General features: G+C 34.2%; 44 protein-coding genes and 1 pseudogene. 3 read left to right on the top strand and 42 right to left on the bottom strand.

What is annotated here, in order from left to right:
- From GKF99_RS07690 to GKF99_RS07650, 9 genes are all read right to left on the bottom strand, one after another.
- On the bottom strand, nt 1-6,599 hold a 6,599-nt coding region (locus GKF99_RS07690), incomplete at its 3' end, for a YPDG domain-containing protein (protein ID WP_172978604.1).
- Between the two features lie 842 nt (nt 6,600-7,441).
- On the bottom strand, nt 7,442-9,310 hold the full coding sequence (gene faf / locus GKF99_RS07685; RefSeq protein ID WP_172976434.1) for an adhesion factor FAF: 1,869 nt from the start codon (nt 9,308-9,310) through the stop codon (nt 7,442-7,444).
- Between the two features lie 741 nt (nt 9,311-10,051).
- On the bottom strand, nt 10,052-10,486 hold the full coding sequence (locus GKF99_RS07680) for a GNAT family N-acetyltransferase (RefSeq protein WP_154273061.1): 435 nt from the start codon (nt 10,484-10,486) through the stop codon (nt 10,052-10,054).
- A 37-nt stretch (nt 10,487-10,523) separates the two neighbouring features.
- Entirely contained in the window at nt 10,524-10,673 is a 150-nt protein-coding gene (locus GKF99_RS07675) for a hypothetical protein (protein WP_241673590.1), read from the bottom strand.
- Nucleotides 10,673-11,392: a Type 1 glutamine amidotransferase-like domain-containing protein gene (locus GKF99_RS07670; protein ID WP_154273060.1), complete on the bottom strand. Its 720-nt coding sequence runs from the start codon at nt 11,390-11,392 to the stop codon at nt 10,673-10,675. Before GKF99_RS07670 ends, GKF99_RS07675 begins: the two co-directional genes overlap by 1 nt.
- Before the next feature lie 9 nt (nt 11,393-11,401).
- A complete protein-coding gene (locus tag GKF99_RS07665; RefSeq protein ID WP_154254838.1) occupies nt 11,402-11,800 on the bottom strand; it encodes an HIRAN domain-containing protein in 399 nt (132 codons plus the stop codon).
- Between the two features lies 1 nt (nt 11,801).
- Entirely contained in the window at nt 11,802-12,590 is a 789-nt protein-coding gene (locus tag GKF99_RS07660) for a DnaJ domain-containing protein (protein ID WP_154273059.1), read from the bottom strand.
- 687 nt (nt 12,591-13,277) lie between these two features.
- Nucleotides 13,278-16,631 (bottom strand): ABC transporter permease, encoded by a 3,354-nt coding sequence (locus GKF99_RS07655; protein ID WP_154273058.1) that lies wholly within the window; start codon nt 16,629-16,631, stop codon nt 13,278-13,280.
- Nucleotide 16,632: 1 nt separating this feature from the next.
- Nucleotides 16,633-17,334, bottom strand: coding sequence for an ABC transporter ATP-binding protein (locus GKF99_RS07650; protein ID WP_154273057.1), 702 nt, complete (start codon nt 17,332-17,334; stop codon nt 16,633-16,635).
- Between the two features lie 111 nt (nt 17,335-17,445).
- Between GKF99_RS07650 and GKF99_RS07645 the strand changes: the two genes are divergently transcribed.
- Complete coding sequence (locus tag GKF99_RS07645) at nt 17,446-17,991, top strand: TetR/AcrR family transcriptional regulator (RefSeq protein WP_094207659.1); 546 nt, start codon at nt 17,446-17,448, stop codon at nt 17,989-17,991.
- A 25-nt stretch (nt 17,992-18,016) separates the two neighbouring features.
- Here GKF99_RS07645 and GKF99_RS07640 read toward each other — a convergent pair whose 3' ends face one another.
- From GKF99_RS07640 to GKF99_RS07610, 7 genes are all read right to left on the bottom strand, one after another.
- Complete coding sequence (locus tag GKF99_RS07640) at nt 18,017-18,559, bottom strand: flavin reductase (RefSeq protein ID WP_154273056.1); 543 nt, start codon at nt 18,557-18,559, stop codon at nt 18,017-18,019.
- A 23-nt stretch (nt 18,560-18,582) separates the two neighbouring features.
- Nucleotides 18,583-19,095 carry a nitroreductase family protein gene (locus GKF99_RS07635; protein ID WP_154254842.1) on the bottom strand — a complete coding sequence of 171 codons (513 nt, stop codon included), beginning with the start codon at nt 19,093-19,095 and terminating at the stop codon, nt 18,583-18,585.
- 120 nt (nt 19,096-19,215) lie between these two features.
- Nucleotides 19,216-19,437, bottom strand: a complete 222-nt coding sequence (locus GKF99_RS07630; RefSeq protein ID WP_154254843.1) for a hypothetical protein — start codon at nt 19,435-19,437, stop codon at nt 19,216-19,218.
- 109 nt (nt 19,438-19,546) lie between these two features.
- Nucleotides 19,547-19,747, bottom strand: a complete 201-nt coding sequence (locus tag GKF99_RS07625; RefSeq protein WP_035108999.1) for a cold-shock protein — start codon at nt 19,745-19,747, stop codon at nt 19,547-19,549.
- Nucleotides 19,748-19,945: 198 nt separating this feature from the next.
- Nucleotides 19,946-20,425, bottom strand: a complete 480-nt coding sequence (locus GKF99_RS07620) for a pyridoxamine 5'-phosphate oxidase family protein (protein ID WP_154273055.1) — start codon at nt 20,423-20,425, stop codon at nt 19,946-19,948.
- 1 nt (nt 20,426) lies between these two features.
- Nucleotides 20,427-21,104, bottom strand: a complete 678-nt coding sequence (locus GKF99_RS07615) for a DNA alkylation repair protein (protein WP_154273054.1) — start codon at nt 21,102-21,104, stop codon at nt 20,427-20,429.
- Nucleotides 21,091-21,396, bottom strand: a complete 306-nt coding sequence (locus GKF99_RS07610) for a hypothetical protein (RefSeq protein ID WP_154254846.1) — start codon at nt 21,394-21,396, stop codon at nt 21,091-21,093. The genes GKF99_RS07615 and GKF99_RS07610 overlap by 14 nt, the downstream gene beginning before the upstream one ends.
- Before the next feature lie 70 nt (nt 21,397-21,466).
- Here GKF99_RS07610 and GKF99_RS07605 point away from each other — a divergent pair, with 70 nt between their 5' ends.
- Nucleotides 21,467-22,375 carry a YegS/Rv2252/BmrU family lipid kinase gene (locus GKF99_RS07605; protein ID WP_154273053.1) on the top strand — a complete coding sequence of 303 codons (909 nt, stop codon included), beginning with the start codon at nt 21,467-21,469 and terminating at the stop codon, nt 22,373-22,375.
- 105 nt (nt 22,376-22,480) lie between these two features.
- On the opposite strand, the pseudogene GKF99_RS07600 reads toward GKF99_RS07605, so the two are convergent.
- From GKF99_RS07600 to GKF99_RS07565, 8 genes and pseudogenes are all read right to left on the bottom strand, one after another.
- Nucleotides 22,481-22,678, bottom strand: a pseudogene (locus GKF99_RS07600) (cell wall-binding repeat-containing protein); the annotation flags it as partial.
- Nucleotides 22,679-22,909: 231 nt separating this feature from the next.
- The gene (locus GKF99_RS07595; RefSeq protein ID WP_154273052.1) at nt 22,910-23,488 is read right to left on the bottom strand and encodes a LemA family protein; all 579 of its coding nucleotides are present in this window, start codon (nt 23,486-23,488) and stop codon (nt 22,910-22,912) included.
- 9 nt (nt 23,489-23,497) lie between these two features.
- The gene (locus GKF99_RS08855) at nt 23,498-24,466 is read right to left on the bottom strand and encodes a DUF3137 domain-containing protein (RefSeq protein ID WP_172976433.1); all 969 of its coding nucleotides are present in this window, start codon (nt 24,464-24,466) and stop codon (nt 23,498-23,500) included.
- Nucleotides 24,467-24,629: 163 nt separating this feature from the next.
- Entirely contained in the window at nt 24,630-24,872 is a 243-nt protein-coding gene (locus tag GKF99_RS07585; protein ID WP_154273051.1) for a DUF2700 domain-containing protein, read from the bottom strand.
- A gap of 12 nt (nt 24,873-24,884) precedes the next feature.
- Complete coding sequence (locus GKF99_RS07580; protein ID WP_154273050.1) at nt 24,885-25,055, bottom strand: hypothetical protein; 171 nt, start codon at nt 25,053-25,055, stop codon at nt 24,885-24,887.
- 114 nt (nt 25,056-25,169) lie between these two features.
- Complete coding sequence (locus tag GKF99_RS07575; RefSeq protein WP_154273049.1) at nt 25,170-25,829, bottom strand: ABC transporter ATP-binding protein; 660 nt, start codon at nt 25,827-25,829, stop codon at nt 25,170-25,172.
- On the bottom strand, nt 25,830-27,017 hold the full coding sequence (locus tag GKF99_RS07570; RefSeq protein WP_154273048.1) for an FtsX-like permease family protein: 1,188 nt from the start codon (nt 27,015-27,017) through the stop codon (nt 25,830-25,832).
- Nucleotides 27,007-27,408 (bottom strand): DUF4418 family protein, encoded by a 402-nt coding sequence (locus GKF99_RS07565; RefSeq protein ID WP_154273047.1) that lies wholly within the window; start codon nt 27,406-27,408, stop codon nt 27,007-27,009. Before GKF99_RS07565 ends, GKF99_RS07570 begins: the two co-directional genes overlap by 11 nt.
- Before the next feature lie 346 nt (nt 27,409-27,754).
- On the opposite strand from GKF99_RS07565, the gene GKF99_RS07560 reads away from it, so the two are divergent.
- On the top strand, nt 27,755-28,654 hold the full coding sequence (locus GKF99_RS07560) for a selenium metabolism-associated LysR family transcriptional regulator (RefSeq protein WP_094204309.1): 900 nt from the start codon (nt 27,755-27,757) through the stop codon (nt 28,652-28,654).
- Between the two features lie 333 nt (nt 28,655-28,987).
- Here GKF99_RS07560 and GKF99_RS07555 read toward each other — a convergent pair whose 3' ends face one another.
- The 18 genes from GKF99_RS07555 to GKF99_RS07460 form a co-directional block, all read right to left on the bottom strand.
- The gene (locus tag GKF99_RS07555; protein WP_110058463.1) at nt 28,988-29,650 is read right to left on the bottom strand and encodes a TVP38/TMEM64 family protein; all 663 of its coding nucleotides are present in this window, start codon (nt 29,648-29,650) and stop codon (nt 28,988-28,990) included.
- A gap of 100 nt (nt 29,651-29,750) precedes the next feature.
- Nucleotides 29,751-31,178 (bottom strand): adenylosuccinate lyase, encoded by a 1,428-nt coding sequence (gene purB / locus GKF99_RS07550; protein ID WP_154273046.1) that lies wholly within the window; start codon nt 31,176-31,178, stop codon nt 29,751-29,753.
- Nucleotides 31,178-36,070, bottom strand: a complete 4,893-nt coding sequence (locus GKF99_RS07545; RefSeq protein WP_154273045.1) for a phosphoribosylformylglycinamidine synthase — start codon at nt 36,068-36,070, stop codon at nt 31,178-31,180. Before GKF99_RS07545 ends, purB begins: the two co-directional genes overlap by 1 nt.
- Before the next feature lie 15 nt (nt 36,071-36,085).
- On the bottom strand, nt 36,086-37,591 hold the full coding sequence (gene purH / locus GKF99_RS07540; RefSeq protein WP_154273044.1) for a bifunctional phosphoribosylaminoimidazolecarboxamide formyltransferase/IMP cyclohydrolase: 1,506 nt from the start codon (nt 37,589-37,591) through the stop codon (nt 36,086-36,088).
- Entirely contained in the window at nt 37,579-38,133 is a 555-nt protein-coding gene (gene purN, locus GKF99_RS07535) for a phosphoribosylglycinamide formyltransferase (protein ID WP_154273043.1), read from the bottom strand. Before purN ends, purH begins: the two co-directional genes overlap by 13 nt.
- A gap of 8 nt (nt 38,134-38,141) precedes the next feature.
- Complete coding sequence (purF, locus tag GKF99_RS07530; RefSeq protein ID WP_102164336.1) at nt 38,142-39,488, bottom strand: amidophosphoribosyltransferase; 1,347 nt, start codon at nt 39,486-39,488, stop codon at nt 38,142-38,144.
- A 1-nt stretch (nt 39,489) separates the two neighbouring features.
- Nucleotides 39,490-40,188 carry a phosphoribosylaminoimidazolesuccinocarboxamide synthase gene (gene purC, locus GKF99_RS07525; RefSeq protein ID WP_094206209.1) on the bottom strand — a complete coding sequence of 233 codons (699 nt, stop codon included), beginning with the start codon at nt 40,186-40,188 and terminating at the stop codon, nt 39,490-39,492.
- A 323-nt stretch (nt 40,189-40,511) separates the two neighbouring features.
- On the bottom strand, nt 40,512-41,318 hold the full coding sequence (proC, locus tag GKF99_RS07520; RefSeq protein WP_154273042.1) for a pyrroline-5-carboxylate reductase: 807 nt from the start codon (nt 41,316-41,318) through the stop codon (nt 40,512-40,514).
- 83 nt (nt 41,319-41,401) lie between these two features.
- The gene (locus GKF99_RS07515; protein ID WP_154273041.1) at nt 41,402-41,881 is read right to left on the bottom strand and encodes an NAD(P)H-dependent oxidoreductase subunit E; all 480 of its coding nucleotides are present in this window, start codon (nt 41,879-41,881) and stop codon (nt 41,402-41,404) included.
- Between the two features lie 11 nt (nt 41,882-41,892).
- Nucleotides 41,893-42,861 (bottom strand): aromatic acid exporter family protein, encoded by a 969-nt coding sequence (locus tag GKF99_RS07510; RefSeq protein WP_154273040.1) that lies wholly within the window; start codon nt 42,859-42,861, stop codon nt 41,893-41,895.
- Nucleotides 42,862-42,958: 97 nt separating this feature from the next.
- On the bottom strand, nt 42,959-43,861 hold the full coding sequence (locus GKF99_RS07505) for a carotenoid biosynthesis protein (RefSeq protein ID WP_154273039.1): 903 nt from the start codon (nt 43,859-43,861) through the stop codon (nt 42,959-42,961).
- Between the two features lie 14 nt (nt 43,862-43,875).
- Nucleotides 43,876-44,184: a hypothetical protein gene (locus GKF99_RS07500; protein ID WP_154272002.1), complete on the bottom strand. Its 309-nt coding sequence runs from the start codon at nt 44,182-44,184 to the stop codon at nt 43,876-43,878.
- 5 nt (nt 44,185-44,189) lie between these two features.
- Nucleotides 44,190-44,861 (bottom strand): MgtC/SapB family protein, encoded by a 672-nt coding sequence (locus GKF99_RS07495; RefSeq protein ID WP_154272003.1) that lies wholly within the window; start codon nt 44,859-44,861, stop codon nt 44,190-44,192.
- 208 nt (nt 44,862-45,069) lie between these two features.
- Complete coding sequence (locus GKF99_RS07490) at nt 45,070-47,601, bottom strand: DUF4268 domain-containing protein (RefSeq protein ID WP_154273038.1); 2,532 nt, start codon at nt 47,599-47,601, stop codon at nt 45,070-45,072.
- 542 nt (nt 47,602-48,143) lie between these two features.
- Nucleotides 48,144-49,082 carry an alpha/beta hydrolase gene (locus tag GKF99_RS07475; RefSeq protein ID WP_154273037.1) on the bottom strand — a complete coding sequence of 313 codons (939 nt, stop codon included), beginning with the start codon at nt 49,080-49,082 and terminating at the stop codon, nt 48,144-48,146.
- 68 nt (nt 49,083-49,150) lie between these two features.
- Nucleotides 49,151-49,777, bottom strand: a complete 627-nt coding sequence (locus GKF99_RS07470; protein WP_154273036.1) for an L-2-amino-thiazoline-4-carboxylic acid hydrolase — start codon at nt 49,775-49,777, stop codon at nt 49,151-49,153.
- A 27-nt stretch (nt 49,778-49,804) separates the two neighbouring features.
- Complete coding sequence (locus GKF99_RS07465) at nt 49,805-50,413, bottom strand: class I SAM-dependent methyltransferase (RefSeq protein WP_094206772.1); 609 nt, start codon at nt 50,411-50,413, stop codon at nt 49,805-49,807.
- A 166-nt stretch (nt 50,414-50,579) separates the two neighbouring features.
- On the bottom strand, nt 50,580-51,566 hold the full coding sequence (locus tag GKF99_RS07460) for an IS30 family transposase (RefSeq protein WP_154273035.1): 987 nt from the start codon (nt 51,564-51,566) through the stop codon (nt 50,580-50,582).
- Nucleotides 51,567-51,641: the final 75 nt, after the last annotated feature.

The following is a 51,641-nucleotide window of genomic DNA, read 5'->3' as shown; positions in this document are numbered from 1 at the left end:
ACTGTTTGTTCAGGTGTTAAAGTGTTTGTTGAGTTGTCTGGATATGTTAATGTTACTGATCCATCATTTCCTACTTCAACTTTTGTAGCTTTTGGGTTAGCTGTCTTAACTTTTCCTTCTACTTCTTTCTTTTCTGCATCTGTTAATGCAGTCTTATCTTTAACTTCTGTCTTTTCAGGTGCTACTACTGGATTCTTTTCTGCATCTGTTTTTGCTTTTTCAGTTACTGTTTGCTCAGGAGTTAAAGTGTTTGTAGATTTGTCTGGATATGTTAATGTTACTGATCCATCATTTCCTACTTCTACTTTTTCAGCTTTTGGATTCTTGTCTTTAACTTTCTTTTCTACTTCTGCTTTTTCTTCTGGAGTAAGAGCAGTCTTATCTTTAACTTCTGTCTTTTCAGGTGCTACTGCTGGGTTCTTTTGTGCATCTGTTTTATCTACTACCTTAACAACAACTTGAACTATTTGTTTTGAACCATCTGGATAAGTGATTGTTACATTTTGAGTATATTGACCAACTTTACTATCTTTTGTTGGTAATTTTGCTGGGTCTACATATAACCAAGCATGAGAATCATTACCTATTGGTAGAAGGATTCTGTTATCTTCGCCAACTACAAACTCACCGTTATTTTCCTTGAAGATTAACTTAACTTTTTTATAAACATCGTGAGCATTTACATCTTTACCTTTTGATACAACTAGCTCTCCACCTTCTGCTGTAAATAATGAACTCCAAGGAGCTACTGTTTGTTTAGTTTCTTCTGATGGCTTTTTACCTTCTTCTGTTGCTTTTGCAGTTATTTTAGTATCTTTTTCTAGTTTTGGTGTTTCAACAGTCCAGTTTCCTTCTTGATCTGCTGTAGTAGTTTTCTTTTCTCCATTTGGTAGAGTTACTTCTACTGTGGCACCTGGTGTTGCTGTACCTGTAACTGTTGTATCAAAAGATTTTGGTTGGTTGATTTTTGGAGCTTCTGTCATCTCTACAACTGGATTTTTGCCTGCTGTAGCAATGCCTTCTTTTGATTTATTTCCAGCATTATCTTTTGCTATAGCTGTTACTTCTGTTTCGTCTTTTACTTTGTCAGCTGGGATTGTTACTATTCCAGTTGCTGGGTCTACTGTTAGGCCAGATCCTTCTGGTGCGCTCCATGTTCCATCTTCACCTTTTGTTACAACTACAGTTTCTAGTGTATCTTTACCTTCTGGTGTGTAAGTTACTTCTACTGTTTTTGTATCTTCGTCTGTTGGTGGGGTTACTGTTACTGATCCATCGTCTTTTGCTTCTACTTTTGGTGCTGCTGGAGCTTCTGGAGTTTTTTCTCCTACAGTTGTTGTAGCATCCGCTGGTTTTTTATCCTTTTCAGTTTGTGTTACTACTAGTTCATCACCTTTTGCAAGTGTTGTTCCATCTGGAACTTTTACTGACCAAGTTCCGTCATCATTTACTGTAGTTTCACCTATGATATCTTCGCCTTTTGTTACAACTATATTTGAACCTGGAACACCTGTACCAGTTATTGTTGGGTCATTTGCAGTTACATCATTGATTTTTGGTTTTGCTGAAGTTTCTTTTACCTTAGTAGCTGTAGCTGTAATCGTTGCATTGTCTTTACTTATAGCTGTACCCGCTGGTGTTGACCATGTTGGGTTTTCATATCCGTCTTTTGCTTTTACTTCTGGATACTTGTCAGCTGTTAATGCTGTTCCTTCTTTTACATCATATACTTTGTTGTTTGCAATGTCGTTTACACCGTCTCCGTTTGTAAATGTTACTCTTACGTATCCCTCTGGTGTTGGTGCATCTGGATTCTTTGTTCTGTCTATGATATCATCTAGTTTTGCTACATTGATTTTTGCTGTTGCGTTGTCTGTTGACTTGTCTGGATAAGTCACTACTACTGGAATTTCTACAGGTTTTCCTGCTTCTGATTCTTTTGGTTTATAAGTTACTTTTCCTGTTTTTTCGTCTATTGTTGCACCTTTTGGAGCATCTTTACCTAATGCGTATTTTGTTCCTTCTGGTGCTGTTGTAGCTTGTCCGTCTTTATCTGTAAATGTTGGTGCATCTGTTGTTACTTCAACACCTGCTTTTCCATCTTTATCTTCGTATGATGGTGTTAGCTTATCAGCAGTTGTTTGTTCTGGTGCTTTTTGTGTTGCTGTCGCTGTGATTGTTGCGTTACCAGCTGTTATTTCTGTTCCTGGTGCTACTGACCATGTTGGGTTTTCGTATCCATCTTTTGCTTTTACTTCTGGATACTTGTCAGCTGGTAATGCTGTTCCTTCTTTTACATCGTATACTTTGTTGTTTGCAATGTCGTTTACTCCATCACCATTTTTAAATGTTACTCTTACATATCCGTCCGGTGTTGGTGCGTCTGGATTGTTTGTTCTGTCTATGATGTCGTCTAATTTTGCTACAGTGATTTTTGCTTTTGCGTTGTCTGTTGACTTGTCTGGATAAGTCACTACTACTGGAATTTCTACTGGTTTGCCAGCTTCTGATTCTTTTGGTGTATAAGTTACTTTTCCTGTGTTTTCGTCTATTGTTGCACCTTCTGGAGCACCTTTACCTAATGCGTATTTTGTTCCTTCTGGTGCTGTTGTAGCTTGTCCGTCTTTATCTGTAAATGTTGGTGCATCTGTTGTTACTTCAACACCTGCTTTTCCATCTTTATCTTCGTATGATGGTGTTAGCTTATCAGCAGTTGTTTGTTCTGGTGCTTTTTGTGTTGCTGTCGCTGTGATTGTTGCGTTACCAGCTGTTATTTCTGTTCCTGGTGCTACTGACCATGTTGGGTTTTCGTATCCATCTTTTGCTTTTACTTCTGGATACTTGTCAGCTGGTAATGCTGTTCCTTCTTTTACATCGTATACTTTGTTGTTTGCAATGTCGTTTACTCCATCACCATTTTTAAATGTTACTCTTACATATCCGTCCGGTGTTGGTGCATCTGGATTGTTTGTTCTGTCTATGATATCTTCTAAGGTAGCCTTTGCTGTGAATCTAAAGTATCCTCTTTTATTATATCCTGGTTTGTCAATATCAATTATACGATTTTCTGGTGTCCACGTTACTGGGGCTTTGTATCCATCTTCAAATGTTACTTGTGGGAAGTCTGTATCTTTAAATGTTATTCCTGGTTTAACGTATGTTGTTCCAGTAGTTTTGACCTCCTTTACACCTGTTGAAGCTACAAATCTAACTTCTATACTATCTCTTGGTAAGTCGTCTTTACTTGGTGAGTTTGGATCATTAGGGTCGATTGTAACTATGTGGTCGCTTACGGTTAACATTTGTTTTGGAACTTCTATGAAAGAGCCATCAGTAAATGTTACTTTTAATGTTCCTTCAGATTTTCCAGCTTCATTAGAATTTCTTCCACCATTATCTGTTATTGTTGCTGCTTCTAGTAATTTCCTTACTGCATCTGAATTACTACCATCGGCTGGTATTACACCATGACGCCAATCAATGTCATCACCCTTCCAAACTTTGATTGTTTGAGGATTTACTCCACCAAGTTCTTTTACCTTATCGGCTGTTGTTGATTTTTTGGATACATTAATAACTGCATTAACATTATCTGTTGAGCCGTCTGAGTATTTTACTACTACAGGAATTTTAACAGCTTTTTCTGCATCTCCGTCAACTGGTGTATAAGTTACGCTACCGTCAGCATTAACTTTTGCACCTGTTGGAGCACCTTCACCTAATTCGTAAGTTACGTTTTCTGGTGTTGCTGGGTTTCCATCTTTATCAGTAAATGTTGGAGCTTTTACTGTAGCTTCTGTACCAACTTTTCCATCAACTGCTTCATATTTTGGCTCATAGTTAGTTGCTTCACCGTCTTTGATTGAAAGTGGAACTCTGTCTACATGACCTTTTTTGATTAGGACTTCTTCGCCTTTTTCATTTAATTTATAGATATCATAAGTTACTTCTACGTTTGGATCTTCTTGGGTAGCTTCAACTTTTACTGTTGGTGTTCCAGAGATTTGATCTTCTGCTATAGTTAAACCATCAATAGCTTTTCCATCAATAAATTTAGCTGTTACATTTTTAAATACATAGCCTTCAGATTCTAATGGTTTAATAGTTTCACTATAAGCACTGTTTACATTACCATCTTTTAATGGCGAATCTGTTACTAAAGCGACGTATTGAGAAGTTCCTACTGCGTCTTCTCCTGAATCTTTATCAGGTACTGATGTCTTTATAGTTACAGTATATTTACCTGGTTTTGTTGCTTTACCAGAAATAGTACCGTTATTTGGATCAATTGTAAGTCCTTTTGGAAGACCTTCAGCTGAATAAGTTGCACCCTTCATAGAATCATCGCTGGCGCCGGGGTTAGGAATGTTTACTTCATCATGTGCTGAAACTACTAATTTACTGATTTTTACAGTAAATGAGTCTTGTGCCAATAATTGACCGTTGTTTCCTTTAGCATCAACTCTATATAACTTAGCTGTAAAAGTTGTTGTTTCAGTAACACCTGTTGTATCATAAGTTGCTTCTGGGAAATCCCCTGTAGAATTTGGTTTAGTTGCAGTTTCCGTTTTAACTACATTTCCCTTTGCATCATACCAAACAATTCTAAATGAATCGGATGTGTTCTTATAAGGGAGTCCTTTTGTTTCTGTCTTAGCTTCATCACCCGGTGTTGCTGTGTTAAGACCAGTGTCGTAGTTTGTTATATTAAACTTGATTTCAGCTGGAGCTAATGCAAAGTCTGCTCTTGTACTATTTGCCGCTTGGACTGTGGATACACCAAATGCTGCTTGTGCCCAACCTCCGTGGATACCCCAAGCATTGTTAGAACCTGTGTACCAGTTGTTGTTCCAAGGTGTCATAACTCTTAACTTGTCAGTGCCTTCTGCGGAAATGAATAACCAATCAGAGTTTACGTGTTTTTCATTCTTGTCAAGTGCACCAGTTAAGAAAGAACCATCTGTGGCATTTTTAGCAACGGTTCCAAGGCGATCTTTTTGTTCTTGAGTCCATCCCTTTGGTGCAGTATATTCAGCAACATTTACACCATTTCTTTCTGGTCCCCAAGTACCATTAAATTGAATCTTGTAGTCACCTTCAGCATTGGTTACGGCGCTTACGGTTTCCGCAATCCATTTGTCTGGTTCTTTTGCTACTTGTTCTTTTATCCAATCTTGCAATTGCTTTTCAAGTGCAAAAGTCCATCCTGAACCACGAATATCACTAGGTTTGGATAAACTTAACATATTAGCAGTTTCTGCGCTAAAAATTTGTTTTAATGCGTAGTCAGATAAATAAGATGCTCTAACTTTTACATCTGGAGCTGGTGATGTATGAGTTGCTACAATACCCCATTGGATGCCGCCTGCAGATTCATAGTCCCAAGACACCTTACCTCTTACAGCACCTTGACCAACATTCAAAACTGGATCTGGGTATATTTGTGGACCTGTTGGAGTTGCTTCTTTATGCATCAAGTCTTCTTTTGGAATTTCCATTAAAAGGACTTTAAAATCAGTCAATTTATTAGGTATTATATAGCTACTTGCACCAGCTACACCAGGTACACCAGGTGAACCGACAGCATTGAATTCAACAGATTCTCCTGTTGAATATTGAAGTTGATAACCTGCTGGAATAGTAGATTTATCCACCCAGAACTTATAAGATTCAGTCCCTGCTGATGAAGTTGTATCGGCATCAAATTTAACTAGTTTACCATCATCCCCGATATATGGTTTTATCTTCATGTGGAATTGTCCACTAGCATCAGATGTTGCAGCGTATACAGGCGAAACTCTGTTTCCCTTCTTTTCAAACCATTGGAAGTAAACTCTAACCCCTTCCATTGGTATAAATTGACCTTTGTCTGCTTTAGCCAAATTTTTGTTTACATCATCGCCTACTTGTACACCGACATATCCGTGTACTGCATTTTTTGCATCTGAAGTTGTGTCTGTGTCTTCTGGTGGTGCAGCATCTCTAACTCCAGTTGTTGGTGCTTTTGGTGCTAATGTTAATTCTGGTTGATTTAGTTTTTCTATAGCATCTTTGATGTGTTTTTCAACATCGTAATTAGCATCTTTTTCTAGTTCTAATTTAATGTCGTTTTCAATCTTTTGGATTTGTTCTTCATCAAATCCAGCGTCAAAAAGTTGTTTCTTTTGTTCTTCTGTTAATTTGAATTCAGTAGTTTTTTCTGCTGTTTCTTCAGTTGTTGCTTCAGATGTTTCTTCTGCAGTTGTTCTAACAGTTCTCTCTTGTGCATTTGTTTCTTTTGCATTTGAAGAATAAGCTTCTACGTGAGAAACTGGTTTTTCAGTTTCTGCAATTTCAGCAGTTTCTTCTTTTGGTTGTTCTGATTCTTCTTCAACGTTTTCAGTGTTTGCAACTTCCGTTGATTCAACTGTAGCTTCTACAGCTTGTGGTTGGTCAACTTTTTCAGCTGCAACAACGTTTGGGGTGAAGAACATCATGTAACCTAAAAGGCATGAAACTACACCTACTGTTAGTTTCCTAAGACCATATTTTGGTCTTTCGTTAGAGCTTTTGGCTCTTTTTTCGGTAATGATTTTTTCAAATATCTTTTTGTTATTCATTACATTTTCCTTTCTTAGAATATTTTCTCTATTGGGTGGTTGGTTTTTGTAACAAAAATAAAATTTCGTATTAAAAATTGTTACTTTTTTGTAATATTTCTCTTTTAAACTCATTTTAAAAAGCAAACCACAACAATTGTGAACTTAGAATTTTATTTTTTAAATAATGAAAAGCCCGGAAATCGGCTTGTAAACTAATGTACAAAAGGAATGATTTGTTCAAAAGTTTTCTAACATTAAATAAAAAAATCAACTCTTCGTATGGATATTTTACCACAATGAATAAAAAATGCAAGCATAATGGAAGCAAATTAAACAAATCTATTATTTGTTGAATTATCCTGATTCATAGGGATTACATGTTAATCAACCTGTCTATGACAACATTTGTGCATATGTTTTTATCGTGCTAAATAATGTATCGTTATTCTTTTATATTCCTAATTATCACATTTAGTAAAAAACACCTATTCTTTTAAAAATTATGGTTTTTTTGAAATTAGTTAAAGATTTTAAATTTTTGTTTGATTTGTTAAGTTTATATTGTTTTAAACATTATTTTTTCACTAGTAATGTTAATTCTATTTGGTTTTAAATTGTAAAATGAATTATTATTTTCAATCTAAATTAGTAATTAGACTTAATTAAAATAAAAGTATCAATATTTTCACAAAAATAAAGTGGTTTTTCAATCAATATGAATTTTTATGATTTTTGACATTTTGGGACAGAATTTTTTTAACCCGAAAATTTATTTCAAATTAAGTTACCAATCTATTACATAAAAAAAGAGAGGACTGACGTCCTCTCTAAATCTTTTTAGTATAATCTATTTGCGTAAATTATTTACGTTTTTTAAGTGAAAGATAAGCTCCACCCATAGTAGCCATTGCTGCTGCTGCTATTGTAGCTGCTTCAGCTGCTGCACCTGCTTTTGGTAATGCTTTCTTTTCTTTAGCTGGTTTAGCTGGTTTTTTGTTATCTTCTTTTTCTGGTTTTTTGTTGTCTTCTGGTTTCTTTTCGTTGTCTTTTTCTTTTTCAACTACGATTGTTCCACCTTCGATAACTTTTTCGTCATCTTTTTCTTCTTTTTTGTCTTCTTTTCCACCCTTGATAGTTACATATTCAGGAATTTCAACTTCTTTATCTTTAGCTTCTTCTTTTTTTTCAGATATTTCTTCAACGTTATTTTCAGCTTTTACTTCAGCTTCTGGTCTGAATAATCCTTTAACTTCAGAAACTAATTTACCTTTTTGAACTACTTTGTATCCTGTTGGAACTTTAGTTACTGTAATCTTGTAAGTTCCTTCAGCAATACCTTTAACAATGATGTCTCCGTTTTCATCAGAAGTTCCAACGTAAACTTTTGAACGATCTTCGATGTTTGAGAATGTTAATGTTAATCCTTGTACACCTTTACCAGCTGTGTCTTTTACTGCGAATTTGTAAGTGTAAACTGTTTTAACTTCTTTGATTTCGTCTTTAGTTTTATCGTATTCTTCTTTAAGTTTATCTAATTCTTTTTGTAACTTAGCAATTGCATCAGCTTGTTCACTCTTGCTTAATTGTGAGAAGTTTTCAAGTTCTTTGATCATGTCAGCATTTAACTTGCCAGTTAAAGAATTAATTCCTTGATTTTGATCTTTTAAGATAATGTTAATTCTAACATATTTTTCTTTTAATTTCTTTTCAATTGATTTTAATTCTTCAGTAACTTTGTATGCTTTTTGATTAGCTACTGCATATTCTTTAGAAGCCTTGTCATAAGCATCTCTAGCTGCTAAATAGCTTTCATAAGCTGCTTTTGTATTAGCTTTTGCATCATCATATGCTTTATTAACTTTCTTTGTTTCTCTTTCAATTTTAGTTAATTCAGCTGCAGCATCTCCATAGTTATCATTTAAGATATATTTTTTATCTAATTCTTGTTTTTTAGCTTGATATAAAGTATCAGCTTGTTTTTCAGCTTGTTCTAAAGTTGCTTTTGCTGCTTTTTTAACATCAGTTCTTTCATTAGATGCTTTTTCAGCCGCATTATTAGCTTTTGCTAATTCTAATTTAGCATTTTCAACAGCTTTTCTAGCTTCAGTAATGTGCGCTTCATCAGCTGGTTTTTGAGCTTCTGCTTCTTCTAATGCTTTTTCAGCTGCGTGTAATTCAATCAATGCTTTATCAGCTGCTGCTGAAGCTGATTCGAATTTTCTTTGCATATTAGCAATTGTAGTATCGTATTCTCTTTGAGCTTGTTTTTTAGCTGCATCACGAGTTGCTTCTGCTTCTTTTAATTGCTTGTAATATTCTCCAACTTTAGCGTCATATTTATCTTTTTGTGCAATTTTAGCTAATCTAGCTTTTTCTTCAGCATCTTTTGCTGCTTCCCAAGCTTTTGTAGCTGCTTCGTAGTTAGCTTTTGCTTTTTCGTATTTAGCTTTTGCTGCTGCTTCTTGAGCTTGTAATTTTTCAATTAGACCTTCAGAAGTTTGGCCTGAAGCCCATTCTTGAGTTACAATAGCTGCTCTTCTCTTTGATAATTCAGCGATTTCTTTTGCTAATTCATCCAATCTAGCAGCTGCTTGTTCTTTAGTTAAGTTTAATTCTTCAGTGTAAGAATTTTCTGCAGAATTCTTTTCAGCGAATGTGCTTGCTGGAACTGCTGTTACGATTAAAGCACCAGCTAATGCTGCTGTCAATAATTTTTTGTTTAATTTCATTGGTTTATTCCTCCTAAAATTTTTAACCTTCATAAACTTAAACTTATATCATTTATGACTGTTTATCTGTAATTATATTTTAAATCAAATAATTTAATAAATCAAGCTTTTTAACAAAAGTTTAGTGCAGATTTGTCTAAAATATAACTTAGTAAACTTTCACTAAATGATAACGTGTGTCTATGTAACTTTTATTATACTATAATGAATTAAAATTTCAACCTTTTTTAGGGAAATTTTTGTGTTTTTACATATTTTTAATGGATTTTTTATATTTTTTTGATATTAGATGTATTTATTCTTGGTTTTTCTTAGTTTGTATTGGTAGATTTCGCTTAATTTAAATTATTTTTTTTGAGTTTGTTTTGATTTTTATGTTCTAATTTTCTTCGATTTCTTTCTCTATATACTATTATATGTTCGTGTGGTAATTATTAGAAGTGTTGTTATGTGAATATTGTGATATAACTGAAAATATTTTTCTACCAAAATTATGATCGTAATTTTTCTAGCAGTGGTACTTATAGCACAAAGTTATTTGATTTTGAATTCGTTTGATTTATGTCAGATGTTTCGTATTTACGCTGTTATGCTAAAGTATCTGTTTATTTGATGTTATCTATCGGTACTGTTAGTATAAATGAGATTTATTTTTGTAACTTTTTTGTAATTTTTTCTCATATTTTTATTTTTTTCAAAGAAAAAACACCAAGTTTGTTGCCCTTGGTGTGTTGTCGTGTTTTAACGTACAATATATTTCATCTGTATGTGTGGGATTCCATCTTCTTCAAATGGTTCTGATGTTTGAGTGAATCCTAATTTTTCGTAGAAGTTCATGGCGTAGGTTTGAGCTTCTATAATTATGGTATCTGCGTGAAGTTCTTCTGTTGCAAATTTTATTGCTGTTTTCATTATTTGTGTTCCGTATCCTTTGAGTCTTTCTGATGCGATTACTCTTCCGATGTGGAATGTGTCTTCTATTTTGTACAATCTACAGTAAGCCAAGATTTTTGAGTTGTCGTTTTGCAAATATATGTGGTGGCTGATGGTGTCGATGTCATCTACTTCGTGATACGGGCATTGTTGTTCTACTACGAATACATCGACTCGGAGTTTGTAGATGTTAAATAGTTCTAGTGTTGTGAGCTTGTCGAATGGTTTGATGATTGTGTTCATTGTTTCTCCTAGAAATTGTGCGATTATTGTTGGATAGTCAGTTGTGGTTCTGGTTGTCGATTCTTAAATGATTTGTTGTGTGTTTGAGTTTGTATGCCAAAAAAATTACTAGGACTAATGATAGTCTTAGTAATGTTATGTTGATATTGGTGTAGGCATCTTCGTTGTATCTGAAAAATTCTGTCATTAATTTACTCCTCGTAGATTTACGGATTGTCCAGTGTTACATACTTTTTTTATTTTACCATCTTTTATGACGTAGCAATTTCCGTAGATTATGTTTTCTGTGGCTACGATGTATGCCCCATCTTCTATGGCGTAGAATTTTCTTCCGTAGCTGTCTGGTAGTGTTACATCTTCCATGATTCGTTGGTTGTCGATTCGTTGGTGTTTGATTTCTTTGTAGTGTGGAAGTACAGATATATCCACAATTCCTAGTCCTTTGAGAAATCTACGGTAGTGAGTGGATTTGACTTCGCCAAAATTTTCTGGCTGTGCGTATACTTCTGATGCTGAATTCATGCTTCCTGCGCTGATTCCTATCACTAGTCCGTCGTAGTTTTTGATGTATTTTTGAAGATGAATGTGGTGGAAGAATTTGTTCTGTGTGGGAACGTGACCTCCCGCCAGTATTATGAGGTTAGATTTTGATATTAGCTGTTGTATGATCGATTTTTTGTAAATGGATAGTACTTCCCAGTCTTTTACAGTGAATCCACTTTTTTCGAAGGCTCTTTTGTGGTGTGAGCTTATTGTGTTGGTTAAAAGTGGTGTGTGTGGATCTGATGGAATGTACAGACAGTAGATATCCTCTACGTATTCGTGGATTTTGTCGACAAAACCATTTTGGCTGTTAAGTTGTCTTTTGTCAGAAGACATTATGTCGCTTGTAAGTATCACGTTCATTTCGCTCTCCTATATTTCGTGCAAATATATTTCGATTTGGATTTTGACCCAATTATCCAATATTTCCTTGGATATTACTTTACCGTAGAGTAGTTTTCCAGCGTCCATTAATCGTGAAAATACAATGTTGTCAGCTTTTGGTACGTATCCAATCTTTACGTTCATATCGTTTCTGATTTCGATGGCGTTAGCATCGTAGGGGTTGTCCTGTTGTCTGTAAAATTCCAGCCTATCTCCTATGTGGATGTGCTTTTCTAATTCGTCCATTCCTTCGATGTGTGTGGTCCCTGCGATATGCGTATCGAACAGCAAAATATCACGTTGGAATGGTTTGATTCCAGCTAAGCCATGTCCATCAGTGTATTTTATTCTCAAATAATCGTTGTTCTTTTTTATGATGTCACTCATTTTATTCCTCTTTTAGAAAGTTTTCGATTTCTTCGGTGTATATTTGTATTTCATAAGAATACCTGTCGTACATTTCGTTAAGTTCCTTGTATTGTTCGATGGTTTTTTCTTTGTTTACCAATGTTTCTTTTAATATATATGGATAAGTCGATTTGATTTCTTGAATTTGTGAGGTGAGTCTGTCAACTAATTTGGTGAGCCTTTGTTTTTCTTCAAGGGAATTTTCGACTGTGATTGATTTGTCCTCCAATGATATTTCTATCATTTGTAGTTCAAGCAAGTTCCCGTTTTCGTAGCACTCTACAACCTTGTTGAAAAGTTCTTTTTCGTATTCTGTGACATTTGGATTCATGTCTGGGTGTAGTTTTTTAATTAGTTTTCTGTAGAGCGATTTTAGTTCCTTATCTTCCTCAACGGATAATCGCGGTAATCCTTGGCGAATTTTCGCATCTTCGATTTCTCCAAGCTTAGCGTTAAGTATCTTGTAGAATTCCTCCAATTCTTTCTCAAGTTGTTCGTCAATCGTATCCAAATCGATAGGCTCGTTGTGGTTGCGAGAAGTTATAATTAATTCCAGCTTTCTTTTCAGCCTGCGATACTCACATTCCGCTTCATAGACCTTGTATTCAAGCTTTCCGAATTTCAGAACGTATTCAGCTTCAATATTCTTGCATTCATGAAACAACAAATTATCGCGTTCAAGTAAAAGCATCGACACAGACACTCTGAGCTTGTCGAGCTCATCGTCGTATTTGTCATTGTAATCCACCTTAACGATTTTTTTAATCATAGCCTTCTCCCCCGATAATTTCTTTAGTTTATTTTACCACAATATTGGGGCTTTTGGGGTGTGGGGTGAAATGTTGTTAGTGTTTTGATAGTGTTTGAAAAAAGTATACGCCCTGTGACTCTGATTTTAGTAAACAAACCAAAAACATCGTAAATAAGTGAATCATTCGGAAAAAATTGGAATAAATTTTAGCGAAATGAAACGTTAAAAATTGTGCTGTTTGAGCCGAAGGCGAGTTCACAATTTTAGTTTCATAAGCGATGAATTTATTAATTTTTGTAGACAGATGAGCGTTTTACGAGTTTTTGTGTTTCCCTGTCCCTGTGTGATGTATACGTCCTGCGAAACCCCCTCTCCCTTTTTTATAGAATTGAAAAAAGTAGATGGAGAATGCTTGCTAAATAATTTAGCATTGAAACAAACCAAAAACATCGTAAATAAGCGAATCATTCGGAAAAAATTGGAATAAATTCTAGCGAAGTGAAACGTTAAAAAATCGCACTGTTTGAGCGTCAGCGAGTTTGCGATTTTAGTTTCATAAGCGATGAATTTATCAATTTTTGTAGACAGATGAGCGTTTTACGAGTTTTTGTGTTTCCCTGTCCCTGTGTGATGTATGTGTGGTGCGAAAATGTGGAATTGAAAAAAGTAGAAAACCGTGTAAACACGGTTTTCTACTTCTATTATTTAATCTACTGATTTTAATGCTTCAAGCATATCTACTTTTTTCAATTTGTGGTTGACTATTACTCCTAGTGCGTAGAGTATAACAATTACTAAAATCACTGGTAGGATATATACCCACACTTCGATGTTTGGGTTGAAGAATATTTCCGCTGGTGCAACTTTTTCGAGGATTACTTTGTGGAGTATTTTCCCACCAAATATTCCAGCGATTATTCCAATAATCGACAAGCAGATTGTCTCACGATAGATGTACATGGTTACTTCATTGTTGAAAAATCCCAATACTTTTATCGTGGATAATTCTCTGATTCTTTCTGCTACGTTGATGTTGGTCAAGTTATACAGAATTACTATTGCAAGTAATAGCGACATTATAGTTAGCACTGTCATTACTTTCGTGAGCGAGTTTGTCATCGATTCAACTTGGATGATGACGTTGGTGTTTTGTGATACGGCTTTGATTCCGTTTGACGCCATGAATTTCGCTGTGATTTTTTCGACGTTTGTTTTTGATTTGTCTTTGAGGGCAATGAAGTAGCTGTTGTTTGTCGGTTTATCATTCGTAATTTTTGCAAAATAATCATCACTCATGAAGATAAAATGTCCAGCGTACATTTTGGTGATTTGTGCGATTTTGAATTTTCTGTCTTGGTTTGCAACTTTTAGCGTTATCGTGTCGCCTGTATTCACTTTCATCAAATCGGCTAGTTTCTGCGATATAACTATGCCGTCATTCGTTATTTTGAGTGCGTCTTCGGAGTTTTTGTGCTCCAAATTGATATATGGCGAAAATGTGTCGGCGTGTGTGACAAGCATGGTTATTGTTTGTTCGTCTTCAATTCCCGGGATGTTTTTCGTTATATTTTCAAAGTGGATTGGAATGTAGCCTTGAATATCATCTGATTTTATTAATTGATCGATCTTTGCTTGTTCTTTTTCTGTTACAAAATCTTTCTTAGCAACTACTGCATCGTATTGGATGATTTGTCCGTATTGTTTGGTCTGGATTCCTTTGATTGACGATGAGATTCCTAGTCCAGCGAATAATAGCGCGACAGACCCTGCAACTCCAAATATCGTCATGAACATTCTTTGCTTGTATCTGAAGATATTTCTGGCTGTGACTTTTTGCGTGAATGTCATTCTGCTCCACAATGGTGTGATTCTTTCCATAAAAATCTTGGAGCCTTTTGTCGGTGGTTTTGGAAGCAAGAGCTGCGCCGCAGTTTCTCGTAGTTCTTTGACCGAGATGTAAACTGCTGGTAGCACGCTGCAAATTATTGCAAATAGCACCGATAGTCCGAGTATTTTAAATGAAAAATAATATTTGACTGGTGGTATTGTCATACTTGCCAAAAGCGACGTGCACAAAATGTACGGAAGTACGTACGTTCCAAGTAGCGTTCCCAAAATCGTGCCCAATCCTCCAGAGATTAGTCCGTACAACACGAATTTCTTGATGACATCAGTATCATTGTAGCCCAATGCCTTCAGAATTCCTGCATTGTTTCGTTCTTCTTGGACAAATCTCGTCATTGTCGTTACTGTTACTAGCGCTGCGACAAGATACAAGACTACTGGGAATAAGTTACTTACTTTCGTAATTCCCGATGATGTCGTTTCGACCATTTTGATTCCGTCGCCACCCGGCATTGTCCTTCTCGTGTATGTCGAATATTCTGGCAACGATAATCCGTCGATTTCTATTTGTGCGTCGTGAATTTTGGATTCTGCGTCTTGGATTTTGTCGTCGGCTTTTTTCTTTTCATTTTCAAATTCTTTTTTATTGTCGTCAAGTTCTTTTTGTGACGATGAAATTTTGTTCAGTCCTTCTTGAATTTGTCTTTTTGATGAGTTCAGCTGTGCAATTCCGTTTTGGTATTTTGTCTTGGATGCGTTAAGCTGATTGCGTCCAGAATTGTATTTCGCAACAGAATTTTGGTAGAGCTTTTTCTTTTCGTTAAGTTTAGTTTGTGCCGAGTCAAATTCATCAATTTTTTTCATTCCAGATTTGTATTGTTCAAATCCCTGATTGTACTTCGCCAATCCTTGGTTGTACTGAGCTTCGGATTGTTGTATCATCTTTGATTGTTCTGCGATTGAACTTTCAGCTTGTTGGATTTCTGGAACAATTTCAGGATTTATTCCCTGTTTTTTGAGTTCTGCTTTCTTTTGTTCAAGGTTTTGTTTTGCCTGTTGTAGCTTTGCTTTTCCTTGTTGGATTTGTGCGTTTGATGAATCAAGCTTTGCTTTTGTGGCATCAAGTGTTGTTTTTGATTGTGATAGCTTCTTTCTATTTGCTTCGACTTCTTTTTTCTTAGAATCCAATTGTTTTTGTCCGTTTTCAAGCTGAATTTTCGCATCGTCCAATTGTTTCTTGGTTGCTTGAAGACGACTTTCTGCTGATTCGATTTGGTATTTTGAATTCTTGATTACAGACTCCTTGTCTGCGATTTGTTTTTGTGCCGATACTAGCTTTGCTTTTTCGTCGTCGATTTTCTTTTGTCCGTCGGATAATTTCTTCTCTGCATCAGTTATTTCTTTTTTCGCATTTTCGATTTTCTTCTTGGATTTTGTGATTTTGTCATTCGCCTTTGATTTTATTTCTTCGAGTCGTTGTTTGCCGTTATCTTTCAGTATTTCATCGAGTTGTTTCTGATGTTTGTCGACTTTTCTGGTGTATTCAGAGTCTGTATAATTAAGCCCACGCACATCGTGAAAGCGTGTACGCACAATTGTGTATACATCAGTGTCGAAGTTATCTGGTGTTACTACTGCGTAGCCTTCCAAGTTACCAGATCCCGCAGAAGAATTTCCCAAAGCGGTCTTGGAGACAATTTCTGTAGAATTGACGAATCCCGTTACTGTGAATTCTTCCTGTTTCAAAATCTTACTGTCTTCGTCTTTTTCTTTTAATTTTATTTTATCTCCGATTTTGTATTTGGATTTGTATTGATCTGTAAGTGCTATGTCTCCGATTTTTTGTGGAAATTTGCCACTTACTAGCTCAAACTTAGATATGTTTTTAGTATTAGAAAAAATTCTGAATGATGTTGGAGTATCATCTATCGTCGCATCTGAAAAATATCCGTACTCAACGTCTGCGATGTTTTTGATTTGATCGATTTCCTTCGCATCATTTGTCGTGATTCCGTAATCGCTGATGACGTTAACATCTGACAAATTATAATCTTCGTAGTATTTGTTAGCCGATTTGTCGATGTCTGGGCCTGTGACTTTGAGTGCGACAAGTGTCATGGATCCAAGCATCATCAACAACATTATCGACAAAAATCGTCCCTTAGATTCTATAAATGATTTGAAAATCGTCTTGTTTAATGTTTTCTTCTTCATTTTAGTATTCCAACGTTTCTATGTTTTGTGGATTTGCATTCATTACGACATCACGAATTTTCGAGTCGTGCATATGAATAACTCTGTCTGCAATCGGCGCCAACGCTTGGTTGTGCGTAACGATAACAACAGTCGCCCCTTCTTTTCTAACCATATCTTGCAAGATTTTCAAAACTTGCTTGCCTGTATGATAATCGAGAGCTCCAGTTGGTTCGTCACACAATAATAGCTTAGGATTTTTCGCAACTGCACGTGCGATTGCGACACGTTGTTGCTCTCCTCCTGATAATTGTGCTGGAAAATTGTCGATTCTTTCTCCAAGGCCAACTGATTGTAAGACTTCTGTTGCATCGAGCGCATCTTTTACGATTTCAGATGCTAGCTCCACGTTTTCTTTGGCAGTTAGATTGGGAACAAGATTATAGAATTGAAACACAAATCCCACGTCATTTCTTCTGTAATTTGTGAGTTCTTTTTCGTTGAATGTACTGATGTCCTTGCCATCTATTAGTACATTTCCTTCATCATTAGTATCCATTCCACCGAGAATATTTAAGACGGTTGATTTGCCTGCTCCTGATGAGCCTAGAATTATCGCCAATTCTCCTTTTTCTATTTCAAATGATATGTCGTTGTTTGCAATTATTTCAGATTGTCCTGATTTGTAGCGTTTGTAGCTGTTTTTCATTTCAATGTATGCCATGTTTCACCTCTTATATGAACAATGTGTTGATTTATCTTATAAATTATTTTATATTAAAAGTAGAATTGTAACAAAACAATAGTGAACAGTTTGTTGATTTAAGGAGATTTTATGATTAGAGAAACAGATACCAGGGACAAATTAAAAAATGCGTTGACGATTTTGTTGAACGAAAAAAGTTTGAACGATATTTCGGTGAGCGAATTGACGAAAGAGGCTAGCATCAATCGTGGAACTTTTTATTTGCACTACGATGATAAAATGGATTTGGTGGATAATTTGGTGGAGGAAATCTTCGAGGAATTGAAGGAGATTTTGACGTCGGAAAAAGTTGGCAGTAAATATTCATACGATATCATCAAAAAAGTTATCGATTATGTAAAGGATGATTTTGATTTTATTTACGCGTTGACGATGAATAGCTACAACTACATCAACGATATGTTGAGGAAGTTTTTGTTGGCGTTGATTGAAACACTTCCGGAGTTGAAGCATTCGATTGACAATCACCCGTTTTTGCCAAAAGATTATTCGACGGAGGTTTTCTTGTCGTTAAATTCGGGAATTATTTTACATTGGATTAGAAAAGGTGGCGTGGAAAGCACCGAAGAATTGGCAAATTATTTCTATCAAGTGAGCAATTTAAAAACGACTTAGCCAGTGTGACTGAGTCGTTTTGCGATTAATCTTCAATTATATAACTGTCGACTATTTCTCCGAAATATGTTACGTGAAAATCCTTGTTGGAGCCAGGATTGGAGCTATCGACATCTTGTGGGTAACTTCTGTTCAAAATATCGTCTGGAAGTAGGGACAAATCCTGTTCTTGACGATAAAGAAGTTTGCATTCAATAGTTAAAGGAAGTTCTTTGATTCCATTTACAGAAATAGTTTCGGGCTCAACGAGTGTGAGATTCGCTTCTTTTACTTTATCAACATCTCTTCCACTTTGGCTGCCACAAACTTTCATGATCTTTTTGTCGTAGGATCCGATTGGAACGCTGATTGTGAATTCTGGATTTGCATCCAATAATTCTCTGGTAAATCTTCCTTCTCTAACGTAGCAAACAAACACTGGCTTGTTCCAATTGTAGCCTATTGTTCCCCATGCAATCGCCATGCTGTTGAATTTGCCGTTTGCTTTCGTGTTCAAAAATATTCCTTTTGGAAGTTCCTTTACAATGTCTGATGCGTAGTCCATTACGTCGATTTTTCTTTTGTTCATTAGTTTTCCTTTCGTTTTGCGATTTAAATAAATGTTACTGTTTCTGACAAATCTTTTCTTTTGTCGTGAAGTGGATTGATTTCAGAATCTTCAGCAGGATAGCCTATGTCTAGCATCATTAGCACTTCTTCTTTTGCTGGAAGGCGGAACTTCTTGTGTGTGATGTCTGGATCCAAGAAATTAATCCAACAACTTTCCAATCCTTGGTTTTTCGCTGCAAGCATCAAATGAGTAGCGACAATTGTCGCATCTTCTATTCCGGAATCTCTTCTATCACCAGGATATGTAAACACGTTTGTCTTGTCAAAGGTTACAAGCAAAACTGTACTTGCGCCGTATCTACAAGGTGTCACTTCGTCGACTTTCTTCAAATTTTTTTCTGATTGTATTACATAAATGTGATGTTCTTGCAAGTTTTTCGCTGTCGGAGCTAGTCTTCCAGCTTCCAAAATCTTGTCCAATTTTTCCTTTTCGACCTTTTTGTCGCTATATTTTTTGCAAGAATATCGATTTTTGATTACTTCTTCAAAATCCATATTATTCCTCCCGTAATTTTTAAAATCTAATACTAATATATCACATTTATGAGATATTGTAATATTTTGACAAACAAAAAACCAGTACACATTTTCACGCGTACTGGAATATCCTATTAATTACTTTTGTTGAATGAAGTTATTGAAAACTTCTGTCAATTTTTGTTTTACATCTTCTGGGATTTGACCTTCTGATTCTTCAACTTTTTTGTAAAGATCAGGGTGTTGTTCTTTTACTTTGTTTACTATTTCTGATAGTGCACTACCTTGTAAAAATCCTGGTAATTTGTTCTTCAATTCTTCTGGAATTAAATCCATAATTTTTTGTTCTGTGTTTGCCATTTTGTGTCCTTTCTTGATTTAAAATTATTTCGACGTTCCTACAGTACATTTATACCCATTTTTTCAAAATAAAAAAAGGTCCAACCAAAATTGATTGAACCTTGTTGTATTATAATTTAACTACGTTAACTGCTCTGTCGCCTTTTTCAGAAGCTTCAACATCGTAGGAAACTTTTTGTCCTTCTTCTAATGTTCTGAATCCTTCTTGTTGGATTGCGCTTTGGTGAACAAAAATGTCCTTGTTGTCTTCTCCTGTTATAAATCCGAATCCTTTAGTAGAATTAAACCATTTAACTGTTCCGTTACTCATAATATCCTCCTTGTTATTCCGTAGAATAACCGTACCACTGTACAATTTTATTTTTTGTGATAACTAATTAATTTAAGAGAATAAAATATTTTACAAAACTTTGATTCACTACCTTAATTACTTACTACTTTTTCAGTATACAACTTAAAAGTTATACTGTCAAGCATTTTTGATTAATAGTTTTTGTGTTTTATAAGTTTATTTTTTCATTTCTTTATGTTTTGCAGTCATAGATGTGACTGTTAATTTAAAAACTCTAGTTCTCGGGATTGCCTTCGGATTGAATTCAAAATGTTTTGTATGATATTTGTCCGTCATCACAGTTAGTGCTTTGAATTTTTCTTGCTGATCTGTCACATATTCTATTACACCCTTGCCCATGATGCTCGAATAATTCATCGTGCAGTATCCTATTTCTCTATTGGAATACAAATCGTGATTACAATCCATCTCAAAAGAAGCCTTGTTGTTCTTGTCGATTAGTTCGTATTTGTATCCTTCCAACGCTCCGTGAAAATACAGCACCAATTCATCGTCAATCACTTCATATCCAAAATTCAGCGGCAAAATATACGGATAGCCTTCATCATCCATAAGTCCAAGCCTACATACATCACACGCATCAATTATCTTCAATTGTTCATCAAAACTTGTAATTTCACGATCTTTTCTTCGCATTTTATCTCCTTTTCTTTAACGATTTTAGATATTGTTTTTGTTCTGGTGTTATTCTGAAACTTTCCCTCGCTTTTTGAATGGTTTTATTGTGTTTCCAACTCTCCAGCAAATTATCTTCCAACACGAATACAACATCGTCCCATTGTTTTGCCAATGCTGTCGCAAAAAACCACGCAATCATCATATTTACATAGTATTCTTCGCTTCTGATATCAGTCGCTATTTTCAAATACTCTACCTTGAACTCATCATCCAAGAAATATTTCATCAAAAGACAAATAGCCACTCTAATGGTGTAAGGGTGAGATGATTGTGCCCACAATTTTATTTTTCCGATTAATTTATCGGTATTTTGGGTGAAAATTTTTGGCGAAATGCAATCGCACACTGCCCAATTATCTACAAATGGAAGAAATCTCTCCAAGTGATCTATACAATCGTCGTAACTTTTCATATTAGAAATCAAAATAGAATGAAGCATATTTTCTTCGTAGTATGTGTGTGGCAAATCTTCCATGAAAATTTGCGATTGTTTTTCGTCAATTTTCTTGGCTAATTTTCTCAAATCAGGCATTCTAACTCCAATTATCGTTGACTTGTCGATATTAGGAATTAGTTTTGCTTGAAAATCACGATATTTAACATCTTGTAGAGATTTAAGTTCATTAATTATTTCCATTTTTATTTCCAATCAAAGTATAAATCTTATAACCAACGCTTACAGTCATCAAAATTCCAAACACAAAAAGTTTTGTCGCAACGGATGGATTTCCTTCTTTGAAGTATCCGTAACCTGCCCAGTACAACAAAACCGTTACGAGTACAGCGATTATCCAGAAAATTCCCACAATTATTTTGTAGACTTTATTGAGCGTAGGGTTGTTTTTTCGATTTCTAAAAATTCTTTCGAATAAAGCGATTAATGCCACGACTATCAGAACGTAAATTATATTGTAAACAAATTTATTCATGATATCATCCTTTGCGTAAAATTCTATGTACAGGTATTTATGTTTATATTATAATATGAATGGTGATTAAATGAAATACGTGTTTTTGTTGAGTAGCAAGGCCGGAGCAGGCTCATTCTCAGAATTAGAGCACTCAATTGTGAAGTGTTACTCAAGCAATAATTTGAAATATACAATAATAAAAACAGAACACAAAAACCACGCTTGTGAAATCGTTCAAAAATATTGCGATTGTTCGGACGTCGTTTTGTATGTGTGTTCAGGAGATGGAACATTAAACGAAGTAATAAATAAAATGAAAGAAATCAATGCTAAGTTCAGTGTGGGACTTATTCCATCGGGAACAGCGAATGATTTCTCTAAGAATTTCGATTATTCAAACTTCAAAATCGAAAACACAATCAAGCCCGTTATCGACGATATCGATTTAATCAAAGTCAACGGAAGATATTGTGTGAACGTGCTAAGTTTCGGTTTTGATACAGTGATTTTAAATTCTGCGTATAATTTGTTGAAGAAAAACCCAAAACTCAGGGCAAATGCATATCCACTTGCCGTTTTTCAAAATATATTTAAAATTCCAAAATACAAGCTGGAATCTAGTACAAGCAACGGACAAAACGGAGAGGTTAGTTTGAAAGGATATTATCTTTTAGGTGCCATTTGCAATGGTGGTTTCTACGGAGGAGGGTTCAATCCTTCACCATATGCGAATTTGACCGATGGAGTGTTGGAAATGTGCTTGGCAGAAACAATGCCATTGTACAAGATAATTCCTTTGATTTTTAAATACAAAAAAGGTGCTCATCTGTCACATCCTCTTATTCATTTTCAAAAATTGACTAAAGGAAGTATCAAATTCGAAAAAGAATTAATGGTCAATGTCGATGGAGAAATCTTCACGACTGATTTCTTGGATTTTGAAGTGGTTCCAAAAGCATTGCGATTTGCTAAAGTTTGCGATTATAGGAAGAAATAGAGTTTTTGTCACGGATATAGCACAAAATTTGGGACAATTTAAGAAATTTTAAAATTACTCATTAAAAAATCAGAGCTTTTTAATCAGCTCTGATTTTGTGTGCTATTATTTACTAGCTTTTTCCAATTCTAATACTACTGAATTTGGAATAGATTTTTCCCCACCTACTATGATAAAGTAGTCGATTGTTTTATTAACGTAGTCTCTTAATTCTTTTGAAGCTCCGTTCTTGCTAACTAATAAGATTGGTGTTTTGTGGATCGCTGCTACTTGAGATGTTACCAATGCATCGGCAAATAATTCGCCTCTTGCTACGAAGGCTTGTCTTCAAATACTTTTCTCCGTTTTTTATTGACTTTCGCAAATTTATAATTGCAAAAATCTTTTGTTATCTATATTGTATTCCTTATATATATTTTTTTCAATGTTTTTTCTCACATCTTTTTTGTCTATTCTTTTTACAGTTTCCAACAAAAAAACTTCCAAGATCGTTACAATCCCAGAAGTTATCCCCTATATTTTTACTTATTCTAATTATTTAACGTCGTAGTCGAATTCATTTATCGATCTTTTGCTGTCTATGTTTTGTTCTTTAAGAAATTCCATTTCTTTCAACCCTTTAGATTTTGCGACAACTGATTTTGGAAAAGACACGATTTCTTGGTTTATTATGCTGATATTGTTGTTTACGATTCTTTTTGCAGCGGCTAATTGTTCATTTTCGTCGCTAATTTCATCTTGTAGATTGATGAATTCTTGTGACGATTTAAGATCCGGGTAGGCTTCTGCAAGTGCAAATATTTTGCTGATTTCACGGTCTTGATTTTGTATTGCGGAGTTGAATTCTTTGATATTTGCATTTTGTCGAAGTTTAATTACATCCGAAAAAGTTGAGCTTTCATGTTTTGCGTATGATTTGGCTACTTTTATCATTTCACAAATTGTGTCGTATCTTTTGGCTAATGCTATGTCCACGTTTTTCTTGGATTCGTCTATAACGACTTTGTATCGGTTAAATCTATTCGATGTTTTTACCCACCAAATTAATACTATAAAAATGATTAATGCAATTATTCCAATTGCTGTGAATTCCGAATTTAAAAATCTGTCCATAATTTCTCCTTATAATTTTTCACCTATTATATCTATTAGAGAGTAAAATCCAGATAATTTTTCTCTAACTTTTTCGTACTCTGTTGAAAGCGACAATTCATCAACTTGTTTTTTCGTTTGTGGTAATGCAAATAAAAACGCATTTGATTCGAATGATACGGAGATGTATTGTTCATTCATGTATAAGCACACTCTCATTTTCTCTTTCCAATCGTTCAATAACTCTATAATTTTAGGATCTAGAATTAGTCTTGTGTAGAAATCATCTGTTGAATATATTGCGTATGAGTTGTTAAATTCAATGGATTCCGTCTCAATTCCTTTTTCTATTTTTGTTTTCTTGCCGTAGTTTCCATGATTTCTAAACCCAAGTACTTTACCTTTTTTTATGGGAACTACTCTTATGTGTCCATTTATTTTAGTGTCAAATTTTGCCATCAAAACCTGTCCACAAAAATCGATAATTTGTCGTGTGTGTCCTTCGCTATCTTCAGTTTCTGTGAAAGCTTCCATATTAGAAAACTCTGTTTTGTAATCATCACCAAATACTATGTGGCAGTTTCCAAAATAATACTCAGAATCAGGAACCAGCCTTTTCATTACTTTCACATCAATTTTCTTAGAATAATCAATTGTTGTATCCGGCAAGATTTCATTCAACACTGGTAATAGGAAATTATCAATATAGGATTTTGCAAGTTCATTTCTTCGTTGTTTTGAATATTTGTTCCAAAAATACACTATAGCAGCCATTACAAGAAGCGAATAAATATCTAGCATCGCTCTTAATACAAGAAATAAAAATATAGTTCCTATTACTATTACAAATGGATTAATGATGTTGTTTTTCATTCTATTTTTTACTGAATGTAGTTTTGATTGCATTTGTGGAGAATTTTCTATTTGTTTAATTCGTTTTACGATTTCGGGATTGGTGAATTTATCCCTGTATTTTTTCCTCACTGCTTTCCCTTTCACTCACTTTAATTGCACCTGTATTTATTTATATTTATACCCGATTATTCGCGAAAAATAAGCTATTTATACTGATTTTTGATATTTTTACAAATATTTTACACATATTTATTGTGTACACAACATAAAAAAGACACCTTCATACCAGTGTCTTCTACGTATAAATTTATTTTTTTGTTATGCTCATTCCTATAACCATACCCAAAAGCATCCCGATTGATATAAAAGTCGCGATGTTGTCTTTCCCAAAAGCAGTTCCGAAACCCGCGCCTAGCATCATTCCTAACGCCATTCCAAGTGACATATAATTATCATCGGATTTATCTGATTGTTTTTTCGATTTTTTGATGACGATTAGGACTAATATCACTACTATAATCATTGGTAAAAGTATTTTAAATATTTCCATATCTTCTCCAATTTATAAATTTTTCTTAAAACAAATAATCCTGTTTGATTCTTCATCTGACTGTAGAATTTCTTTAAATTCTCCTTCTAATTTTAATTCGTCTTCATTTTGGTTTTGCCGTATTTTCGTGGCCATTTTTATGACAATAAGTGAATCTTTTTGTATAGATTCTAATATTTTCATTTATTTTCCCTTTTCCTCTCAATTAGATTTTATTCTTAGTAAATTAACGTGTCAATGATTGCAATAAAAAAACTGACCTTCTAAGTCTTATAACTTTTGAAGATCAGTTATATTTTATTCAGATAAATTTTTCCCCGATAATTTGTACACTTTTTTCGCTCTGTTTTTGAGTCTTGAATCGTGTGTTACACATATTAGTGTTGTTTTTTTGTTCAATTCATCGAGCAAGTCCAAGAATTTGTCGACGTATTCTTCATCCAAGTTCGCTGTTGGTTCATCTAGTATTAATAGCTCTGGTTCATTAATTAATGCTCTTAGAATCATTAGCTTTTTAATTTCTCCCCCAGATAAGTTCTTAGCGCTGTTTAGTTGAAGAAGTTCTTCCATGTCGTATTTTTTGATGAATTTCTCATAATCAAAATTATCCACGCCTGAAATGTCTGCTTTCATTTCCAAGTTTTCCTTAACTGTTAGTGCTGGAAATACTATCAAATCTTGTGGCACGAATGATATTTTCTTGGAGCGAAGATCAGATATTTCTTCGTCTGTAAAATCTTTTACTTCTTTGGAGAAAACTTGTACGCTTCCTTCATCGTAATTTAAAAAACCTAAAATCACATTTAGAAGTGTACTTTTACCTGCGCCACTTGCTCCGACTATCGCAATATAGTCATTTTCATCTACAATTAGATTTACATCTTTTAGTACTTCGTTTTTTCTATCAGAATTGATAAGGTAGCTTTTTGATAAATTTTGTATTTTCAATATTTCCATTTAATTACCTCTCAATGTTAGCGCTAATTCGTTTTTGGATATTTTGATTACGTTGAATATTTGCGTGATTAGGGCAATTACTACTACAACTAATAATGTTATCGCCGAAATAATTAGTATTTCTTTTGCATTAACGCTCATAAATGCCAAGTCCAAAGATTTCTCGATTTGACCTGAGAATAGCTTCACTGTGAGTATGGATAATCCAATTCCTATTACTGCCCCAATAAATGATAGTACTACTGAGTATTTTAGGATAATGGATTTTAGTTTACTCTTTTTTATACCAAGTATTCTAAGTGTTGCCATTTGCTTTTCTTTGTCTTTGAAATCAACTGTAAATATCGAAATTAATACGATTATTGCCATTATCAATGTAAATGTTAGTAGTATTTTCAAATATTTCATAAGAGAGAACATTTCTTTGGATAGATTGTCTACGAAGTTTTTGTTCATGACAACCATAGTGTGTGTACCTCTAAGTGATTTCATAAGGTTAACTGTTAATTGCTCACTATCTGCATTATCTTGTTTTTTTATTAAAATTGAAGATATTTCAGAATTTGGAACGTATTTTTGTGGATGAACTTTAATAGAATCTTGTAGCATTTTCTTCGCCGTATCAAAATTCATGAATATTGCATTATCAAATCCAAGACCAGTTTTCATTAATTTTGATTTTACTTTGTATTTTTTGCCGAAAAAAGTCAATGTGTCTGCATCAACTACACTCACGTTATTTCCGATTAAAATTTCTCCGTCTTTCAATTCCTTTACATCTTGCTTCATCCAAGGTTTAATTGTAAAGTCCTTTTCAAAATCAATTCCTATAGCTTGGACAGGGAATGAACAACAAGATTCTTGAAGAGTCGCAATGTACAATTGTGGAGCTGCTTGTTTTACTCCTTCGACTTTTTGTACTTTATCAAGCACATCATTTTGCATGTAAAATTCCGAAGGTTTACCAGATACGAATAGTGCTTCCTGTTCTTTTCCGCTTTTTTCTGGAACAATCATCATGTCTGCGCCCAATCTTTGTTTCATATTATCAATTGAATTGTTAAGTCCAATTGAAAAATACATGCTTACAAACAAAAGTGCAGACACTATCGCCATAATCAAAACTATTATAAAAGTTCTGACAGGATTTGATGACATCCAGTTTTTAAGGTAAAGTTTATCTTTCATTGATACTCTTCTTCAATACCACAAGATAAGCTATTGAAATTATTGCAAGAATTATCGAGCAGATTGACACTGCTGGAATTGTCTTCATTTGACAAGCGGCACCTGCGTGTTTACAACCACCTATTACAAATTTTGCTAATAAGAATGAATCAATAGCTAAAACTGGAACTGCGATATTAATTCCCCATTCGATTTTTTCGTCTTTAATGATATATGCTATGATTAATAAAATCACGATACTTATTGCCACTACAAATACTGCATTTGACATGTGAAAGCATTTCATCGGCATTTTGCCTGGCATTACTTTGCATGGTTTTGCAATAACTTTTGGTATTAATGCTAAAATAATCGCCGCTACCAATTGTAAAATTTTCAAAATTTTCTTCATATTTTCCCTCTTAAATATTTAATGTTTCTAATATTATTTACTTTTTACATACAAATTATTTTATCATAAATATCATTAGTTCATTAATTGAAATTTTCTATAAATAACGCCGTATTTTTAACTTTTTGCAAATTTTTATCATTTAAAATTTTAAAATCATCGTACAAACATTGAATTATAGACATTTCTTGATTGTGTTTTATTTATAGATTTTCCCTATAAGTAAATATGTGTTTGTTAAATTTATTTACAATTGGGTATATTACTATAAAGTATTTGCGTATTTTGTAAAATAAAAGGTATATGATAAAATATATATATTAAATACCACGAAGAGAGAGATATTATGGATTTAAAACAATTAGAAACGTTCATAACTGTTGTGGAATGGGATAGTTTTTCTGAAGCTGCTAAAAGACTTTATCTTACACAGCCCACGATAAGCACCCATATCAAACAAATTGAAAATGAACTTAATGCAGAATTATTAAAAAGAACAACTAAAAAGTTAGAGCTTACTCCTGAAGGAAGAGAATTCTACAACTACGCTAAGGCTATTTCAAGGATTATGGAAAGCATGCAGGATTCTTTTTCAAAAAAAAGTCTAACTACCTTCAACATCGGTGCAAGTTCTGTTCCTGCAACATATATTCTACCTTCTCTTTTAACAAAATATCACAAATCTCACATCAAAACTTTGGTTAATATAATTCAATCAGATAGTTTAACTACGATTGACGGAGTTATAAATGGTTCTATCAATATTGGAATTGTAGGCATGACTACAATGGATAAAGAACTTACCTTTGAAAAAGTCCTAAGCGATAAGCTAGTAGTAGTCACACCATATAACGATTATTATAATGCATTGAAGAAAAACAATGTCAAGATAAGTTCTATTTTAAAGGAACCAATAATTTTTCGTGAACAAGGTTCTGGAACATTAAAAGAATCTATGAAAATGATAGACGCTTTAGGAATCAGCAAGAATTCACTGAATTTGATTGGAACAGCAAACAGCACAGAAACTTTGAAGCAATGCATTCGAAGTGGAATGGGAATATCAATTATGAGCAAACTTTCAGTAGAAGAAGAAGTTGCAAATAATCAATTGATTTCTTTCAAAATCGACGATTTCGAATCAGTACGTCACTTCTATCTGGTATATCGTTCCAACTCTTTACTCTCAGAGCCAGTTATAGATTTCGTAAAATTCACAAAAAAATACTTAGAAGAGAATTTTTAATTCATAAAAATAACCGCAATAGCTCATACTGTAAGCATTGCGGTTTTATTGTGTTTGTTTTTATTAAGTAAGATGAAGTAAGTCATATAAATAATAATGAATGATATCAAAGTATAATGGACGAGTCCTCTGAAAAAAATTTTATAAAATTCAATCGAGAAATTCGTAAAAATTCAACTGTTTGAGCGTAGTCGAGTTTTGAATTTTAGAATTTTGAGATTAGAATTTTAAAATTTTTGTAAGCGAGACGAAGCGAGTTATACTTTGATATATTTTAGGACTTACTCGCTTTACTTTTTTAGGAGATTTAGCTACTAGTCCCTCATCATCAAATTACTTCAAATTTTTTTGCTTTTCCTTGTCTTTTTTGTCGATTATTTTAGCCATTATCAAGCTCACAACAGTAAGTCCTACTACCAAAATAATCGCTTGGTAGAATTCCTTGGATCCTACATTTAACACTTTATCCCCTAAATTCAAATACACAAGTGTTCCAGGAATTATTCCAAGAACTGATGCAAACATATATTTGGACAGGCTTATGTTCGTCAATCCAAATCCGTAATTTATAAGATTGTATGGAATAATCGGAATCAATCTGCAAATGAACAAAAGAGTGAACAGTTTTGAATTTGGTGCATTTAATATTCTGTCCCTATTTTTTTCGGAGAATTTTTCATTAATCATCTTAACAACATAATCGTGTCCAATTTTTCTAGAAAGTTCAAACATAAGCAAGCAGTTCATCGATGCTCCAATAACTGTGTAAATACTTCCCTTAACTAGCCCGAAACTAACTCCACCGATTAACGCTAATGCTGGCACTGGAAAGAATCCGATCGGGAGAATTGTGAACAATAAAATATACACAACTGCTCCCCATGGGCCGGATTTTTGTACCAAATTTCTGATTGAATCGTAAGGAACGAATACCATCAGTCCCACAGTTAACGCAACTAAAAGAACTATCAAAAATATTTTCTTGAATTTTTCCATATTTCACCTACTAATTATATTTGAATTCATTGTATCGTATAAATTTAATATAATCAACTAAAAAATGCACACAGCTTTGCCATGTGCATTTCAATTAATATTAAACTTTCAAATCAACAGAGTATTCTGTGTCGTATTTTGAAATAACTGGTTTGACGTCTTCTTCGATAAATTCAACCACTTGTTCTGGGCATCTTCCAATGTAAAGTTTGCCGTCTAAAAGTGAATTCAAATCGTCTTTGTCAAGATTAAAAGCTTCGTCTTTTTCCAATAATTCTAATAAATTATTGTCTAGTCCTTCTTCTTTTACTCTTCTACCTGCAACCATTGAATATTCTCTGATTTTTTCGTGAAGTTCTTGTCTGTCGCCGCCACGTTTTACAGCTTCCATCAATATATTTTCAGTTGCCATAAATGGTAATTCTTCATTAACGTGTGCTTTGATTTGGTTTTCGTAAACAACAAGTCCGTCTGTAACGTTGATTGCTATTTCCAAAATACTATCCACAGCCATGAAGCTTTCTGGAACGCTCATTCTCTTGTTTGCAGAGTCGTCCAACGTTCTTTCAAGCCATTGAGTACTTGCTACAAATTGTGGGTTTTGAACCAAACTCATCACGTATTTTGAAAGTGATGAGATTCTTTCGCATCTCATTGGATTTCTCTTGTAAGCCATCGCTGATGAACCGATTTGTGTCTTTTCAAACGGTTCTTCCAATTCTTTTCTGTTTTGCAAAAGTCTGATGTCGTTTGTCATTTTATGAGCTGATTGTGCGATTGATGATAGAACTTGAAGCACGTGGTAGTCGATTTTTCTTGTGTATGTTTGTCCACTCACGCTAACTGCGCTGTCAAATCCCATTTCTCTTACGATTTTCTTTTCCAATTCTTTTACTTTGTCGTGGTCATTGTCGAAAAGTTTCAAAAATGATGCTTGAGTTCCAGTAGTTCCCTTTACTCCTCTCAATTTCAAGTTTTCTTTTCTGTAAATAACTTCTTCCAAATCCATAAGGAAATCTTGAATCCACAAAGTAGCACGCTTTCCAACAGTCACTAATTGTGCTGGTTGGTAGTGAGTGTAGCCAAGTGTTGGCAAATCTTTGTATTTAATTGCAAAATCAGACAAGTGTTTAATCAAAATCGCTAACTTTTTCTCTACAATTTCAAGTGCATTTCTCATCACAATAATGTCAGTGTTATCAGTTACATAGCAGCTTGTCGCTCCTAAGTGGATAATCCCAGCTGCGTTTGGACACACTTCTCCGTATGTTTTCACGTGAGCCATTACATCATGACGAAGAACTTTTTCGTATTCAGCAGCCTTGTCAAAGTCAATGTCTGAAATGTGCGTTTGCAATTCTTCTATTTGTTCGTCTGTAATATTAAGTCCCAATTCTTTTTCAGATTTCGCCAATGCCAACCACAATCTTCTGAAAGTTTCAAACTTAACTTGAGAGCTGAAATTGTGGCTCATTTCGTGGCTTGCGTATCTCGTGTTTAATGGACTTTGGTAAATATCGTTGTTCATTATTTCTCCTTGAAGTATTCTACTGCATTTCTAAAAATATTTTGCTTGTCGATATCGTAAATATTTTTGTACAAATCATCTGCGATTCTTTCAGTGTGACACATTCTTCCCAAAATCTTACCATCTCTGGATAAAATTCCTTCGATATTGTAGTCCGATCCGTTTGGAGAGATTTTGTAAGCAGAGAAAACTTGTTCATTATCTAAAAGTTCTTGGAGTTTGTCTTCTTTGATTACAAATCTTCCTTCACCGTGTGAAATCGGCATTCTGTATGTCTTGTTCAAGTCAATTCCATTTGTCCAAGGACTGTTATTAGTCAAGCACAATGTGTCTACAAATGTCGCAATGTGTCTTCTGTTAGTGTTGAATGTCAAGTTTGGATCGTCTTGTTCTGGTGATGTAACTTTTCCATAAGGAAGAAGTCCAGTCTTCACCAATGCTTGGAATCCGTTGCAAATTCCAATTACCAATCCGTCGTGTTCGTTCAACAAATAATCTATCGCACTACTTATTTTCTCATTTCTTAAGATATTTGCCAAGAACTTAGCTGATCCATCTGGCTCATCTCCTAGTGAAAAACCTCCAGGAATGGCAAATATTTGCGCTTTTCTAATTTTTTCAGCCAAAACATCAATAGAATTCAATATATCTTCTTGGTTTCTGTTTTTGAATAGAACAATTTCTCCATCTGCTCCATTTTCTTTGAACGCATTCAATGTATCCCATTCACAGTTTGTTCCAGGAGCTGCCAAGATTACAACGTGAGGTGTATCAGTTGGTTTCTTGGATTTCATTCTACGTTGTTCGATTTTTTTGTTTTCTATTGGTTTGTACTCGATTTTTTCTTTTGGTGTGAATACTTTATTTAAAACCGTAGTGTAGCCTTCTAGTAATTTTTCTGAATCTAATTTAACATCATTTACGATAATTTCATCTGCAAAATCACCGATGTGTTCGATATTTTCGTCGTCTTCAATATATTCAACTACGAAACTTCCGTACATTGGGTTGTACAAATTATCGTATTTGATATTAAAACCAGTGTTTCCTACAGATTGTTCAAAAATATTAGCCAACAATCCTTTCTTATCCAATGCAATCGCAGAAATAATATTTTTGTTTCTGATTTGTTCTGTGATAAAATCGAAATTTTCTTCTAATTTTCCAAGGTTCAATGTTCCATCTTCTTCGTAAACAGTTTTGATAAGACCGATTTTGCCCTTGCCTTTCAAATCATTCGTAATGATGTTGTCCACATCTTCGTGTGTCACTGCAAATGAAATCATAGTTGGTGGAACCTTGATATCCTCGAAGTTTCCACTCATACTGTCTTTTCCACCGATTGGCATTGCTTTGAAATGTTTGGAAACAGTGAATGCACCAAGTAATGCTTTCAATGGTTTGGACCAGATCTTTTTATCTAGCATTTTTTCGTAATATTCTTGGAATGTCAATCTGATTAAGTTTTTGTCAGAACCCAACGCGATTAGTTTACTGATTGATTCCACAACTGCGTAGTATCCTCCCAAGTATTGAGATTGTTCTGACAAATCAGCATCAAATCCGTAACTCATCATGGATACAGTTTTCATAATTCCGTCCATTGTAGGGATTTTTGCAACCATTGCTTGTGATGGATTCAATTGCAACTTACCACCCATTGGATTGATAACAGTGTTTCTTCCGATTGTGGAGTCGAACATCTCTATCAAATCTCTCTTGGATGTTATGTTGAGTTTTTTAACTTTGTCGTAGAATTTGTTCGCATCAGAACATTTTTCAGTCAAAATTTCTGGAACATCTTCTGATACAACTTCAACTTCAGCGTTTCTATCTGAACCATTTGTGTTGATGAAATCGTAGCTTATGTCTGCAATCAAATCTTCATCGTAGAACATTCTCATTCTGTTAGTATCTGTGATGTCTGCAACCACAGTTGTCTCGATGTTCTCTGCGTCTGCATATTTTACAAATTCTTCCAAATCTTTCTTAGCTATAACACATGCCATTCTTTCTTGTGATTCACTGATAGCAATTTCAAATGGTTTAAGACCTTTGTATTTCAATGGAACCCTGTCCAAATAAATATCTACACCATCGTGAAGCTCACCAATCGCAACGCTCACTCCACCTGCTCCAAAGTCGTTACATTTTTTGATCAAACTTGCAAGCTCAGGAATTCTGAAAAGTCTTTGGATTTTTCTTTCTTCAGGTGCGTTACCTTTTTGAACTTGTGCAGATTCTGTTTTGATACTTGTAACTTTGTGGCTTTTTGATGAACCTGTCGCTCCACCAATTCCGTCACGTCCAGTTCTTCCGCCAAGTAAGATTACGATGTCTCCTTTTTCAGGTTCAATCCTCTTGACATTTTCAATTGGCGCAGCTGCCATTACAGCTCCACATTCCAATCTCTTAGCAACATATCCGTCATGGTAAATCTCATCTACAAATCCAGTTGCCAAACCAATTTGGTTTCCGTAAGAAGAATATCCCTTAGCAGCTTCTTGTGTAATTTTAATTTGAGGAAGTTTACCGTCCATCGTGTCTTCCAATGAAGTAAGAGGATTTCCAGCTCCTGTAATTCTCATAGCTTGGTAAACAAATGCTCTACCGCTTAATGGGTCTCTGATTGCTCCACCCAAGCATGTACTTGCGCCACCAAATGGTTCGATTTCTGTTGGGTGATTGTGTGTTTCGTTTTTGAACATCAACAAATAATCTCTTGTTTCATAGGCACCATCAACTTCCACGCGAACTTTGATTTTAACAGAACAAGCGTTGATTTCAGATGAAATTTCCAAATCATCAAACTCGTTTTTGCTTCTCATATATTTGGACAAAATCGTTCCGAAATTCATAAGATTGATTGGTTTTTCTATGTTTAATTCTTCTCTGACTTTCAAATATTCTTCAAAACTGTTGTGAATTGCTTCGTCAAGTTTTGTTTTTGCATTGAATTCAATATCCAAGAAAGTGTTGAAAGTTGTGTGTCTACAATGGTCAGACCAGTAAGTGTCTAAAATCTTGATTTCTGTTTCGTTTGGATCACGGTCTTCTGATTTGAAATAATCTCTAATACACTTCAAATCTTCGTCATTCATCGCCAATGAGTAATCGTCGACGAATTTTTGAAGCTCATCATCTTTCATATCTCTGAAACCATTGTATGTTTCGTTTTCCAAATTCTTAGGATTTTCTTGTTTCAAAGTTGTTGGGATTCCAAGCAAACTAACCTTGTGACTGTCAACAGGGTTTACCAAATATTTTTCGATTTTTGCCAAATCTTCTTTGTTAGCGCCTTCGATTTCGTAAACTGTCGATGTCTTACAATCCACCTCATCATCCAAAATCAAACTCAATGTGTCAAGCACACCTTGTTTTCTTTGGTCAAATTGACCTGGCAAATATTCCACAGCGATTGCGTTTTTCATATCAGCTTGTAATTTCAACGCATCTTCTCCATAGAACACATCATCTACAGATTTTTCGCTAAGAACTGTGTCGACAATTTTTTTCAAATTATCATCGCTAATTTCCAAATCGTATCTCTTGTAAATTACGAATTTATCCAAATCAATTCCAAGTAAGTTTTCAATTTGCTTTTTCTTTTCCTTAGATTCATAATCGTATTCGTCTTTTTTCCTGACATAAACTCTTTTAACTCTAGGACCAATATCAGTTCTGTGATACATGTTTTTAAAATCCACCTTTTCTATATCTTCATAACAAGCCTTAATAACATCATCAAAATTCTTTTTAGAATTTACAATATTTAGTACTCGGCCACCGTTTGTAACGATTTTGCCGTCGACTTTTTTCGTTCCTGCATGGAAAACAACACTGTCCATATCAGAAAAAGTAATCTCATCACCCTTGTCATAACTTTCCGGATATCCACCAGCACTTACAACAACGCAAAGCGCCTTGTTGTCATTTATTTTCAAATCGACATCGGATAATTTCCCTTCACTTGTTTTCATCATAATATCCAACAAATCATTGTCGATAAGTTCAAGCACGACTTGAGTTTCAGGATCTCCAAATCTCGCGTTAAATTCCAACACGTAAATTCCATCATCAGTTATCATAAATCCAATGAACAACAATCCTCTGAAATCAATGTTTTCTTCTTTTAATCCAGTGAGAATTTTATCCAATACGCTTTTTTTGATTCTATCTACAAATACTTCTGCCTCTACATTTGGAGCGTAAGTTCCCATGCCGCCAGTGTTTGCTCCCATTTCTCTTTCAAAAATCTTCTTGTGATCCTTCGCAGTTGGAAGTGGAAGAATCGTCTTAGAATCAGTAAAGCACAACAAACTCATTTCAAATCCGTCTAGGAATTGTTCGATGACAACCATGTTGTCTTTTTCTAGTACATCTTGCAGAATCTCCTTCAAATCATCAGAATTATCTACAATGCAGACTCCTTTTCCAGCTGCAAGGCCATCTCTTTTAACGACAACTTTGCCATTTTCTTCCAACAATTTATTTGCAAAATCATAAGACTCATCAAAATCTTTGCTCTCCAAATACTTAGCTGTATTGATGTCGTATTTTTCCAAGAATTTTTTCGTAAATGATTTTGAGTTTTCAAATTCAGCGGCTTTTTTTACAGGTCCAAATATTTTAAGACCATTTTCTTCGAACAAATCTGAAATTCCGTCGCACAATGGATTTTCAGGGCCAACAACCGTGAAGTCTATTTGATTTTTCTTTGCAAATTCAAGCAGACCTTGCAAATCATCTGCTTGAATATCTACGTTTTCTCCGATACTTTCAGTTCCAGCATTTCCTGGAGCGAAGAAAACTTTCCTATTTTCATCAAAAGATTTTATTTTACGTCCAAGTGCAAACTCTCTGCCACCTGAACCTACAACTAAAATTTTCATAAAACCTCCCAATTTTTAATGTTTGAAATGTCTATTTTTTGTGAACACCATGCTAATTCCGTACTCATTGCATTTGTCAATTGAATCTTGATCTTTGATACTTCCACCTGGTTGAATAATAGCTTTTACTCCTAATTTGTGTGCAAATTCTACGCAATCAGAAAATGGGAAGAAAGCATCTGATGCCAATACGCATCCAGTAAAATCAACGTCCGGGTGATTGTTGGCTATGTTTTCCAACGCCCAAATCCTAGATGTTTGTCCTCCACCTATTCCCAAAGTGTGAGAATCTTTTGCTAGTACAATTGCATTTGATTTTGTGAATTTAACCACCTTCATAGCAAATTCCAAATCTTTTTTGTCTTCATCACTTGGTTTTTCATTAGTAACTATGTTGTATTCGTCAACACCGAAGTCTTTGTCTTGGATTAAAGCTTTTCCGTTCAAATATTTAATGTCTTCTTTTACTGAATCGTTGTCGAATTTTATCTTAACAAGTCTGATGTTTTTCTTTTTAGTCAAAATTTCAAGAGCTTTTTCGTCGAAATCTTTCGCAGCGATAATTTCCAAGAAAATTTGGCTCATTTCTTCGGCACATTTTTCATCTACAACTCCATTGATGGCGATAATTCCACCGAAAATCGAAGTTGAATCTGCCAAGTAAGCCTTGTGGTAAGCTTCTGAAACGCTGTCTGCAATGGCAACTCCACATGGAGATTGGTGCTTCAATGCAACACAAGAATTTTCTCCCAATTCGTCAGCTAATTCCACTGCAACATTCAAATCGTTGTAATTGTTGAAGCTCATTGCTTTTCCGTGAATAACTTCGCAATCTGTCAATTTGCCGTTTACAAATGGGTCTATGTAAAGATTTGCACTTTGATGTGAGTTTTCTCCGTATCTAAGTTCATCTTCTTTTTTGAAACCAAAAGTTCTGTATTCACTACGTTCTCCAACTTGTTCTTGGAAATATCTTGAAATCACAGAATCGTAGTAAGCTGTCAAACTAAAAGCCTTCATTGCTAGTTTTTCTCTGTATGAATTATCCACGTTGTCATTTTTCAATCTGTCGATAAGTTCGTCATAATCAGATGGATCTGTTACAACCAAAACGTCCTTGTAATTTTTTGCGGCACTTCTAATCAAAGTTGGACCACCGATGTCGATGTTTTCAACGATGTTGTCGTGGTCTCCAGTTTTCAATGCATTTTGGAAATCGTACAAATTAACCACAACAATGTCGATTGGTTGAATATTCAATTCTTCTACAGTTTTCTTGTGTTCTTCGTTATCTCTCTTATACAAAATTCCACCGTGAACGTATGGTGACAAAGTCTTCACTCTGCCTTGCAAAATTTCAGGGAAATTTGTAACCTTGGAGATGTCTATTACATTTACTCCAGATTTTTCGATTTCCTTGTAAGTACCACCTGTAGATATGATTTCATATCCCAATTCTTGTAAACTTTTTGCTAACTTACCAACATTTGTCTTATCCGTTAGTGAAATTAATGCGCGCATGAACTCTCCTCCAATTTTTTTATAGCATCTTTTAAAATGCCATGTTCTATTTTCAAAACTTTCTTTGCTATCTCATCTTCCGATTTACAATCAGAAATATCCACAGACCTTTGAAGTAAAATATCTCCATCGTCTAATTTTTCATTCACGAAATGCACAGTTGCACCGCTAATTTTTTCCTTATTAGCAAAAACTTTTTCGTGAACATGGATTCCATAACATCCCTTACCACCGTATTTTGGAAGCAATGATGGATGGATATTTACAATTGTAAACTCATTTATAATTCTCTTTGAAATTTTAGGCAAGAAACCTGCCAACACGATCAAATCTACGTTTTTTGATTTTAAACATTTGATGATTTCTTCGTCATCTTTTGAAACCAAAGTATCCACGTTGAAATCTCTTGCAAAACCAAGACCAGCTGCGTTTTTGTTACTAACCACAACAACAATATCGCTTTTGAAATAATTTTCTTTTTTTGCATCCAACAGAGCTTTCAAATTGGTACCAGTACCTGAAATAAAAACTGCAATATTCATTTAATCACCTATATAACTATCGGATCCACTGGATAATCTCCATCAAAACAAGCCTTACAGAATTTGTCTATTTTATCGCTGCTGGATTTTACCATTCCTTCCATTGAAATAAACGCTAAGCTATCTGCGCCGATTTTTTCACGGATAGCTTCGATATCCATGTTTGCAGCAATCAAATGCTTTCTTGAAGGCGTGTCAATTCCGTAATAGCAAGGAAATTTTACAGGTGGAGATGTGATTCTCATGTGAACTTCTGTCGCTCCAGCTTCTCTAATTCTTTGAATCAAATTAGCGCTTGTAGTTCCTCTTACAATAGAATCATCTATAAGTACAACTCTCTTTCCTTTTAATACATGTCTTAGTGGATTTAATTTCAACTTAACAGCCATTTCTCTTTCTTTTTGAGTTGGTTTTATGAAAGTTCTTCCCATGTATCTGTTTTTTACCAAACCTTGTGCGTAAGGAATTCCTGTTTTTTGCGCGTAACCTATCGCTGAAGGAATTCCAGAATCCGGGACTGGAACTACCAAATCAACATCACATGGAGACTCTTGTGACAAATATTCTCCGCATCTTCTTCTAAAATTATATGCGTTTGTTCCATCTAATGTGGCATCTTCTCTTGCGAAGTACACATATTCAAAGAAACAATGGCGTGGTGCTTCATCTGTTGTATACATCGAAGAATTTGCTCCTTCTTTGTCTACGACAATTATTTCTCCTGGTTTAACATCTCTGATTTCAGTTGCTCCGACGATTTCTACTGCTGCATTTTCAGATGCAAACACAACATCTTCATCATTTTTCCCCATAACAAGAGGTCTAATTCCCAAAGGATCACGAAATGCTACAAGCTTATCTTTCAAGCACAACACAACTGCGTAAGCTCCTTTGATAAGTTTCATTGTTTTTTTGATAGCTTCGACGATGTCACCTTTGTAATATCTAGCAATCAAATACAAAATAACTTCACTGTCAATCGCTGTTTGGAACATCACGCCGTCTTCTTCAAGTCTTGTTCTTAAAATTTGGTGATTGATAAGATTTCCATTGTGCGCCAAGCTCATTTCAATTCCCTTTGCAAAAGCCATCAATGGTTGAGTATTGTAATCGTGAGAACCACCAGCTGTCGAATATCTTACATGTCCAATTCCTACATTACCAACTAAATTATTCAAATTTTCTTCCTTAAACACATCGATAACAAGTCCCATGCCTTTTTCTCTATGTAGGTTTTCACCGTTGCTAACGGTGATACCACAGGATTCTTGTCCTCTGTGTTGTAAGGAGTTAAGTCCGAAAAATAATTTCTTATTAACTTCGGACTTAGAATATATCCCTATAACTCCACACATCCTAGCCTCTCATTCTATTTAGAACTTCTTTGTAGCCTTCTGTCAAATCTCCCAAATCTCTTCTGAAAATATCTTTGTCCAATTTTTGGTTAGTGTCTTTATCCCACAATCTGCAAGTATCTGGGCTGATTTCGTCTGCTAATAAGATTTGTCCGTCGTCAGTTTTACCGAATTCGATTTTGAAGTCAACTAATTTTAAGTTGATTTTCAAGAAAAATTCTTTAAGTAATTCGTTGATTTTCAAAGTTTCTTCTCTTAAATAGTCGTATTCTTCTTTTGTGATAACTCCAAGAGCAATTGCGTGGTCTTCGCACATCAATGGATCTCCCAAATCATCATTCTTATATGACAATTCAAAAGTTGGTTGATTCAAAACTTTTCCTTCTTCAACGCCGTATCTTTTTGCAAAAGAACCTGCAGTGATGTTTCTAACGATAACTTCAAGTGGCATGATAGTAACTTTTTTAACTCTCATATCAGTATTGTTGATTGTTTCAATGTAGTGAGTTTTGATGCCGTTTTTTTCAAGCATTTCAAAAATCATTGTAGTGATTGCCAAGTTTAGTTCGCCCTTACCAGCAATTGTAGCTTTCTTTTCACCGTTACCAGCTGTTGCATCATCCTTGTATCTGATGATATATTCATCAGCCTTTTCTGTTAAATAAACTTCCTTTGCTTTACCTTCGTACAATTTTTCCATAATACCCTCCTAAAATAAAAAAATAGAGAATTCTAGATAGAATTCTCCTAAATTTTTTGACAATTATACACTTTTTTATTGGACGCAAAAATAGCTATCAATTTGCCTCTCAATTTATTGATAAGGCTTAGATCGTGATTTGTAAATCTCAAATCAAAAAGCTTTTTTATGAAATTTATTGAAATATCAATAACGCTCATCATTTTGCCCCCACTAAAATAATTTACAATATATTATATCACACAGACCTATAATTTGCACCATGAAATGTTAAAAAATAACAAACAATTTCATACACTACATTATTGTAAAATCATTGTAAATTATTTCGCACTCATCTCACGTGATTTTTCCACACAGGCAAGCTGAGCTTGAATTACAGCATTTTTAAGCCCGTATTTTTCTAAAACTTCCACAGCCTTAATAGTCGTTCCTGCTGGTGAACACACCATGTCCTTCAATTCTCCTGGATGTTTGTGAGTTTCCATTAACATTTTAGAAGCGCCAAGCACCGATTGTGCGACGAATTTGTATGCCATATCTCGTTTCATTCCGGTTTGTACAGCTGCATCAGCCATCGCTTCCATAAACATAAACACATATGCAGGAGATGAGCCGCTAACTCCAATCACACAGTCCATCAAACTCTCGTCGATTACTTCGCTTTTTCCAAACGAATTGAAAATATCCTTCACGATTTTCAAATCATCATCATTTATATTTTCATTCGGACAAATCGCAGACATTCCTTCCCCGACAAGACAAGGCGTGTTCGGCATAACACGTAAAATCTTGTGATTTTCCCCCAAAACTTTTTCAATATTTGAAATAGTAACCCCTGCTGCAACAGAAATCACAATAGCTTCCTTATTAATAACATCCTTGATTTCTTCCAAAACTGATGGAATAACGTGTGGCTTCACTGCAAGTATTACAACATCAGAATTTTCACAAGCTTTCTTGTTGTCAGTAGTCGTGTTAACTTTGAATTTTTCTCTCAGGTTGTTTAATTTCTTCTCAGATTTATTTGAAACAAAAATTTTATCTCTATCTATTAACTTAGATTTCACAACGCCAGAAATCATCGCAGATCCCATATTACCAGCGCCAATAAAACATAATTTATTCATAAGTACCTCGCTTGATTTTCTTAACTATATTCTATCAGATTTCATAAAAAAAGAGCTAGAAATCAACTAGCTCCAATTAGAATTTATTTGATTTTTCCCAGAACTTCTTTTGTTTTATCCGCATTCATGTGGTGATAGAATTTGCCATTAATCATAATATTGGGACCATCCTTACATTTTTTGAAACAATTTTGAGTTCTGAGTCGAATTTTTCCATCAGCAGATGTTTCATTAAAATCCATTCCAAGCTCTTTTTTCACCGTCTTCAACACTTCCATTGAGCCGTTTTTCGCACATCTCGGTCCCGAACAGCACACTATCTCGTATTCAACCTTTGATTCTTTTATAGATGGAATGAATTTTATAATCGTCTTGATGTATTTTTCATCAATATCAAAAGCGTCTGCTATTTGCTTTTGGTGACTAATCGAAACACAACCAAAAAAATCCTGGCAATTTCTAATAGAAACCTTCGCTCCCTCTTGGCTACCCTTGCCAAAACTCTCCACAGCTTCCTCTAGCTTTTCCTTGAAAATCAGCTCCTCATTCTTTTCTTCACACATATAATCACCTTTTACCTTTTTTTCTTATTAAGTTTATTGTTAATATAGTTACTTATATCCACAAATTGATCCAGACTTCTGAACACTTGAAAAATTGCAGAACGAATAGCAAAATCTTCGTGAGTTTCTGGCAATTTCATCATATTGAAATGATTTTTCAGAAAATCAATTCTATTTTTCACCTTCGTCATTTCCTCACCATTTGTCAAATTTTCAGAAGTTTCAATTAAAATATCCGAAATGTATTTTCCATCTGAATATTCAGGAGGAATTGTCTTCAAATCATGATACATCTCCTCTAATAAATCCATCTCCCTATCTCTCAAACGCAAATTGTCCAGTATATCTCTGCTATTTTCAATTAAATTGTCATTTTCAATTATCGCAATTTCAATCGCCTTGTCGATGTCTTCATCAAGTTTTGAAATCTTGTCTTTGTATAACTTCACATCTAAATGTGTTATCAGCGATTGTCCGAACAAATTCAAAATGAACGCCATATCTTCGTCAATATTATCGATTAACTTGTTTAATCTATCTTGGCTTGTGGGAGCGTAGAAATTGGTTAGCATTGCAAATCCTGTCCCTATAAACACTAGTGCCATTTCATTCAAAATAATCGCTGAGTCAATTCTTCCGAATGCCAACAAATGTGTCACAATTACACTTGAAGGTCCCAACCCTAGCTCTATCCTTAACAAAAAAGACACAGGCACAAATAATAGCAAATACAATCCGAAAACCCAAGTTTTATATCCCAGTTTTTCAAATAAAAATCCTCCAATCAAAAGAGCAATCACCGCAGACAAAGTTCTCTTCAGCCCACCTTCTATCGTAGCTTTTCTAGTATCAAACACATTTAATATTGCAATAATTCCCGCCGCAGCTGCAAACTCAAGAGATAACTCTTGCGAGACAATTATCGCCAAAAGTGAAGCCAAAGCAGTTTTGACTGTTCTAGATATTATAGATTTTCTCATAATAAACTCCTATATACTTTCGTTGTATTATTTATACCCAATTTGTGTTTCAAATGGTAATTTTAGCCACAATAAAAGCACCTACAAATGTAGATGCCTAATGATTATTTTCAATATCTATCAAACTCAAAACCAACGTCATTATCATAATGAAAAATGTAAAAAACGCGTATAAAAAATTGGCACTCATAATATTAAGTTTGAAAAGCGCAGCAATGCAATAAACATATATGCTAGACCAGAAAATGAACAGTGGCCAATCCTTTCTGTTTTTGAACGTAATTGATTTGTGATGACTAATTAAAATTGATATCAATTTTATAAAAATAAAAATCCAAATCAACAAAAATGCAATGCACGAAAACCATTCATCAGTTATTTTATCTAAAACGAGTGAAATTCCACTTGCCACCGCTACGAACAATACTGCGCAAATTCCTATCAACAGTGATTTTGCAATACTAAAATCTGATTTGTCGAAAGATTTGTCCCATTGTTTCAAAGTCATAAAAATAATTGCTGGCACTTCAAACATATATCCCAAAAAATTAACCCAAATTACGCTCATGAACATATGATGATTGATATCAAGAGTAATTGGGCGCCCATCCCACACCCAGAAACCTCCGTTTAATCTAATGGCCACCACATCCAAAAGCAAATCCATGCTCACAATCAACCAGCCACTCAACAAAGCCTTCATTACATTGCTGATTGAAAACTTGTTTGCGATTCTAAGCGCACACACGCTGATTCCTCCCCACATCAGGCCTCCGAAAAAGGGAAACTGATACGGATAAAAACCAATACTAATGAAAAAATCATTGCTATAATGATAAATATCTGTAAATCTCACTGCCAAAAGTTCCAAGCAAAACCCAGCCAAAGCTCCCGAAATCAAAAGACCAAGCTCTCTGTAGTTTTTGCTTTTCAAAATATCGACAACCAAGACAAATACGATAAAATAGCATAAAATCTCAAAACTATTAATCCAGTTCATAATTTTCCCCACTCTTATCTCGATCTGCTACCCACAATTAATCCCATCAACGAAATCGCACCGTAAATAAATATATAAATTGTGGCACTTTCATTCATATAAACAAGTACGTAAGGCACAAAAATCGCCATAACTAAAAGAGGGTAAAGAATGTCAAAAGAATTCTTCTTTCCACATATTATTGCATTCACAAAAGTTATAACAGGAATTACAAATAATAAAATAAACATTGCACTGCCCGTATCTTTCATTAACAATGTCAACAAATAAAAACAGATTATGTTAACCATTAAATATGGCAAAAGTTTTTTAATTCTATTCATAATATCTAATCATTTTCGTCAATTGATTTGAACGATTGCAAATTATAATCTGATTTCAATTTCTTGAAAAATATACCAGTATCATAGTTTTTATGAAAAGATAAAGTTGTCTCAATCATAGATTTATCATCCATATCCTCATCAATTATGTCGAGTTTTCTCACCTCTACCCCTTGTTCTGAAGTAAAATCATAAAAGCTATTTTGATCAAAATTGTTATTATTAAATATCATTGAGTAGGATTTTGTAGTTTTCTTGTTGATTAAATCACTGATTCCTTTAAGTGAAACCAAAGTTATCAGACAAATAACAGTTGCAATAATTGCCCCTTCATAATATCCAATTCCTACAGCAAGTCCAATCGCTCCTGAAAGCCACAAAGTCGCAGCCGTAGTAAGACCTGAAACACCGTTCTTTTTTTGAAGAATGGTACCTGCTCCCAAAAACCCAATTCCACTCACAACTTGACCTGCAAGTCTTGCAGTATCTCTTGCTTGGTCCTTAGAAATATCACCTATCGCATCTATACCTATGAGCATAATCAAACACGCCCCAACACTAACAATAATGTGAGTTCTAAAACCCGCAGCTCTGTTCTTGATTTCTCTTTCTACACCAATAATAGCGCCTAGTACAGCAGCTAAAATCAACTTAAATGCCACTAAAAAAATATCCATAAATTCCTCCTCATATATTTATACCCAATAATTGTTGTTAATAAGTCATTTTACAGAAAACCAAAATAAAAAAGACGATATTTCTATCGTCCTGTGGATTATTATTTTATAAAATTCAAAAAATCTTATTTGCTATTTATTAAGTAAACATAGAAATCTCGGATGGAATTTTCTCCAAAGAGAATATCCGCTCAATTACTATATCTACCTAAAAATTTCTCAGATATGGCACTATAACATCATAGAATTTTTTGCTCCACTCTGCATGAAACTTTGCCATCTGCAACCAATCAGTTTCGTTTTTTATACTTACATTATTTAGTTTATATGAAATTTTTGATGTCTTCATATCGTCTTCGCGACTCCAAACGAGGGATACTCCAAGTGCTTTTTCAATATCATCTTTATATCTTATAAGCATATCAAAAGCTTTTTTATTCTCTTCTTTCTTAACTTTTCCTAAGTACAATTCAACCATTGCGAAATCAAAGTTAGCCACGCAGTTAATTTTAAAACCGCTAATTCCAAAAAAACCGCTAATCCAGTTTGATTTTGATGGATTTACGTTAGCAAAAGAGTTGCCCTCTTCATGAGCTTCTTTTATTTTTTCTAAAGCATATGCCCAGTACTTTCTTCGTAATTCATATCGCGTTCCTGTTTCTTTATCTACACTTTCATTTTCATCACGTAAGTAAAAAACCAAATCACTTGGATCGGCATCATATAATTCAAACACTCTATTCAATACGGAAATTTTGCTTTGTGTACTTGAATTAGTCCATACGAAAATGCCATCTCCTATTTCAACGCTCTTTTTGAAATCTGATTCATTCGTTGTAAAATGTCTTGCAACATTATCCTCTGTAGAAACGGCAAGTTTTATGATTATACTCCTGTCTTCTGCATATAGAATTTGCAATACTTTCTGGAACATTTCTACCCAACTTGAAACTGGTTGTTCTGTACTTTTATAACTGAAGCTTGTAATTAATCTTCCGCTTAATGAAGCATCGTCGTCCAAAGTAAATGAATCCATCTGTTTTTTTGCCGGCTTAAATTTGCTTGTCGGCGCGGCCCAAATTTCGAGAGCCCTTCCCATCAAATATTTGCTACGTTCTTCGAGTTCAGTCAAAGTCCATTTATCTTTCTTGGCAATATAAGTGTTCATTCGAATGCCACTGTCTTCAAATCCATTCTTCATTGATTTCTTCTCTTCGAATGTACTGTTACTATATTTTGAGTTATAAGCAGTCAAAGTCAGATTTGCAATTCGATGAATCCATGTCTCATGAATTTCTTCATAGTCATCACCAAGCGCCCTTACCCACGCTGGAGTCAGATGTTGCGGCATAATATGCTCGATGGAATAAGTCCCATCATCACAATGGCCATATACATCTTTATCTTCTGCAGTAGAATAATTTTCCAGACGTTCCATAATATAAACCTTATTCTTGCTATTCATTTGGTAAACAGGTCTCTCTGTAAATTTTTCAGAAAATTCATCGTCGTTAGGAAAGCGCGCTCTTTCCTTCTTTGATAAAAGTGCATATTTAAATTTCTCAACATATCCCTCATCATCGCCTTCATATCTCGTGATTTCTCTATGAAGCGTATAAAATATTTTACTCAATGCATTTGCCGGTAAATCACATATCATTCTTCTGAATACATAATTTTCTGTAATCAAAAATATTTCCGCAACTTGGGACATATCCAGTTTATTTTCGTCAAATAGCCTTAATACCTCAAGGAAAAACGGTCTTGTAACCGATGTCTCTAGTTTATTTAGCCTATAGATACACGCATCCAAAGCCTTATTTTTTGTGCCACCGCTTAGTAAAATTTCATATCGTTTAGCATATTCAAGTAAATCTTTCAGAAGATTTTCTACCTCAATCGATTTACTATTAACATATTCCTTGAAGCTAATGTAAATCTTATTTTGTGATGGGATTTTCATCTGCTTGATACTTAAATAATCCCTTACAAATGAGCTAACATCATATTTTGTACACACTTCAATTCTATTCCAATATTTATCATAGTATTCATCTTGTTCTTTTGAAGAAAGTCCCATCAAGATAAAGTTTCTAATTTTATCACCCTCACTAAGATCAAGACCGGTAGAGTTTAGGCTTTCAAATATTAACTGAGGGTTATCCTCATTGTTAAGTGTAATGTTAATAATCTCCAACCTGCATATTGCATCAAATAATTCATCAATCGTTATTTCCTGTTTTTGGATTCTTTCATAGAAATAATTGTAGTTAGTTGTAAGGTTTGACTCTCTAATATATTCATCGACATCATTAAATAACTTTCCAAATGCTTCCTGATCATTTTTTACAGGCTTTAGCTTAATACGAGTCTCTTCTGGCTGGTACTTATCAACCAAGAAATCCTCATAAATCTGTTTGTCCAAGTATTTATCTATCGGTTTTACTACATCAGACTGGATAAGATTATACATTGCTAGAAGCAATAATGAAACTGTTGTTAGTCTTTGTTGTCCATCGATTACAAGAAACTCCGTATTTCTTCCGGATGGTTCATAAACAGAGACCAAGCTGCCAAAGAAATGACTTTTTCTTTTATTTTTTATTATTTTAATAAGATCGTCATAAAGCTGCTTGCAGTTCTCTATCTTCCAGTCATAATTACGCTGATAAACCGGAATTATGAAACGTTTTTTGGAACCTTCCATATACTCTATTAATCTACATTCTGAACCTTTCATGTTCCCTCCTTGTATAATGAACACATAATAATTAGTGATTTTTCTTTTTAATATATGATAATCATAAACTTGAGAATTGACTTTTTCTCTTTTTATCATTATATCAAATAATTATTGTGGACAAGACATTTAATGAAAACTAGAATAAAAAAAGACGATATTTCTACCGTCTTGTGCATTTTGTTTAGAAAAAATATATTTAATTTTTCTAGTTTAATTCTCTCTATTAATTATTCCCATGTCTTTTCTTTTAAAATTTCTGCAATTTGTTCAACTTCTGGTATTTTATCAGTATTTAATATTCCAGTTAAATCAAATATTCTCGCACCCATTGATCCTCCTGTGGACACTTTTTTAAAATCTGTTTCATAAAATTTGTCAATAAAAAAATATTTATGCTTATAATTTTTCCTTGATAAATGTATCCATTGAGATGAAGCCATATCCCAGCGATTGTAAGTATTAGACATGTTATTACATATATTGGCCCGACACCGAATGCGGGCATTTTAAATTCTTGTGATTTCATTGTCTGTCCTAAATTATTGTCCTAACAATTCAATAATTTCATCTTGTGCTTCTCTTCCTTCTTTAAAAAATCTCACCAATGGATAACAGTGGCACATTCCTTTTCCGACAATAATTTCGTATGGTACGTGGTATTTTTCCATTGCTTTTTTAAAGGTTTGCGCAAAGGCATAGAGGCATTCATTTTCTCCGAAATAAAAATATGTTTTCGGAAAGTCTGTAAAATCTCCTACAGTTCCATCTAACATATATTCAGGTATGTCTTCATCTCCTTTTGCAATTTCTCTTGCAGTTTTGATATACGTCGGATCAATCATTACATCCTTGTGGTTAAGTTCTTTTAATTTCTCCCAAATTTCTTTGTTTTCATCGACAGTTACATCGGGAATTCCTCCCGGAGAAACTGAAATAATCTTACCTGGCATTGAAAGTGGTCTTCCTATGGCGTTGTTATGCAAAAAAATCCCTAGTGATAGACAAGCTCCTGATGAAAATCCGAGGACATTTATGTTTTCTGACCTATAAGTTTCGGTCATAAGCTTATATGTTTCAAAACAAACTTCATATGTCTTATCTATTTTTACATCTTCTGAACAAAGTGGATAGAATAAAAACCATACATCGTTATGTGTTTGTTGCATTATTCTTTCCGCCAAAGAAAAATCCAATTTGTCCGGTTGTGTAATCATTCCTCCACCAAATAGATAAAGAACTGCACCTTCTGAAGGAATTTGATTTTTTTGATATGAAATCAGTCTGTAACCCATAACATCTCTGTCATAAAGATAGTAATTCTTTCTCGTAGCCCTTGCCTTTGCCTTTTCTAAATCAAATACTATTTTTGCATTTTCACATTTTGCATACTCAAGCATCTCTTCTTTGTTCTTTAAAAACATTTTTTTGACTCCGATAAGTCTTACAATTGTCGATGCAATTTTGTAAGTTAAGCTCATTTTATTCTACTCCAATAATAATAAATTAATCACAAACTTTACCAATTTCTTATTCATATAACATTGGTTCATTCTCTATCACCTGTGATAAAATAATCACAGCAATCTGCTCCATTTGCTATCGTGCCTTTTCTATGTAAAACTCCATGTTGAAGACTTATCATAACCTCATCCAATTCACAGAATAGCGGCATTAATTCATGTACCCCAAGCTTTTTAGTGTATGTGAAAATAGGGCAACGAGTAATTCTGTAATAACAAGCGCCCTCATATGGTTCTCCCACAAAATCAACCTTAAACGATGTGGGATAGAGTTTTTGTTTTTCTTCTGTATACCATTTATAATACTCAACTATATTTTTCTTATTAGCCTCTTTTCCTCTCTTAGTATTTAGATTAGTTAATGAAAAAAACCATTTGACAAAATACAGAGAGCGACGCATCATTTCCTGTATGGTCTCTGGTGCAATTTCTTTTTCGCTTGCTAAATATGGTGCAACAAATACAAGAGCGAACATCTCATTGTATGCCATTGGATTATCATCTCCGATATCATCTGCTTCTTCTACTAGTTTTCGATAAATTTTTTTGCTTTTTTTGAGGATATCCCTAGCATACTTTCTTCCATATTTTTCCACCAAAACTTTTTTCATAGGATATTGAAACTGATAGAAATAAAAACTGTGATATTTCATTTTTATCCTTGCCTTTCTTTATCTTATCTATTTTCTTGCGATAAATACGACTTGTTGTTTTCTATCTAAATGATATTCAAAATTAAATCCCAATTTCCCAAGCATTCTTGTTAAGTCGTCGGGTGTGTATACTTCCATTTCTATCATATGTGCTAATTTTTTTACATCTCTTCTTTTCATAGATGATACTTCATTGCATATTAAAAATTGTCCTCCCATTTTAAGCACACGATAAATTTCTTTGAAACATTCTTCTATGTCATTCCAAAAATAAATAGTTTCAAACGCTGTGACGATATCTATGGATTCATCTTCAAAAGGAAGGCTTCTTACGTCTCCCAGTGAAATCTCGCATCTTCCAGACTCAATCGCTTCTTTATTTATCTCACTAGCCATCTTTACACTTGTTTCTGAGTGGTCAATTCCGTAAACTTTTTTTGCTTTAGTTAAAAAATATTCTATGTTACGACCCCCGCCGCAGCCCAAATCTAGGACAATATAATCGTTTTCAATATTTATGTAAGACCTTCCCCAACTTGCTAATTTTTCATGTCCTTTATTCATGCTTTTTAACATAAACCTACCGCCAAAATTGTCTTTCGGTTTTCTAAAATTTTCAAAAAAACGCTTAAACATTTCCTCCTCCTCTTGATACTTATTCTCATCTATATTATACCACTTTTTTTCTTTTTGATTTAAGATTTTATGCAAAACAAACTGGTGTAGACGATAGATTACGACTTCCACAACAAATTTCATATTACTTTTTTTTAAAGACGAATTGTCAATTCAAATGCAACACCTATGGTAAGAAACCAAAAAGTTCTTCTTTAGGTGTTTTATATTGTATACATTTTCTAGGTCTATTATTCATTAAACTTAAGTTATAATTTAAATCAACTATATCTACTTCCGATAAATCCATACCTTTAGGATAAAACTCCCTTAAAAGTCCATTACTATTTTCATTTGTACCCTTTTGCCATGCACAGTAGGGGTCACAAAAATAAGTTTTACATCCTAACTCTTTTTCTATTTTCTCAAATTCTGAAAATTCTTTACCTCTATCAAAAGTTATTGTTTTTACTAATTCTTTTGGAAAATCTTTTAGTGCATTGATTATTGCAGGCGTTACATTTTCTGATTTTCTATTTTCAACTAGAATTGCTATATAGTATCTAGATTTTCTTTCCGCTAAAGTTACGAAACAGTATCCACTTTTTCTTTTATGATCGAACCTGCCTGATTCTACTGTATCTGCTTCCCAGTGACCTAGCTCTTGCCTTTTGTATATTTCTTTAGGTCTTTTCTTAATTGTTCTTCCTTTATCGTTGAATTTTCCTCTTTTTTCTGCTGGTCTTTTAAACTTTCCTTTTCTTCTTAAATTTTTCATACTGGTTTTTGGCAGTTTTTTTGCGTGTATGAGCCTATATATGGTTGATGTAGATGGTATATGATTAGTAGCATTTGTTTTTCTATTTGATATTTGTTCAGGTGACCAATATTCATTAATTTTTATAGTTAAATACTCAATAACATCTTTAGTAAACTTGGTTTTCCTATGACAATCTTTCCTTCTATCACGATATTTGTCATTTGCCTTTATTGGGAAATATCTAGTGTTACTTCCTCTACTGGATTTTATTTTAGAAGAATTTCTTTTAATTTCTCGAGATATTGTACTAGGTGACCTTTTAAGCGCTTGTGCAATTTTCCTTATACTCATTCCTAAATTTAAAAATTGATAGATACAAGATCTCTCTTCTATGGTAAGATGGTTATAGCTCATAGTTAATCGCTCCTTTTAATATGTTTTGTTTGGTCACTTACATATTAACACAGCTGATTAGCTATGAGTTATTTT

Origin of the sequence: Finegoldia sp. BIOML-A2 (assembly GCF_009678315.1) — a bacterium.
GTDB lineage: Bacteria > Bacillota > Clostridia > Tissierellales > Peptoniphilaceae > Finegoldia > Finegoldia magna.
This window is presented reverse-complemented; position numbering and strand designations above follow the sequence as displayed.

What these genes read in the sequence shown, in the direction of transcription:
- faf (WP_172976434.1), bottom strand. Translation starts at nt 9,310, where the DNA reads ATGAAATTAAACAAAAAATTATTGACAGCAGCATTAGCTGGTGCTTTA.
- GKF99_RS07680 (WP_154273061.1), bottom strand. Translation starts at nt 10,486, where the DNA reads ATGAACACAATCATCAAACCATTCGACAAGCTCACAACACTAGAACTA.
- GKF99_RS07675 (WP_241673590.1), bottom strand. Translation starts at nt 10,673, where the DNA reads ATGACAGAATTTTTCAGATACAACGAAGATGCCTACACCAATATCAAC.
- GKF99_RS07670 (WP_154273060.1), bottom strand. Translation starts at nt 11,392, where the DNA reads ATGAACGTGATACTTACAAGCGACATAATGTCTTCTGACAAAAGACAA.
- GKF99_RS07665 (WP_154254838.1), bottom strand. Translation starts at nt 11,800, where the DNA reads ATGAGTGACATCATAAAAAAGAACAACGATTATTTGAGAATAAAATAC.
- GKF99_RS07660 (WP_154273059.1), bottom strand. Translation starts at nt 12,590, where the DNA reads ATGATTAAAAAAATCGTTAAGGTGGATTACAATGACAAATACGACGAT.
- GKF99_RS07655 (WP_154273058.1), bottom strand. Translation starts at nt 16,631, where the DNA reads ATGAAGAAGAAAACATTAAACAAGACGATTTTCAAATCATTTATAGAA.
- GKF99_RS07650 (WP_154273057.1), bottom strand. Translation starts at nt 17,334, where the DNA reads ATGGCATACATTGAAATGAAAAACAGCTACAAACGCTACAAATCAGGA.
- GKF99_RS07645 (WP_094207659.1), top strand. Translation starts at nt 17,446, where the DNA reads ATGATTAGAGAAACAGATACCAGGGACAAATTAAAAAATGCGTTGACG.
- GKF99_RS07640 (WP_154273056.1), bottom strand. Translation starts at nt 18,559, where the DNA reads ATGAACAAAAGAAAAATCGACGTAATGGACTACGCATCAGACATTGTA.
- GKF99_RS07635 (WP_154254842.1), bottom strand. Translation starts at nt 19,095, where the DNA reads ATGGATTTTGAAGAAGTAATCAAAAATCGATATTCTTGCAAAAAATAT.
- GKF99_RS07630 (WP_154254843.1), bottom strand. Translation starts at nt 19,437, where the DNA reads ATGGCAAACACAGAACAAAAAATTATGGATTTAATTCCAGAAGAATTG.
- GKF99_RS07625 (WP_035108999.1), bottom strand. Translation starts at nt 19,747, where the DNA reads ATGAGTAACGGAACAGTTAAATGGTTTAATTCTACTAAAGGATTCGGA.
- GKF99_RS07620 (WP_154273055.1), bottom strand. Translation starts at nt 20,425, where the DNA reads ATGCGAAGAAAAGATCGTGAAATTACAAGTTTTGATGAACAATTGAAG.
- GKF99_RS07615 (WP_154273054.1), bottom strand. Translation starts at nt 21,104, where the DNA reads ATGGAAATAATTAATGAACTTAAATCTCTACAAGATGTTAAATATCGT.
- GKF99_RS07610 (WP_154254846.1), bottom strand. Translation starts at nt 21,396, where the DNA reads ATGAATAAATTTGTTTACAATATAATTTACGTTCTGATAGTCGTGGCA.
- GKF99_RS07605 (WP_154273053.1), top strand. Translation starts at nt 21,467, where the DNA reads ATGAAATACGTGTTTTTGTTGAGTAGCAAGGCCGGAGCAGGCTCATTC.
- GKF99_RS07595 (WP_154273052.1), bottom strand. Translation starts at nt 23,488, where the DNA reads ATGGACAGATTTTTAAATTCGGAATTCACAGCAATTGGAATAATTGCA.
- GKF99_RS07585 (WP_154273051.1), bottom strand. Translation starts at nt 24,872, where the DNA reads ATGGAAATATTTAAAATACTTTTACCAATGATTATAGTAGTGATATTA.
- GKF99_RS07580 (WP_154273050.1), bottom strand. Translation starts at nt 25,055, where the DNA reads ATGAAAATATTAGAATCTATACAAAAAGATTCACTTATTGTCATAAAA.
- GKF99_RS07575 (WP_154273049.1), bottom strand. Translation starts at nt 25,829, where the DNA reads ATGGAAATATTGAAAATACAAAATTTATCAAAAAGCTACCTTATCAAT.
- GKF99_RS07570 (WP_154273048.1), bottom strand. Translation starts at nt 27,017, where the DNA reads ATGAAAGATAAACTTTACCTTAAAAACTGGATGTCATCAAATCCTGTC.
- GKF99_RS07565 (WP_154273047.1), bottom strand. Translation starts at nt 27,408, where the DNA reads ATGAAGAAAATTTTGAAAATTTTACAATTGGTAGCGGCGATTATTTTA.
- GKF99_RS07560 (WP_094204309.1), top strand. Translation starts at nt 27,755, where the DNA reads ATGGATTTAAAACAATTAGAAACGTTCATAACTGTTGTGGAATGGGAT.
- GKF99_RS07555 (WP_110058463.1), bottom strand. Translation starts at nt 29,650, where the DNA reads ATGGAAAAATTCAAGAAAATATTTTTGATAGTTCTTTTAGTTGCGTTA.
- purB (WP_154273046.1), bottom strand. Translation starts at nt 31,178, where the DNA reads ATGAACAACGATATTTACCAAAGTCCATTAAACACGAGATACGCAAGC.
- GKF99_RS07545 (WP_154273045.1), bottom strand. Translation starts at nt 36,070, where the DNA reads ATGAAAATTTTAGTTGTAGGTTCAGGTGGCAGAGAGTTTGCACTTGGA.
- purH (WP_154273044.1), bottom strand. Translation starts at nt 37,591, where the DNA reads ATGCGCGCATTAATTTCACTAACGGATAAGACAAATGTTGGTAAGTTA.
- purN (WP_154273043.1), bottom strand. Translation starts at nt 38,133, where the DNA reads ATGAATATTGCAGTTTTTATTTCAGGTACTGGTACCAATTTGAAAGCT.
- purF (WP_102164336.1), bottom strand. Translation starts at nt 39,488, where the DNA reads ATGTGTGGAGTTATAGGGATATATTCTAAGTCCGAAGTTAATAAGAAA.
- purC (WP_094206209.1), bottom strand. Translation starts at nt 40,188, where the DNA reads ATGGAAAAATTGTACGAAGGTAAAGCAAAGGAAGTTTATTTAACAGAA.
- proC (WP_154273042.1), bottom strand. Translation starts at nt 41,318, where the DNA reads ATGAATAAATTATGTTTTATTGGCGCTGGTAATATGGGATCTGCGATG.
- GKF99_RS07515 (WP_154273041.1), bottom strand. Translation starts at nt 41,881, where the DNA reads ATGTGTGAAGAAAAGAATGAGGAGCTGATTTTCAAGGAAAAGCTAGAG.
- GKF99_RS07510 (WP_154273040.1), bottom strand. Translation starts at nt 42,861, where the DNA reads ATGAGAAAATCTATAATATCTAGAACAGTCAAAACTGCTTTGGCTTCA.
- GKF99_RS07505 (WP_154273039.1), bottom strand. Translation starts at nt 43,861, where the DNA reads ATGAACTGGATTAATAGTTTTGAGATTTTATGCTATTTTATCGTATTT.
- GKF99_RS07500 (WP_154272002.1), bottom strand. Translation starts at nt 44,184, where the DNA reads ATGAATAGAATTAAAAAACTTTTGCCATATTTAATGGTTAACATAATC.
- GKF99_RS07495 (WP_154272003.1), bottom strand. Translation starts at nt 44,861, where the DNA reads ATGGATATTTTTTTAGTGGCATTTAAGTTGATTTTAGCTGCTGTACTA.
- GKF99_RS07490 (WP_154273038.1), bottom strand. Translation starts at nt 47,601, where the DNA reads ATGAAAGGTTCAGAATGTAGATTAATAGAGTATATGGAAGGTTCCAAA.
- GKF99_RS07475 (WP_154273037.1), bottom strand. Translation starts at nt 49,082, where the DNA reads ATGAGCTTAACTTACAAAATTGCATCGACAATTGTAAGACTTATCGGA.
- GKF99_RS07470 (WP_154273036.1), bottom strand. Translation starts at nt 49,777, where the DNA reads ATGAAATATCACAGTTTTTATTTCTATCAGTTTCAATATCCTATGAAA.
- GKF99_RS07465 (WP_094206772.1), bottom strand. Translation starts at nt 50,413, where the DNA reads ATGTTTAAGCGTTTTTTTGAAAATTTTAGAAAACCGAAAGACAATTTT.
- GKF99_RS07460 (WP_154273035.1), bottom strand. Translation starts at nt 51,566, where the DNA reads ATGAGCTATAACCATCTTACCATAGAAGAGAGATCTTGTATCTATCAA.